54 protein-coding genes and 1 pseudogene (1 of these 55 only partly in view) are annotated in these 57,671 nt (G+C 37.0%); 31 read left to right on the top strand and 24 right to left on the bottom strand.

Going from position 1 to position 57,671, the window contains the following annotated elements; translation table 11 throughout:
* The 6 genes from C7437_RS11290 to C7437_RS11265 all read left to right on the top strand — a co-directional run.
* Positions 1 to 436: the 3' portion of a phenylacetate--CoA ligase family protein gene (locus C7437_RS11290; protein WP_111439814.1), read on the top strand. Its footprint begins 839 nt before the window's first position; only the last 436 of its 1,275 coding nucleotides appear in the window; its start codon lies off the left edge, out of view; it ends in the stop codon at positions 434 to 436.
* Between the two features lie 14 nt (positions 437 to 450).
* Entirely contained in the window at positions 451 to 870 is a 420-nt protein-coding gene (locus C7437_RS11285; protein ID WP_111439813.1) for an acyl-CoA thioesterase, read from the top strand.
* The gene (locus C7437_RS11280; RefSeq protein WP_111439811.1) at positions 860 to 2,071 is read left to right on the top strand and encodes an FAD-dependent monooxygenase; all 1,212 of its coding nucleotides are present in this window, start codon (positions 860 to 862) and stop codon (positions 2,069 to 2,071) included. The genes C7437_RS11285 and C7437_RS11280 overlap by 11 nt, the downstream gene beginning before the upstream one ends.
* 124 nt (positions 2,072 to 2,195) lie before the next feature.
* On the top strand, positions 2,196 to 3,623 hold the full coding sequence (locus C7437_RS11275; RefSeq protein WP_211310012.1) for an MFS transporter: 1,428 nt from the start codon (positions 2,196 to 2,198) through the stop codon (positions 3,621 to 3,623).
* 286 nt (positions 3,624 to 3,909) lie between these two features.
* Positions 3,910 to 4,719 carry a formate/nitrite transporter family protein gene (locus C7437_RS11270; RefSeq protein ID WP_111439807.1) on the top strand — a complete coding sequence of 270 codons (810 nt, stop codon included), beginning with the start codon at positions 3,910 to 3,912 and terminating at the stop codon, positions 4,717 to 4,719.
* A gap of 52 nt (positions 4,720 to 4,771) precedes the next feature.
* Complete coding sequence (locus tag C7437_RS11265; RefSeq protein ID WP_111439806.1) at positions 4,772 to 5,587, top strand: uroporphyrinogen-III synthase; 816 nt, start codon at positions 4,772 to 4,774, stop codon at positions 5,585 to 5,587.
* Between the two features lie 99 nt (positions 5,588 to 5,686).
* On the opposite strand, the gene pgeF is transcribed toward C7437_RS11265, so the two are convergent.
* Both pgeF and C7437_RS11255 read right to left on the bottom strand, forming a co-directional pair.
* On the bottom strand, positions 5,687 to 6,448 hold the full coding sequence (gene pgeF / locus C7437_RS11260) for a peptidoglycan editing factor PgeF (protein WP_111439805.1): 762 nt from the start codon (positions 6,446 to 6,448) through the stop codon (positions 5,687 to 5,689).
* A gap of 116 nt (positions 6,449 to 6,564) precedes the next feature.
* A complete protein-coding gene (locus C7437_RS11255) occupies positions 6,565 to 7,098 on the bottom strand; it encodes an ECF transporter S component (RefSeq protein ID WP_211310011.1) in 534 nt (177 codons plus the stop codon).
* Between the two features lie 327 nt (positions 7,099 to 7,425).
* On the opposite strand from C7437_RS11255, the gene C7437_RS11250 reads away from it, so the two are divergent.
* The 5 genes from C7437_RS11250 to C7437_RS11230 all read left to right on the top strand — a co-directional run bounded on the left by C7437_RS11250 (position 7,426) and on the right by C7437_RS11230 (position 12,851).
* Positions 7,426 to 7,923, top strand: a complete 498-nt coding sequence (locus tag C7437_RS11250) for an LURP-one-related/scramblase family protein (RefSeq protein WP_111439801.1) — start codon at positions 7,426 to 7,428, stop codon at positions 7,921 to 7,923.
* Between the two features lie 143 nt (positions 7,924 to 8,066).
* On the top strand, positions 8,067 to 9,299 hold the full coding sequence (locus C7437_RS11245) for a Fic family protein (RefSeq protein WP_111439800.1): 1,233 nt from the start codon (positions 8,067 to 8,069) through the stop codon (positions 9,297 to 9,299).
* A gap of 78 nt (positions 9,300 to 9,377) precedes the next feature.
* Complete coding sequence (gene rlmN, locus C7437_RS11240; protein WP_111439798.1) at positions 9,378 to 10,445, top strand: dual-specificity RNA methyltransferase RlmN; 1,068 nt, start codon at positions 9,378 to 9,380, stop codon at positions 10,443 to 10,445.
* A 103-nt stretch (positions 10,446 to 10,548) separates the two neighbouring features.
* Positions 10,549 to 11,163 (top strand): NUDIX hydrolase, encoded by a 615-nt coding sequence (locus C7437_RS11235; protein ID WP_111439797.1) that lies wholly within the window; start codon positions 10,549 to 10,551, stop codon positions 11,161 to 11,163.
* 185 nt (positions 11,164 to 11,348) lie between these two features.
* A complete protein-coding gene (locus C7437_RS11230) occupies positions 11,349 to 12,851 on the top strand; it encodes a malate:quinone oxidoreductase (RefSeq protein WP_111439795.1) in 1,503 nt (500 codons plus the stop codon).
* Between the two features lie 549 nt (positions 12,852 to 13,400).
* On the opposite strand, the gene C7437_RS11225 is transcribed toward C7437_RS11230, so the two are convergent.
* Together C7437_RS11225 and C7437_RS11220 are read right to left on the bottom strand one after the other, a co-directional pair.
* On the bottom strand, positions 13,401 to 14,363 hold the full coding sequence (locus C7437_RS11225) for an SMP-30/gluconolactonase/LRE family protein (RefSeq protein ID WP_111439793.1): 963 nt from the start codon (positions 14,361 to 14,363) through the stop codon (positions 13,401 to 13,403).
* A gap of 361 nt (positions 14,364 to 14,724) precedes the next feature.
* Entirely contained in the window at positions 14,725 to 15,327 is a 603-nt protein-coding gene (locus tag C7437_RS11220) for a hypothetical protein (RefSeq protein WP_111439792.1), read from the bottom strand.
* Between the two features lie 200 nt (positions 15,328 to 15,527).
* Here C7437_RS11220 and C7437_RS11215 point away from each other — a divergent pair, with 200 nt between their 5' ends.
* Entirely contained in the window at positions 15,528 to 15,734 is a 207-nt protein-coding gene (locus C7437_RS11215; protein WP_111439790.1) for a hypothetical protein, read from the top strand.
* A gap of 98 nt (positions 15,735 to 15,832) precedes the next feature.
* On the opposite strand, the gene C7437_RS11210 is transcribed toward C7437_RS11215, so the two are convergent.
* The 9 genes and pseudogenes from C7437_RS11210 to C7437_RS11170 all read right to left on the bottom strand — a co-directional run bounded on the left by C7437_RS11210 (position 15,833) and on the right by C7437_RS11170 (position 25,280).
* The gene (locus tag C7437_RS11210) at positions 15,833 to 16,660 is read right to left on the bottom strand and encodes a MetQ/NlpA family ABC transporter substrate-binding protein (protein WP_111439788.1); all 828 of its coding nucleotides are present in this window, start codon (positions 16,658 to 16,660) and stop codon (positions 15,833 to 15,835) included.
* 16 nt (positions 16,661 to 16,676) lie between these two features.
* Positions 16,677 to 17,339 carry a methionine ABC transporter permease gene (locus C7437_RS11205; RefSeq protein ID WP_111439786.1) on the bottom strand — a complete coding sequence of 221 codons (663 nt, stop codon included), beginning with the start codon at positions 17,337 to 17,339 and terminating at the stop codon, positions 16,677 to 16,679.
* Positions 17,332 to 18,081, bottom strand: a complete 750-nt coding sequence (locus C7437_RS11200) for a methionine ABC transporter ATP-binding protein (RefSeq protein WP_111439785.1) — start codon at positions 18,079 to 18,081, stop codon at positions 17,332 to 17,334. Before C7437_RS11200 ends, C7437_RS11205 begins: the two co-directional genes overlap by 8 nt.
* A gap of 265 nt (positions 18,082 to 18,346) precedes the next feature.
* Positions 18,347 to 19,117 carry an SDR family NAD(P)-dependent oxidoreductase gene (locus C7437_RS11195; RefSeq protein WP_111439783.1) on the bottom strand — a complete coding sequence of 257 codons (771 nt, stop codon included), beginning with the start codon at positions 19,115 to 19,117 and terminating at the stop codon, positions 18,347 to 18,349.
* 373 nt (positions 19,118 to 19,490) lie between these two features.
* Positions 19,491 to 20,297, bottom strand: a complete 807-nt coding sequence (locus C7437_RS11190; RefSeq protein WP_111439781.1) for an ABC transporter ATP-binding protein — start codon at positions 20,295 to 20,297, stop codon at positions 19,491 to 19,493.
* Positions 20,297 to 21,328, bottom strand: coding sequence for a FecCD family ABC transporter permease (locus C7437_RS11185; RefSeq protein WP_111439780.1), 1,032 nt, complete (start codon positions 21,326 to 21,328; stop codon positions 20,297 to 20,299). Before C7437_RS11185 ends, C7437_RS11190 begins: the two co-directional genes overlap by 1 nt.
* Complete coding sequence (locus C7437_RS11180) at positions 21,325 to 22,365, bottom strand: FecCD family ABC transporter permease (RefSeq protein WP_111439778.1); 1,041 nt, start codon at positions 22,363 to 22,365, stop codon at positions 21,325 to 21,327. The genes C7437_RS11185 and C7437_RS11180 overlap by 4 nt, the downstream gene beginning before the upstream one ends.
* Positions 22,358 to 23,410: an iron-siderophore ABC transporter substrate-binding protein gene (locus C7437_RS11175; RefSeq protein WP_111439777.1), complete on the bottom strand. Its 1,053-nt coding sequence runs from the start codon at positions 23,408 to 23,410 to the stop codon at positions 22,358 to 22,360. Before C7437_RS11175 ends, C7437_RS11180 begins: the two co-directional genes overlap by 8 nt.
* A gap of 382 nt (positions 23,411 to 23,792) precedes the next feature.
* Positions 23,793 to 25,280 (bottom strand): annotated as a pseudogene (locus tag C7437_RS11170) (aldehyde dehydrogenase family protein).
* 271 nt (positions 25,281 to 25,551) lie between these two features.
* Here C7437_RS11170 and exaC point away from each other — a divergent pair.
* Together exaC and C7437_RS11160 are read left to right on the top strand one after the other, a co-directional pair.
* Entirely contained in the window at positions 25,552 to 27,072 is a 1,521-nt protein-coding gene (exaC, locus tag C7437_RS11165; protein WP_111439775.1) for an acetaldehyde dehydrogenase ExaC, read from the top strand.
* On the top strand, positions 27,038 to 27,403 hold the full coding sequence (locus C7437_RS11160; RefSeq protein WP_245909278.1) for a DUF779 domain-containing protein: 366 nt from the start codon (positions 27,038 to 27,040) through the stop codon (positions 27,401 to 27,403). Before exaC ends, C7437_RS11160 begins: the two co-directional genes overlap by 35 nt.
* 283 nt (positions 27,404 to 27,686) lie before the next feature.
* Here C7437_RS11160 and C7437_RS11155 read toward each other — a convergent pair whose 3' ends face one another.
* Positions 27,687 to 28,124: a ribosomal maturation YjgA family protein gene (locus tag C7437_RS11155; RefSeq protein WP_111439772.1), complete on the bottom strand. Its 438-nt coding sequence runs from the start codon at positions 28,122 to 28,124 to the stop codon at positions 27,687 to 27,689.
* Positions 28,125 to 28,358: 234 nt separating this feature from the next.
* Here C7437_RS11155 and C7437_RS11150 point away from each other — a divergent pair, with 234 nt between their 5' ends.
* From C7437_RS11150 to splB, 7 genes are all read left to right on the top strand, one after another.
* Complete coding sequence (locus C7437_RS11150) at positions 28,359 to 29,357, top strand: hypothetical protein (RefSeq protein WP_111439770.1); 999 nt, start codon at positions 28,359 to 28,361, stop codon at positions 29,355 to 29,357.
* A gap of 128 nt (positions 29,358 to 29,485) precedes the next feature.
* The gene (locus C7437_RS11145) at positions 29,486 to 30,850 is read left to right on the top strand and encodes a M20/M25/M40 family metallo-hydrolase (protein WP_111439768.1); all 1,365 of its coding nucleotides are present in this window, start codon (positions 29,486 to 29,488) and stop codon (positions 30,848 to 30,850) included.
* 483 nt (positions 30,851 to 31,333) lie between these two features.
* Positions 31,334 to 31,756, top strand: coding sequence for a UvrD-helicase domain-containing protein (locus C7437_RS17200; RefSeq protein WP_245909277.1), 423 nt, complete (start codon positions 31,334 to 31,336; stop codon positions 31,754 to 31,756).
* A 26-nt stretch (positions 31,757 to 31,782) separates the two neighbouring features.
* The gene (lexA, locus tag C7437_RS11140) at positions 31,783 to 33,762 is read left to right on the top strand and encodes a transcriptional repressor LexA (RefSeq protein ID WP_245909276.1); all 1,980 of its coding nucleotides are present in this window, start codon (positions 31,783 to 31,785) and stop codon (positions 33,760 to 33,762) included.
* A gap of 67 nt (positions 33,763 to 33,829) precedes the next feature.
* Complete coding sequence (locus C7437_RS11135; RefSeq protein ID WP_111439767.1) at positions 33,830 to 34,819, top strand: virulence RhuM family protein; 990 nt, start codon at positions 33,830 to 33,832, stop codon at positions 34,817 to 34,819.
* A gap of 182 nt (positions 34,820 to 35,001) precedes the next feature.
* Entirely contained in the window at positions 35,002 to 35,124 is a 123-nt protein-coding gene (locus C7437_RS17340) for a hypothetical protein (protein WP_281269952.1), read from the top strand.
* 227 nt (positions 35,125 to 35,351) lie between these two features.
* Positions 35,352 to 36,380 (top strand): spore photoproduct lyase, encoded by a 1,029-nt coding sequence (splB, locus tag C7437_RS11130; RefSeq protein ID WP_111439765.1) that lies wholly within the window; start codon positions 35,352 to 35,354, stop codon positions 36,378 to 36,380.
* 65 nt (positions 36,381 to 36,445) lie between these two features.
* Here splB and C7437_RS11125 read toward each other — a convergent pair whose 3' ends face one another.
* Positions 36,446 to 36,841, bottom strand: a complete 396-nt coding sequence (locus C7437_RS11125) for a pyrimidine dimer DNA glycosylase/endonuclease V (protein WP_111439763.1) — start codon at positions 36,839 to 36,841, stop codon at positions 36,446 to 36,448.
* A gap of 142 nt (positions 36,842 to 36,983) precedes the next feature.
* On the opposite strand from C7437_RS11125, the gene C7437_RS11120 reads away from it, so the two are divergent.
* Positions 36,984 to 37,661, top strand: a complete 678-nt coding sequence (locus C7437_RS11120) for a DUF4386 domain-containing protein (RefSeq protein ID WP_111439761.1) — start codon at positions 36,984 to 36,986, stop codon at positions 37,659 to 37,661.
* Positions 37,662 to 37,668: 7 nt separating this feature from the next.
* Here C7437_RS11120 and C7437_RS11115 read toward each other — a convergent pair whose 3' ends face one another.
* Positions 37,669 to 38,253, bottom strand: coding sequence for a Crp/Fnr family transcriptional regulator (locus tag C7437_RS11115; protein WP_111439760.1), 585 nt, complete (start codon positions 38,251 to 38,253; stop codon positions 37,669 to 37,671).
* A 158-nt stretch (positions 38,254 to 38,411) separates the two neighbouring features.
* Here C7437_RS11115 and C7437_RS11110 point away from each other — a divergent pair, with 158 nt between their 5' ends.
* Positions 38,412 to 39,116, top strand: a complete 705-nt coding sequence (locus C7437_RS11110) for a DUF421 domain-containing protein (protein WP_111439758.1) — start codon at positions 38,412 to 38,414, stop codon at positions 39,114 to 39,116.
* 103 nt (positions 39,117 to 39,219) lie between these two features.
* On the opposite strand, the gene C7437_RS11105 is transcribed toward C7437_RS11110, so the two are convergent.
* Both C7437_RS11105 and C7437_RS11100 read right to left on the bottom strand, forming a co-directional pair.
* Positions 39,220 to 40,263 (bottom strand): Fic family protein, encoded by a 1,044-nt coding sequence (locus tag C7437_RS11105; RefSeq protein ID WP_111439756.1) that lies wholly within the window; start codon positions 40,261 to 40,263, stop codon positions 39,220 to 39,222.
* Positions 40,264 to 40,420: 157 nt separating this feature from the next.
* Complete coding sequence (locus C7437_RS11100) at positions 40,421 to 41,131, bottom strand: M50 family metallopeptidase (protein ID WP_170122367.1); 711 nt, start codon at positions 41,129 to 41,131, stop codon at positions 40,421 to 40,423.
* 362 nt (positions 41,132 to 41,493) lie between these two features.
* Between C7437_RS11100 and C7437_RS11095 the strand changes: the two genes are divergently transcribed.
* The 4 genes from C7437_RS11095 (at position 41,494) to C7437_RS11080 (ending at position 47,099) form a co-directional block, all read left to right on the top strand.
* Positions 41,494 to 42,807 (top strand): GntP family permease, encoded by a 1,314-nt coding sequence (locus tag C7437_RS11095; protein ID WP_111439753.1) that lies wholly within the window; start codon positions 41,494 to 41,496, stop codon positions 42,805 to 42,807.
* Between the two features lie 87 nt (positions 42,808 to 42,894).
* The gene (locus C7437_RS11090) at positions 42,895 to 43,650 is read left to right on the top strand and encodes a 3-hydroxybutyrate dehydrogenase (RefSeq protein ID WP_111439751.1); all 756 of its coding nucleotides are present in this window, start codon (positions 42,895 to 42,897) and stop codon (positions 43,648 to 43,650) included.
* Positions 43,651 to 43,894: 244 nt separating this feature from the next.
* Positions 43,895 to 44,806 (top strand): LysR family transcriptional regulator, encoded by a 912-nt coding sequence (locus tag C7437_RS11085; protein ID WP_111439750.1) that lies wholly within the window; start codon positions 43,895 to 43,897, stop codon positions 44,804 to 44,806.
* 919 nt (positions 44,807 to 45,725) lie between these two features.
* On the top strand, positions 45,726 to 47,099 hold the full coding sequence (locus C7437_RS11080; RefSeq protein WP_111439749.1) for a bifunctional diguanylate cyclase/phosphohydrolase: 1,374 nt from the start codon (positions 45,726 to 45,728) through the stop codon (positions 47,097 to 47,099).
* A 379-nt stretch (positions 47,100 to 47,478) separates the two neighbouring features.
* Here C7437_RS11080 and C7437_RS11075 read toward each other — a convergent pair whose 3' ends face one another.
* The 4 genes from C7437_RS11075 to C7437_RS11060 form a co-directional block, all read right to left on the bottom strand.
* A complete protein-coding gene (locus tag C7437_RS11075) occupies positions 47,479 to 48,255 on the bottom strand; it encodes an HpcH/HpaI aldolase family protein (protein ID WP_111439748.1) in 777 nt (258 codons plus the stop codon).
* Between the two features lie 65 nt (positions 48,256 to 48,320).
* Positions 48,321 to 48,704, bottom strand: a complete 384-nt coding sequence (locus C7437_RS11070; protein WP_211310010.1) for a cupin domain-containing protein — start codon at positions 48,702 to 48,704, stop codon at positions 48,321 to 48,323.
* A 52-nt stretch (positions 48,705 to 48,756) separates the two neighbouring features.
* Positions 48,757 to 49,644, bottom strand: a complete 888-nt coding sequence (locus tag C7437_RS11065; protein WP_111439746.1) for a DUF6282 family protein — start codon at positions 49,642 to 49,644, stop codon at positions 48,757 to 48,759.
* 93 nt (positions 49,645 to 49,737) lie between these two features.
* Positions 49,738 to 51,018, bottom strand: coding sequence for an SLC13 family permease (locus tag C7437_RS11060; RefSeq protein WP_111439745.1), 1,281 nt, complete (start codon positions 51,016 to 51,018; stop codon positions 49,738 to 49,740).
* Between the two features lie 376 nt (positions 51,019 to 51,394).
* On the opposite strand from C7437_RS11060, the gene C7437_RS11055 reads away from it, so the two are divergent.
* Positions 51,395 to 52,069: a Crp/Fnr family transcriptional regulator gene (locus C7437_RS11055; RefSeq protein ID WP_170122366.1), complete on the top strand. Its 675-nt coding sequence runs from the start codon at positions 51,395 to 51,397 to the stop codon at positions 52,067 to 52,069.
* A gap of 567 nt (positions 52,070 to 52,636) precedes the next feature.
* Here the strand turns inward: C7437_RS11055 and C7437_RS11050 are convergent.
* Positions 52,637 to 53,155, bottom strand: coding sequence for an acyl-CoA thioesterase (locus C7437_RS11050; protein WP_111439743.1), 519 nt, complete (start codon positions 53,153 to 53,155; stop codon positions 52,637 to 52,639).
* A 916-nt stretch (positions 53,156 to 54,071) separates the two neighbouring features.
* Entirely contained in the window at positions 54,072 to 55,256 is a 1,185-nt protein-coding gene (gene gltS / locus C7437_RS11045) for a sodium/glutamate symporter (RefSeq protein WP_111439742.1), read from the bottom strand.
* Positions 55,257 to 56,024: 768 nt separating this feature from the next.
* On the opposite strand from gltS, the gene C7437_RS11040 reads away from it, so the two are divergent.
* The 3 genes from C7437_RS11040 to C7437_RS17070 all read left to right on the top strand — a co-directional run bounded on the left by C7437_RS11040 (position 56,025) and on the right by C7437_RS17070 (position 57,501).
* Positions 56,025 to 56,834 carry a MerR family transcriptional regulator gene (locus C7437_RS11040; RefSeq protein WP_111439741.1) on the top strand — a complete coding sequence of 270 codons (810 nt, stop codon included), beginning with the start codon at positions 56,025 to 56,027 and terminating at the stop codon, positions 56,832 to 56,834.
* A gap of 286 nt (positions 56,835 to 57,120) precedes the next feature.
* Entirely contained in the window at positions 57,121 to 57,309 is a 189-nt protein-coding gene (locus tag C7437_RS11035; RefSeq protein WP_111439740.1) for an antitoxin VbhA family protein, read from the top strand.
* Positions 57,310 to 57,501 carry a hypothetical protein gene (locus C7437_RS17070; protein WP_211310009.1) on the top strand — a complete coding sequence of 64 codons (192 nt, stop codon included), beginning with the start codon at positions 57,310 to 57,312 and terminating at the stop codon, positions 57,499 to 57,501.
* Positions 57,502 to 57,671: the final 170 nt, after the last annotated feature.

Genomic DNA, 57,671 nt, shown 5'->3' with positions numbered 1-57,671 from the left:
GCTTGTATTGACAAATCTTGGGCGTCTTGGTTATCCAATGATTCGCTATTGTACAGGGGATGCCGTTGTTTATGACCCTACACCTTGTGCTTGTGGGAATAAGTTTTTATTTTTACCTGGAGGCATAGTTGGACGTGCGGACGACATGGTTATTATTCGAGGGGTGAATATATATCCATCTTCTATTGAAGCAATCGTTCGTGAATTCGATGCTATTAAAGAATTCCGCATCGTTTATTATACAGAACATGAAATGGATCAACTAAAATTGCAAATTGAAGGTCCAGAAGAAGTGGTTATTACGCTAGCTAAGCTGTTGCGGAATCGTATTGGACTTAGAATCGAAGTGGAACAAGTAGAAACAGATTCTTTGCCACGTTTTACAATGAAAGCTCGTCGTGTAATGGATAATCGTTCCATAAAAGTAACAGTTTAAGGAGGTTAATGTAGATGGAATATACGCTAAAAGTGAAGTGGGGAGATACCGACGCTGCGGGAATTGTGTTTTATCCTAATTTTTATAAATGGATGGATGAAGCCACGCATGAATTTTTTTCAGCAATCGGGTATCCGACCGATGATTTGTTCAGAGAGCATATTGCACTCCCTTTATTAGAAGCGCATTGTGAGTTTAAAAAAGCGCTTGAGTTCAATGCTAGAGTAAATATTCAAACAACTATTGTATTAATAAAAGAAAAAGTTTTTACATTATCTCATCAATTTTATTGTGAAGAACAACTGGTAGCAAAAGGTTATGAAGTACGTGCGTGGGTATCAACTGCAAATGGCAAACCTAAGGCAGTAGCGATCCCAGAACAAGTTACATTGAAATTACACCAACAGGAAGAAGGGGAAAAAAATGATAAATGAACGTGAAGTATTAGTAGTAGGAGCAGGTCCAGTAGGGATGACAGCAGCACTAGCGCTACATAAGCAAGGGATTAAAGCAACAATTATTGAAGCAGAGCCAGAAGGACGCGAGCGAGCAGGAAGCCGTGCAATTTATATTCATGGTGCCACGTTAAAGTTATTAGAAGGTATTTATCCAGGTTTAGGCTTTACGTTAGCGGATATCGGAATCGTATGGCCGGTTAAGAAAACATTGTATCGTGGAGACGAAGTGTATAAGCGCGTGTATGAGCCACCAGCAGTGAATAAGATGCCAGCATTCTCGAGTTTACATCAACATGAAATAGAAAAGGCGCTATTCGCTGCCTGCCAAGAAGTTGGCATAGAGTTTATTTGGGGTGAACCAGTAACAAATGTTGTGACATCAAATGATGGTGCCACAGTTGAAACAGAAAACGGTACATGGCAAGCAAAATACGTGATTGCTTCGGATGGTGCACGTTCAGTTGTTCGTCAATCACTCGGCATTAAATTTGAAGGGCCACGTACGAGCGATACGTTCATCGTAGTAGATGTCACAGAAGACAAAGAAAATCCATTGCCAGTTGAACGTATTTTCCATTACTTACATCCAGATATGGGTGGCCGTAACGTTATGTACGTTCCATTTGCAGGCGGTTGGCGTGTCGACCTTCAACTATTCGAAGATGATGACCGTGAGTATTACGGTTCAGAGGAAGGTGTTCGTGAATGGCTTCCAAAAGTAATGGATGCTAAATATGCGGATCGTATTACGTGGATTTCTAGCTATACATTTTATCAAGTGGTGGCAGATACATTTACGGATGAAAACCGCCGTGTTATTTTAGCGGGTGAAGCAGCACATTTATTTGCGCCATTTGGAGCGCGTGGTTTAAACTCTGGTGTGCCAGATGCAACAGTCGCTGTTTCTGGAATTGCAAAAGCATTACAAGCTGAAACAATCGAGGAAGCGCATGCAGCCATTGATGCAGTAGCAAACGAACGATTAAGTGCAGGATTATACAACCGTGAATGTTCGAACTTAGCATTAGAGCATATTCAAGGAACAAATGAAGAGATTAAGATGAAACGTGAAATGAGTGCATTTTTAGCACCGCACATTCCAGCTTTAGGTAAATGGTTAGACGAAGGTCCATTTGGTCCGCGTTCTGGTCCACCAGCACTGTCAACTAAGTACTAATTCATTTTGAAGGGGTAAAAATACTTAAGTAGATTTGTTTGAAAACAGTTCGGCCTAAAAAATTGCCGAACTGTTTTCAATTACCCAAAAAATGATTTGGAGATTTATTAAGGGGGAGATTATATTGTCACAATCAACAGAATCAACACAACCTTATAAGAGAGTATGGGGAATGCTCTTTATAGGATGGATATTTGCGTATTTTGATCGAACACTTACAGGGCCGATAGTAACATGGATGATTGAAAATGATGTTGCATTTTTAGAAAATGCTTCAGATCCATACGCTCTAGCTGGTTTGTTAGGTAGCTTATTTTTTGCGGGTTATATGTTAACGCAATTCCCTGGTGGATATTTTGGGGATAAGTATGGCTATCGTAATATGATTATTTTAAGTATTATGTGGGCAGGTATTACAACACTATTAACAGGTTTATTTAGCGGGTTGCTTGTATTCGTTGCACTACGTGTATTAACGGGATTAGGAGAAGGTGCGTTCTATTCAAATGACCGATCGCTAATCGCGCAGGTAACACCGCCGAAAAAGCTTGGACTTGGAATGGGTCTTGTTATGAGTGGTCTTTCTGTCGGTCTAACATTAGGTTTAGTAGGAACAATATACTTAATTGAATTTGCTGTTCCATTTTTAGGGAATGACGCATGGAAGTTTCCATTCATTGCATTGGGGATTGTAACAATTGTTGTTGCTCTAGTTATGTCATTTGTCATTCCGAAGAGCTTAAATACCGAGAATTCTAGTATGAAGAAAACGGTATCTAGTTTGGCAGGATATTCTATTGTATTTTTAATAATTATTATGGCGGTTTACATAATCACAGATAAGATGCAAATTAATGAAGGTGCTATTGCAGGTATTTTTACACTATTAGCTTTTGTTTTTATTGCATATATTTATAATACGAAGCCAGAAGTTCGTCCGGTATTAAAAAACCGTAATTTAATGCTATTATACATATCTGCTATTCCTATTATGTGGCATCTATGGTTTTACAGTTTCTGGTCTGTTTCAATTGTAAGTGATTTTGGTGGAAGTACATTAACGACCGCGGCATTAGTAGCTTCATTTAATGCTATTGCTGGTTTAATTGGTTTCCCATTAGGTGGTTGGATCTCTGATAAAGTTGCGTTAAAACAAAACGGTCGTCGAAATATTTTATTCATTCTTACAGTTATATTTGCAATTTCCGTTTTTGCATTCACATTCTATCTGATGAGTGGTCATGGTAGTTTAATTATTATGTCTTCGATTTTATTTGTATCAGGTACATTATTCTTTGCTGTACAATCCATTCAACATGCATTTATTTCCGATTTAGCACCAGTAGAGCATCGTGGTTCCGCGTTTGGTCTTTGGAACTTAATCGCTGAAATTGGCGCATTACTATCACCAGTTCTTTCAGGAGTTTTACGTGATAAAACTGGAGAGTGGACAGCGCCACTATTATTAGATGGCGGTTTAATAGCTTTAAGTTGTGTATGTATTATTTTAATTGGTGTTGGTTCAACGAAATTAAAACCAGTTTTACAATAAATTTATATTAATATAGCTAACATAAACAGCGCCCTTGCTACTACCGCAAATTTTGGTAGTAGCAAGGGCGCTGAACTGTGTAATTATAGTACATCACTGAGTGCACTGGTCAAATATGGTAGAATAGTTTAAATAAAAGATTGGTAAGGGTTCATTATGAAAATGGAACAACTATTAAATAGAATTTGTATAGCGAAGTTAGATAATATTCTGGTAATATTAGGAAGTAGAAGACAATGATGTAAATCGCTTAATTTAGAAAATATCACCAAGAAGGAGAACGAAGATGACGTATGTAAAGCCGGATCAAGTAATAGAAAGTATGGTTCAATCAGGTGCTGTCAAAGCCAAGCTACCTATTCAAGACTTATTAATAAGAGGGGGAATAGCTGGAGCGTTGCTTGGAGTTGCAACCACTTTAGCGTATACTGCAGAAACACAAACACAATTGGGGATTATAGGAGCGCTTCTTTTCCCTGCTGGTTTTGTCCTAGTCATTCTTCTTGGTTTAGAACTGGTTACTGGAGGTTTCGCTTTAGTGCCATTGGCTGTTTTGAAAAAGAAAGCAACAGTGAAGGAAATGTTGACTAACTTTTTCTGGGTTATTGTTGGTCATCTGATAGGTGCTTCTCTATATGCATTATTATATGTGATTTCAGCAACCCATTTAGGAAATATACCCGTAGCTGATCATGCTGTTGCCCAAAAGATCGTCAACGTGGCTGAGGCAAAAACATTAGCATATTCGGCATTAGGGTTTAGTGGAATGCTTGTTGTTTTTGTAAAAGCAATCCTTTGTAACTGGCTAGTATGTCTAGGAGCTGTTGTAGCGATGACATCACTATCAACTATTGGAAAAATAGCAGCAATGTGGCTACCAATTTTAATCTTTTTTGCACAAGGATTTGAACACGCAGTAGTTAATATGTTTGTTATACCTGCGGGAATGATGCTCGGTGCCAATGTTACGATGGGTGATTGGTGGTTATGGAATCTGATTCCAGTTCTGATTGGAAACTTTGTCGGTGGTTTACTATTTACTGGACTTGCATTATACGTTACGCACCGAGGAGCAGAGAAGAAGAATTTAATATAAGCTCATTTAACAGAACCCGCTGTAACTAAAAATATGAAATGAGGAATAGTGAATGCTAAAAGGGCTTGAGGGAAAGAAAGTAGTAATTGGTGGTTCCCGTAAAATTGAAGAAATAAGTACATTAATTGAAAAACGGGGGGGAATTCCGCTTAGTCGTCCACTTCAAGGAACTGTATTTTTAGCAGACAAGGAAGTAGAGCCCTCGTTGCAAAGGGTAGTAAATGATGGAGCAGATTGGTTTGTATTCACAACGGGAATTGGTATTCAAACACTTATAAGTTTAGCTGGAAAAATGGGTATAGAAGAGGCATTCCTAGCAAGAATCCAGCAAGCACAGGTGGCTTCTAGAGGCTATAAAACATCAGGTGTACTTAAGCGTTTGGGGATTAAACCAGTAGCTTTTGATGAAGACGGAACGACTCAGGGATTGATAAAAACTCTTGAAAACCAAGATTTTTCTGGAAAGCGTGTAATCGTTCAGCTTCATGGTGAATCAGCACCTCGATTAATTGATTTTCTTGAAAACAAAGGGGCTATTGTAGAGACAATTCTTCCTTACCAACATATAGCACCTGAAACAGAACCAATTGCAACCTTATATAAGGAACTATTAGATGGACAAGTAGATGCTGTATGTTTTACGACGAAGGTTCAAGTTCATTCACTCTTTGAGTTTGCGAGAAAAAATGGTTGCTTGACTGATATTTCGCAAGCTTTTAAAGAACGAACAGTGGCTGTTTCCGTAGGTAAAGTCACCACAGAGGCTTTAAAAGAAGAGGGAATTGAGCGGTATGTCATGCCTGAAAATGAGCGGATGGGAGCCATGATTGTAGAGCTTGCACATTACTACGAAGCAAATTTAAAATAATATGGTGACTAGTCAACTCAGGAATTGCGAAAGCATGCAGAGGAAGAAGCTACTAACCACTATTCCTGAATAAACCAATCTCTATATCTAGTTTAACTTTCAACCTTTTTTCATAATAAAACTCAGATGTCTTCCACTTTGTTTGTCTTGACGATAAGAGAAACCATCCGGATTTAAATACGTGCAGGTTTGATCGATTGTAATTTGTTCAGAAGGAATACCAGCTAGTTCACATTGCTTTTTCACGGTTTTCTGATTATCAATGTGATACTTGTTGGTTTTGTCATTGTAATACATAAATTCATCTGCATACCCAAGGTCTTTGAATTTTACATACACATCTTTATCCACTTCAAATTTATCCTGACTCAGAGCTGCGCCAATTTGGACATGAAAATCACTCGGATTACATTGTTCATCTTGTACTAAATGCTCAAAAAGTTTCGGGGTAATTTCTTTGATTGTGCCTTGCCACCCGGAATGAACGACTCCAATAAGCCCATTCACTACATTGTAAAAAATCACCGGAACACAATCGGCAGAAAAGCTACATAGTAACAGATTAGGCTCATACGTATACAGGGCGTCCGTATCTACAATGGCAGTTTCCAATTGTTTTGCACCTCGACCTTTATCTGCAAGTGTGACCCGATGGGAATTTGCGCTATGTGTTTGGTTTGCACAAACGAAATCATCGAGCTTGCAATGTAGTGAAGTAGCTAATTTTTGGCGATTTTCTATTATATCTTTAGGGTTCTCACATACATGAAGAGCCATGTTATTGTTTTCAAATTCGCTTTCATCTTTAAGGGTCATTCCTGTTATAAACTGATCGTTATTTACATATATTTTTGTTTTCATCTCATCACCTGTTGTTAATATATATTAGTTCGTTAAAGATGTATAGGGAAGTAACAGACAATGAACCTCTCGCTATTTTAATGGCGAGAGGTTCATGTTGTTTTATAAAATAATAACTATTTAAAAACAGAAACTTTTTTCAGCACAATACAAACCGGAATTGCTATAATGATTCCCACAACATTTTGAACTATATTTCCAGGAATCGAAGCAAGTGGAATAATCCAACTACCATATAGAACCCGCTCACAAATGTAATAAACAGCTAACATGAAGGGAATCGAAACGATGGTAGCTAGTATATTGAAACCCATACTATTTCCTTTGCGGCCGAAAGACCAAGCAATTTTTCCAACTATGTATCCCTGCAAGCCACGAGCCACAACTGTGAAGGGTGCCCACAATGTCCAACCAGATACTAAATCAAACAACCCCATACCAAGAGCTCCAGCGAGTGCTGCTTTTTTAGGACCGAAAAGAATAGATGCGATAAAGAGCATTGCTGTTCCAAGATGAACCAAGCCACCATTTGCTGCGATAGGTAATCTAATGTTTAAAGTGAGTGTTGCAACGAATACGAGTGCTATTAACATTGCTGTTAGAATCATATTAAAAGTGCGTGATTTCGAATAACTCGTTGTTTTGTTCATAGTAATAATCCTTCTTCCCTATTAAAATCAATTTTGAATTTACTGATAACCTTATCAAAAGGCTGGTATTTTTAAAAGTGTCAATTTATCGTAAAACTTAGGTGCCAGTTTGAAGGAAAATCGGAAGTTAAAAGTGTATAATCATGAAATAAAGACTTCTAGATCTGAAATAGGATAAACAATGCCAAAAAAAAATGATACGCAGAATCGTATCTTAAGTAAATGAGTTTTTATGTATTAAATAGATTAGCAATGTATGTCTATCACTATTAATATGTATGATGAAATCTGAGCTATATTAATATGCTATATCGAAGGAGGCGTAGTATGAAGCAACTTTATATAAAGCAGAAGGTATTGAGTCTAGGTGGCAAATTTACTGTAAAGGATCAGGGTGAGAAGGATGTCTATTACGTAGAGGGAAGTTTTATGCAAATCCCAAAGACTTTCTCCATTATGAATACAGAAAGAGATGAAGTCGCCCTAATTACGAAAAAGGTGTTCAGCTTTTTACCGAAGTTTTTTGTTGAGGTTAATGGCCAAGAGATGTTAACGATTAAGAAGGAGTTTTCCTTCTTTAAAGCACGCTATACGATTGATGCGGTAGACATTGAAGTAAATGGTAACTGGTGGGATATGGATTTTCAGGTCTTACAGCATGGCATAGTCGTGGGTAAAGTGAACAAGGAGTGGTTCACTTGGGGCGATAGCTATAAAGTTCAAATATTGAATGAGGAGATGGAGGCTGTCATTATTGCGTTGGTTGTTGCTATTGATTGCGTGAAGGCTGACCAGGCGGCTGCTTCCTCAGCATCGACGATTTAATTTAGGTTGGTAGGTACTAACACTATTCTTATAATAATTAAGAAGTTGTTATTTAAAAATTACTATATTTTTTGTTTAAAAGTAATTACATTAGGCATATAATTTAAAAAATAGCTTATTTTTAAAATAAGGAAGTGGTATTAGTGAACTATGAAAAATTATCAAAGCTTTTTTATAAAATAGATCAGGATATGTATAAAAGTGAACTTGAAAAAAGAAAGAATAGTTATGGAAGTTATTTGACCCCTTTAACCATTCAAGGTTTTCGTAAAGGTCATTTAGTGAAAGAATCCTATCCACTATTTTATGTGAATACAAAAAAACTAATGTCTTTGAATAATAAAGTGTTATTAAATAGTTCTAAAATATCTTCACTGATCAGTAAACTTCCTTTGTATATAGTGGAACCATATTTTCACAAACTAATTGTTAATGAAGCCCAAAGCACGAACGAAATTGAAGGTGTTAGGAGTACCAAAAAAGAACTAAAGGAATTATTAAGTGAACTAGAGCAGTCTGACGCAAAAAACAAGAGATTTAAAGGTTTATTGAAAACCTATATGTATATCGATCATATCAAGCCCTTTAAAGAGGTTGCAGATTTTAGGACGCTATATGATGATTTAGTATCAGATGAGATTGACAATAAAAACGCTCCAGATGGTGACTTGTTTAGACAGGGCTATGTAGAGGTGACTAATGGAATTTCTACTACACATATAGGTGTTAGTTCTGAGGAGAAAATTATTGAAGCACTACATGCATTAATAAATTATCTAGACGATAAATCACAGCCACAATTATATCAATATATGGTTGCACACTATTACTATGAATATATTCATCCTTTTTATGATGGTAATGGTCGAACAGGTAGATTATTAGTTTGTAGTTACTTGGCAAGATATTTGGATAGATATTCTGCGATTACTTTTTCATATGCAGTCAATAAAAATAAAGTAAAATATTATAAAGCGCTAGAAGAAATACCATCCCCTTTAAATAAAGGAGAAATCACATTTTACTTGGTAGATATGCTAGAATTACTTTCTTCGGGACAAGAAGGAATTATAGAAGATTTGGAATTAAATTTGGCTAAATTAGAACGTATCAATGAATACTTTACAAGTGATGAATGGACAGAACGTAAAGATGAACGAAATTTATTAAGACTTATAACTAGTTTAACTATATTTGTTGATGATGAAACAAATATACCTGTAACTAAGCTGATGAAAATATCAAAGAACTCAAGATATATGGTAAATAAAATCATGGATAATTTGGAACATGAAGGCTATGTGAAATTAGTTAGCCAGAAACCTAAAGTGTATAAAGTGCATGGTGAATTTTTGGAAAACATATTGGTATTGTGAAATGGTATGTACACACTAAATGAAACAAGTGAATAGCATCAAAGTAAATGAAGTAATTATCAAGAAAAGAGGCAAATGATGAGTAAGCAATCTATTTATGGATTAACGTTAAATCAATTGACAGAGTGGCTCTTAGAACGTGGGCATAAAAAATCGAGGGCTTTGCAAGTTTGGAATTGGCTTTACCGGAAACGTGTAACTGGTTTTTCTGACATGACAGATGTGAATCAAGAATGTGTTCAGTTATTGACAGATCACTTCACTGTTCATTCATTAAGTGAGCAAGTAAAGCAAGAAGCAGCGGATGGGACAATTAAGTTTTTGTTTAGGTTACAGGATGGAAACTTGATTGAAACGGTTATGATGAGACATAAATATGGTATTTCAGTATGTGTGACTACTCAAGTAGGCTGTAACATTGGTTGTAGTTTTTGTGCGAGTGGGTTACTTGCGAAAAGCCGTGATTTAACAAGTGGTGAAATTGTAGAACAAATTATGAATGTTCAACTTCATCTCGATAAAATAGGGCAAGGGGAAATCGTGAGTCATGTTGTCGTGATGGGGATTGGTGAGCCATTTGATAACTTTGTTAATCTGATGGACTTTTTAAATGTGGTTATTGATCATAAAGGACTTGCTATTGCAGCTAGAAGAATTACAGTATCGACAAGTGGAATCATCAACAAGATTTATGAATTTACGGATACTAAAATACCGGTAAATCTAGCGATATCCTTGCATGCACCAAATAATGAACTGCGTACTAGAATTATGAAAATAAATCGTGCGATGCCGATTGAAAAACTAATGGAGTCACTTAAATATTATTTAGCAAAAAACAACCGTCGCATTACGATTGAATATATTTTACTGAAGGATGTAAATGACCACAAAGAGGAAGCAGAGCAACTTGCCGATCTTCTTAGCGATATCAAGGATCAATTATATGTGAACTTAATTCCGTATAATCCTGTGGATGAGCATAGTCAGTACCAAAGAAGTGAGAAAGAATCGGTGTTATCTTTCTATGATACACTGAAAAAGAGAGGCGTAAACTGCAAAATCCGCCAAGAACATGGAACAGATATTGATGCAGCTTGTGGTCAGTTGAGAAGCAAGCAACTTAAAAAAGAGAAAGTACATTAAATTTCTTCTATAAAGTAACCAAGCTTGGTTACTTTACAACCTTTATCTAAAGAAATATTAATGATACGATGAAACTATATAAACAATGCAAGGGGGAGAGTCTATGTTTCTGGACAAGCTGAAGAATGATTTATACCACAATCAATCTCTATTCATCGGAGAGGAAACAGCTTTCCGTTCAGCTATTATGATCCCACTTGTTCAAGTGAATGAAGAATGGCATGTCCTTTTCGAAGTGCGGTCTCTAACAATGAGAAAACAGCCAGGTGATATTAGTTTTCCAGGTGGTCGAATTGATCCCACAGATAATTCACCGTTAGAAGCAGCCATACGAGAAACACATGAAGAATTGGGTATAGATCCAGCAAGCATAAATGTTTTGGGACAAATGAGCGCTTATATTGCGTCGTCTTCCTTTGTCGTCTATCCATTTGTAGCGATCATTGACCACCATGAAATCTACCCATTCAATAAGCAAGAGGTAGAAGAAACATTCACTATACCGGTCAAATGGCTGCTGAGACACGAGCCCTATATGCATACAATATCGGTTCAACCGATGCCTTTAACCAATTTCCCCTATGAAAAAATAGTTAACGGGGATAAGTACCAATGGACATCACGCGATATAGAAGAATGGTTTTATGACTATGAGAAATATACCATTTGGGGTTTAACTGCTAGGGTATTAAAACATTTTATAGAGATAATAAAGTGAACGGTAGGAATCTTATAGCAAAAGGAACTTAAACTAGCTAACATTATAGTGGTGTATATTTTAATTTTGTAAAAATTGTGCTAAACTATTATAAGTTTATAAATTTATTCATACAGAAAAGGTGTGTGACTCGGTCGCGCCTGAATCCTTTTTTGCAAATAATAGAGAATAAAGGATGGTAAAAAATGAGTAACAACTCAACTAAAACAGACGTTATCCTAATTGGTGCTGGAGTTATGAGTGCGACTTTGGGATCATTACTAAAAGAATTAGTACCGGAATGGAAAGTTACAGTGTTTGAGAAGCTTGCAAAAGCAGGAGAAGAAAGCTCTAACGAATGGAATAATGCAGGAACCGGACATTCTGCACTGTGCGAGCTTAACTATACCTCAGAAAAAGCAGACGGATCTATAGATATTAGCAAAGCAATACAAATAAATGAACAGTTTCAGCTTTCAAGACAGTTTTGGTCTTATCTTGTAGACAGCGGTCTGATCCGTAATCCGCAAGATTTTATCATGCCATTGCCTCATATGAGTTTAGTAATGGGGGAAGATAATGTAACGTTTTTGAAAAAACGTTTTGAAGCGCTATCAAACAATCCTCTATTTAAAGGGATGGAATTTTCAGAGGAACCAGGAAAAATGATGGAATGGCTTCCGCTTATTATGGAAGGTCGTACATCGGATGAACCGATAGCGGCAACTAAAATCGACTCTGGAACTGATGTCAATTTCGGTGCCTTAACTAACATGATGTTTGACAATTTAAAGACCAAAAATGTGGATATAAATTATAACCATACTGTTGAAGATATTAAGCGTACTAGCGACGGCTTGTGGGAATTAAAAGTGCGTGATCTAGATAACGGTAAAATTGAATATCATACTGCGAAATTTGTCTTTATCGGCGGTGGTGGCGGAAGTCTGCCTTTACTACAAAAAACGGGTATCCCTGAATCGAAACATATTGGAGGATTCCCGGTAAGTGGACTATTTATGGTATGTAATAATCCAGAGGTTGTAGCTCAGCATCATGCAAAAGTGTATGGTAAAGCTAAGGTTGGAGCTCCTCCAATGTCTGTTCCACATCTGGATACAAGATTTATCGACAACAAAAAATCATTGTTGTTTGGACCTTTTGCTGGTTTCTCGCCAAAGTTCTTAAAAACAGGTTCAATGTTTGACTTGTTAGGTTCTGTAAAACCAAACAATGTATTCACTATGTTGGCGGCAGGCGCAAAAGAGATGTCACTTACAAAATACCTGATCCAACAAGTTATGTTATCCAATGAAAAGCGTATGGATGATTTACGAGAGTTTATCCCGAACGCTAAAACAGAGGACTGGGAAATAGTCGTAGCAGGTCAACGTGTGCAAGTTATTAAAGATACGGAGGCTGGAGGTAAAGGAACACTTCAATTTGGTACGGAAGTTGTTACTGCTGAGGATGGCTCGATAGCTGCATTGCTAGGTGCTTCTCCAGGTGCTTCTACTGCTGTTCATGTTATGCTTGAGATCTTAACTAAATGTTTCCCGGAACATATAAAAGAGTGGGAACCGAAAATAAAAGAAATGATTCCTTCTTATGGCTTGTCATTAATGGACAACCCAGAGCTTCTTGATGAACTTCATGCCTCAACGGATCAAAAGCTTGGTCTAAGTGAAAAATATGCGCAACAAGTTTAATTTTTTGTTGTAAAACAAGGGTAGTATAAGAATATTTGAATAAGAGAATATTTTAAAGAAGGAACCTTAGAATTAAGGTTCCTTCTTTTTTTAAGAAAAACAAGAATGTATAAGAATTTCAACGACTTCGAACGCGGTATGTACGGTTTTTTCTAGATCGCTTTGGATAGTATTTTCCGCGTAAACTTACTCAGCTGCTGTTTTTCTCTCGTTATTGAGATCATTAATGAATGCTAAGTTTTGGATATATCTATGTTAATATATAAATAAACGGGCGTATGAAGTCATCAAATTTGAAAGAAGTGTTTTCTGTTGAGTTTATTTTTCACGTATCTTCTAGCGGGGCTTACAATTACAATGACGGTTGATTTCCTATAAAAAAACGCCTGGAATAAAAGCAAGTGAGATGAACAACTACAGCTAACGGATTGTAGGCAAGTATTATATTTATAAAAACACAACTCCTCTCTATTACTAACAAGAGAGGAGTTGTGTTTTTATATAAATAATCGAAGGATCAAATAACTAAAGTTGCTAACATTAAATGGCCTATTGTAAACCGTAAGGCTGCAAACCTTTTTGTTTAACATTAATACGCCAGACCTCGTTTTTCAAAGACTCGGTTACATACAGGTATCCATTATGAAAAGCTAGATTGGTGGTGAATGTTCCTGCATCCTTAGGCAATCGAATCGTACCGTATTTAAATCCACTAGCGTCAAGTACGGCAATTTCCCCAGCTTGGAAATGTGCCACATAAAGATTCCCCTTAGTATCGACGGCTAATCCATCTGGACCTATTCCGCCTTCAAACTGCCCGAAAACAAACGGTGTTTCTCGTTGGTCTTTAGCATTCGTTGATGGGACAGAGATAATTTGATTTTTGGCAAATTCAGAGATATAAACACGTTGACCGTCTGCCGATAGAGCAATGCCATTTGGATAAGCTATATTTTCCTGAAAGAGTTGCAATTCAGAACCGTCCGGGGGCAGATAGAAGACACGGCCTATCGGCTTGGTTGCGCTAGATCCCATGGGCTCGGTAAAATAAACCCCACCTGAATTATCAAATACTAGGTCATTAAGTCCATTTAAAGGTAAGCCATTGAACGAATTAACAATGGTCGTACGCTCTCCAGTAGTAGTGTTGTAAGCATAAAGTTCTCCAGTTAGATCAGTGATAAAAAGGCGTCCGTCCTTGTGAAACTTTGCTCCAACAGGGAGCTGGTATTTTTCGCCAACAACAGAAACCTTGTCGGCTTCGACAGTCATGATTTCTCCAGTGGCTGGATTGACCATCCATATTTTTCCGTTACGATCAAAATTAATACCTTCCATGAATCCACTACCAGTAGCTACCTTTTCCCATTGGCTTTTAGGAGAAATGATTTCTGAAATAGAATGCCTTTCCTTTGTTGGTACTGGTTGTGATACAAATAATGATTTTGCTCCAGCAACCGTTACAAGGGAGAGTAGGAATAATATTGTTACTACTAATACCTTTTTCTTCATCTCTTGAATTCCTCCTTTTAGTCTTGCGGATATTTAACGCAGTAATGAAATGTTGAATTTTTTAGCACTTGAGGAACGCGTAGTCTCAATTAATCAATCTCCAATTGTTAAACGAAAAAGACATAAGAGAGAGTGAACGTTATTTAAATTTATCACAATATTGGGAATATAAACTACGTAAAAAACAACTGGATTTTTATGAAAATTCAGTTTTTTTCGTCTATGTTAGAGGATTTTTCTCACGAAGATAGGAAATGACATTGGTAATAAGTATTTCAAAAAGTCATATAAAATGATGCTTAAGAGAAAATATTTGTATTGTTTTGTCTTTTCTAATACCTAGTTTTTAAAAAAGGAAATCTCATACATTTACTTTTAAGCTATTGTAAAAATCATCGAATTTTTTGGTAACCGTATCATAAGTATCACTTGTAATACTTGGTAATTCCTTACCCCATGCTTCTGTAGCTTGACTAAATCCTTCTTTAATAGCTTTTTGCATATTCTTCATAAGCTTCTCATCTCCACCAGTTAATGCTAATGCAAATTGGAAAATTCGTTCAGAGGTTTTTTTCACCCCGAACTCTCCATCTTCTGATATAGCTTCAGTTGCAGCAGCTTTTGTTTCCGCATCTACTGTATACTCACCACTTGCGATGAATTTCCATATATCATTAATGTTGGATAGACTATTTCCTTGTGTAGCGAATGATTCACGTACATAATCAATTAACTTTTGTTTATTTTGCTCTTGTTCTGTTTTTAACTGTTCTATTAATGTTCCACGTTCAGTGGCAGACATTTTTCCATTCGTTGAAACAGCTAATGCTTCGCTAGATATTTCTACACTATCCTTACTTGGTAATACACTTGAATCGATGGAATCTTGTTTTTTAGATATTTTAGATGGCTGATTTGAATATAGTTCTCTACTATTAACGTTAGTACTTCTATTTACTTCCAAGTTTACACGCTCCTCACATCTTAAGTATTGAAAATAGTTAATCTTCTTATTATCTATATCGGTATTTCGACCTAAAAATTTAGCGATATAGAAATCGTAATGCTACGACTAGTTATTAATTATTTGCGAAACCTAGCGTTATTTCGGTAAGATGAGAAGAAGGATAAATTCTTTGTGTTACAGCAAGAGGAGGTTCACCATTGAAAAAAATCGGAGTAGTGCTGATGTTTATTGGTGCGGTGATGTTGGCTACTTTTATGTTTGTCGACTTAAAAGTGGATTTTGGTCTATGGATTACAGGCTTCTTGATCAGCATGATTGTTGCCGCTTCAGGAGCAGTGACGTTAATTTTTTATTTAGCGAAAGGCATTAAAGCAGATAAAGCTTCAAACAATGATTTCAAATAAGTATGTTTAATAATTTTGGATATAGATAGTTTTTTACCAAGTGTCAGAAATAAAGGCTATACAAGTCGTGAAAACAACTTGTATAGCCTTTATTTGTATTAGAATGCCGGAATTGCTGTTTCGTTATAATTTTTTCCTAAAAACTCGCGAACTTCTGGGCTCGTCATAGCTTCAGCTAGCTTTTTAATCGACTCATTATCCGCATTATCTTTACGTGCTACTAGCGTAATCGCAAAGTCATTTTCGTCACCTTCTGTTAGGAGCGCATCACTTTTTGGCGTCAATCCCAGTGGTGCGGCATAAGCAGGTGTCATGATTACTGCATCAGCGTCATCATACATTCTTGCTAACATTAACAAATCGACTTCCTCAAACTTATAGTTTTTTGGATTTTCCACAATATCAGCTTTTGTATAGTATGGACCAGTTTTTTCTTGTAACTTGATCACATCATGTTGAGCTAACAATGCTAACGAACGATCGATATTTGAAACATCATTTGCAATCGCGATAACGGCTTCCTCTGGTAATTCGTCCATCGAATTGTATTCTTTAGAATAAGTACCATAATTCGCAAAATAGATAGGTACAACTGGAACTAATTCTGCATCATTGTTTCTATTGAATTCCTCCATATAGGGAACGTGTTGGAAGAAGTTAACGTCTACTTCTTTTGCTGCTAGTGCAGTATTAGGCTGAACATTGTCTCCTAATACAATAATTTCAAGATTAATTGATTCCTCTGCCAATTTTGGTTTAACAAGGTCAAGAATTTCTGTCATTGGGGGAATTAACGTCGCTATTTTCAATGTTACTACTTCTTGTTCATTTTCTTGCGTATTTCCTTCTTTATTCGCCTCTTGCTCTTGGCCACAACCAGCCAAAACTAATATACATATTGAAATTAGAAAAAGTAATTTTTTCATGTTGTCCTCCTATTATTTATCTTTTATCAATCATTCTGGATACAGTTGTTCCAAAAAATTGTATGAGCTGTACTAGTATGACCATAATAATAATCATATAAATCATTAACTCTGTTTTAAATTGTTGATACCCGTACCGAATGGCAAAGTCACCTATACCACCACCACCAACTACTCCCATGATCGTCGAATAGGAAATAAAACTAATAATCGATGTTGTTAATCCGAGTACAAATCCCGAACGAGCTTCCACATAAAGAAACTTAAATATAATGTCCTGAATAGAAGCACCCATAGATATAGCCGCTTCTATTACACCTTTTGGTACTTCCAATAAAGATTGTTCAACTAACCTCGAATAATGAGCAATGGCTATTATGGATAACGGAACAGTTGCCGCTGCTGTGCCAATAGCTGTCCCAAGGACTAATCTTGTAAATGGAATTAAAAAAACAACTAATAATAAAAACGGAAAAGAACGTATAATATTAACCAATAAATTTAAAATCGAAAAAACAAACTGGTTCTCAAGCACTTGGCCTTTCCTACATAAGAAAAGAAACGTTCCAACTGGGAGGCCTATTAGAATTGCGGCAAGAATTGATACACCAACCATTACAAAAGTTTCTCCAATGGACGTCCAAATTTCAGTTTCATATTGAACTAATAACTCAGGCATCGTCCATCCCACCACCCTTAGTTAATTGCTCTACATAGTATCTAGGGCTATTATCTATTATTTGAATGCTTGTTGGTTCTATTAATACTGTGTCGTATATTTCTCCAGCTTCCATGACAGTTACTCGATTACATATACTTTTAATCACTTCCATCTCATGACTGACAATGACAATGGTAACGCCTAGGCTTTTATTTATATTTTCTAATACGCCTAATATTTCAGCAGTTGTATTTGGATCGAGAGAGGAGGTTGGTTCATCACATAACAAAACTTGTGGCTTATTTGCTAATGCTCTGGCAATTCCAACACGCTGCTTTTGTCCGCCGCTTAATTGTGCAGGATATTTTTCCAGTGAACTCTCCAACCCAACAAATTGAAGGCACTCCAACACGCGGTTCTTACGTTCTTTTTTAGGAAAGTTTGTGATCTCTAAGGATACCGCTACATTCTCGTAAACCGTTTTGTTTGCCACTAGATTAAAATGTTGAAAAATCATCCCTATTGATTTCCGTGCTTGTCGAAGTTCTTTGCTGCTCAAACTTGTTAACTTTTGCCCATTTACTTCTACTTCACCTTCATCTGGGATTTCCAACAAATTCATATGCCTCAGCAAAGTGGATTTACCAGCTCCACTAGCCCCAATAATTCCATGAATCTCTCCTTGATCTATCGTTAAAAACACAGATTTAATGGCCTGAAATTGCGAAAAACTTTTACTGACATTATGTAATTTAATCATAAAAAAACCCCGTTTCTAGTAGTTGAAGGGTGACTACAATTATAGCTTATTATACTCGGACTGTCATTTGGGATAGCGAGAGGGGACGAACAACTGGAAGTAATGTGGTTGGAAGTTGATTTGGTTTTTTTGAAGTGGTTTGTAGCCTAGCAAAAAAAAAATGAAAACAAAAAGACTATAACCAAAGTCAATCTTATCTGACTGCGGTTATAGTCTGAAACATATGCATGCTCACATACATAATACTTGTCTAGTTAGTTTATACTTATACGTTATATAATGCCCCATCAATCGTAAATGATGACGAGCTGACGTATGACGCTTCGTCTGAAAGTAAGAATGTAATGACATTCGCTACTTCTTCAGGTTCTCCATAACGCTTCATTGGAACAGCATCGTTATACGCTGATTGTGCTGCTTCAGCAGCTCCTGGTGCAACTTTAGCTTCTATATTACGCATCATTTGAGTATTAATGACACCTGGGTTAACGGTATTAACACGTACATTAAATGGAGCTGCTTCAAGCGCTGCAACTTTATTAATCCCCATAACCGCATGCTTCGATGAATTATATAGCATCATACTTGGTGAACCGATTAAACCAGCAACCGACGAAGTATTAACGATTGATCCCGATTTTTGTTCCTTCATGACTGGTAATACATATTTTAAGCCAAAGAATACGCCTTTTACGTTGATGCCGTAAACAAAGTCAAACTCTTTTTCTGTGATTTCTTCAAGATTTTTAGCAGGTCCTTCAACACCAGCATTGTTGACAAAACCATCAATACGGCCGAATTTTGATATAGTTTGGTCTACATAGTTTTTCACGTTTTCTTCATTAGAAACGTCTGCTTTTACGATTAAGCTATTTTCATCCGTTAATTGAAGTTCTGTTTGCACGGCTTTAATAGCATCTTCGTTTAAATCGACTAATACAACTTTTGCTTGTGCATTTGCTAATTTACGTACAACTTCTTTCCCGATTCCACCTGCTGCACCAGTAACAATAACTACTTTATTTGAAAAACTCATATACTTTCTCCTCCTATTATCTAGTCTTCATAATGTTGTAAGGAAATAATTCGAGATATCCTGAATTTGCATATCTCGAATTAAATATATATCCATAATTATATTATTACTTTTAATAAATCCTGTCAATGATAATGCTTTGTTTGAAATTTGTCCCTCTGTAAGAAACATTTATGTTTGTTCCAAGCATAGGGAAACATAAAATCATACTTTCTGACCGTATAAATAAAAATACGACCGGATAGAAAAACTTGTGACCGGATAAAACAAAATACGACCGGATAAATAAAAAAGTGAGCTCCTAACAAATTGTTGGGAGCTCACTTTTTTCATTCTTCCGAAGTTGTTTGAAATACAGAGAACATAAAACTAATCACTCATCATTAACATGATATCGTCCTTTGGGTATGGTAAAAGGAGAGCCTGAAACCGGATCTTTTATCACCAGGCAATCGAGCCCGAAAATGTCTTTAACTAATGTGCTTGTAATAACCTTTGATGGTTCACCCTCAACTATTAGCTTTCCTTTACGGAGCGCAAAAATATAGTCTGCATAACGCGCGGACAAGTTAATATCATGAAGAACCATGACAATCGTAGTTCCGTGCTTTCGGTTAAGGTCTGTGAGTAGGTCAAGAATTTCGATTTGATATGTGATATCTAAAAAGGTTGTCGGTTCATCAAGAAATAAAATGTCCGTTTGTTGCGCCAGAGCCATTGCGATCCAGACACGTTGTCTTTGTCCGCCTGAAAGCTCATCAATATTATTGTTTGCAAGCTCAGTTATATCCATAATTCTCATAGCTTCGGCGACTGCCTCATAATCCTTTTTTGTCCAACCACTGAGCAATGATTGGTGCGGGAACCTTCCTCGTCCAACTAAATCTGCGACAGAAATTCCTTCTGGGACAATGGGAGATTGCGGTAGCAGTCCTAAAATTCGAGCTAATTGTTTTGATGGGATTTTGCTGATCAGTTTTCCATCAAGTGTTATTTTTCCAGATATAGGCTTTATAAGTCTTGATAGTGTTTTAATAAGCGTAGACTTTCCGCAGGCGTTTGCTCCAATAATAACGCTTATTTTATTACTGGGGATAGCAAGACTAACTCCTTGGATGACTGTTTTATTATCATAGCCCGCTACTATTTCTTCCGCTTGAAAAACATGTGTCGGTTTCATTATAATTCTCCTCTTCGATTCATTCGGATTAGCAAGAAGATCAGATATGGTGCTCCGATTATTCCAGTTATGATGCCCACAGGATATCTGGCTACAAAAGCAAATTGTCCGATTAGATCTGCGGCCAAAACTAAATTAACGCCAACAAGACCTGCGGGAATTACGTTTGAGAAGCCAACTCCGACTAGTCTTTTGGCAATCGGTCCAGAAAGGAAGGAGACAAATGCTATTGGTCCCGTGGTAGCGGTAGCAAGGGAAATCATGCAGACAGAACTAACAATAAGCATAATTCTTGTCTTGTTCGTGTTCACTCCGAGAGAAGTGGCCGACTGTTCTCCAAGTTCCAATATACTTAGGTGTTTTCCAAGCATTATAACGATAGGCGTACATATGAAAACAGATAGCATCAGAGGTGGAAGCTCGTGCATTTCTGAGCCATTTAGGCTTCCACTGAGCCATCTGAACGCTGCAGGGAGATCTTGTTCTGCGCCGACCAGTAGAAGATAGGATATTAAAGCACCAAGCATGGCCTGTATGCCTATCCCGATAAGGATTAATCTCCCGATTGAAAATGAATTTCCCCTAGATAATATGTAAATTAGTACTACTGTAGCAAGACCGGCAATCACGGAAGCAATGGAAACAATAGCTCCGCTAGTATGAAGTATGACAATGCAAAAAACAGCCGCCGCGCTCGAGCCAGTGGTAATACCGATTACATTTGGGTTGGCAAGTGGATTGCGTAACATAGTTTGAAAGGTGTTTCCGGCAATGCCGAAAGCAAATCCGGCAAAAAGCCCTGCCAGCATTCTTGGGAGACGTATGGTATTAACCGCAAAAGAAGCCCCTTGTATTTGTTCTCCTGAAAGCGCTCGGATTACATCCATTACGGGATAGATCGTGTTCCCCAGTAAAAGCATTGCACAGCAAAGAATGAATGAAAGTACTGCTAGGGAGCTGGTAACAAGTATCCAGCGGCGGTGTCTTTGACGTCTGCCCGTCATAATAAACTCAATAGATTCATTTTTCATAGTGAACTCACTTTCGATCGCATAGCAAGTATTATTAGTATAGGAGCCCCTATAAATGCTGTAACTACACCGACTTCAAGCTCTCCAGGGCTACCAATGAGCCTGCCGACTACATCTGATATAGTCAAAATGATTGCACCTGAAATAGCTGACATCGGTATAACAAAACGTAGGTCTGGGCCAAGAATAAGGCGCATGACGTGAGTCGATAAAAGTCCGACAAAACCAATAGGCCCAGCCAATGCAGTTGCCGCACCGCACAATAGAACAGCCGAAAAAGCTGCAAAAAGCCTCAGTATTCCTGTTCGAACGCCCAGTCCAGTCGCAACATCATCCCCCAAAGCCAATGCATTCAACGCAGGGGCAGAAATAATAGCTATCAGTATTCCGATTATTAGAAAGGGGATAAAAGTCGTAATGGAGCTCCAGTTTCCTGAACCGACACTTCCCACTTGCCAAAATCTAAATTCATCCATGACATGAGAACGTGGAATCATTATTGCAAGGACTAGAGACGAAAGGGCCGCACTTGTGGCCGCTCCAGCCAAAACAAGCTTAATGGGCGTGGCGCCACTACGCCCCATAGAGCCTATTCCAAATACGAAAACAGCAGTGATTGCCGACCCAGCTAAAGCTAGCCATATGTATTCATTTGCAGTGCTTATGTTTAAGAAGGCAATTCCGCAAACAATAAACAATGTTGCACCTGTATTAACTCCTAGTATGCTCGGATCTGCAATTGGGTTGCGAGTGACCGCTTGCATAAGCGCTCCGGAAACTCCAAGGGCTGCACCACAAAGTAGACTGAAAACTGTTCGTGAAATCCTCTTGCGAACCACATTTGCTTCGTAGGAGTCTATGTTTGAGTGAAATAAACCATCAATCACTTCATTTAATCCGACCAGTCGAGAACCTAAAACTAGGGATGCAAACACGCACACCCCTAGCAAGATAAAACAAATAATTAGGACCAACGTAAAATTTCTTGGAGTATTTAAGCTTGGTTTTTTTATTTTAGAAATCGATGAACTATTCATCTAACTTGTTAATAGCTTCTCCAATTAATTCCAGGTAATCGTCGATTGTATAAATAATCGAAAGTGGATTTGGGGTTCCAGCAGCTACTAAAGGTGAATCACTATCAATAAACGCAACAGAACCTCTTTGGATCGCAGGAATTTTACCTAGAACTGGATCTGCTTTGATGGCTTGATACAACTCGTCATTACCATATCCAATTAATATATCAGCATCGTAAAGAGCCTCAGCATTCTCAGTGCTTAATTTTAAGGAGTAACTAGTCGGGTCCGTAATTTGTTCTATAACACTTTCAGGATAAACCATCCCTAGCTCTTGTAGGAAAGCACCACGAGAGTCTGCAGGTGTATAAATATGCAATTTAGACATGTCTTCAGCTGAAAAATTGACCCAAACAACTCTTTTATCTTTAATCTGAGGATATTTGCTTAGCTTTTCGTTAACTATGTCTTCTGTTTCCTTAATGAGTTGTTCGCCTTCCTCTTTCATGCCCATACCTGCTGCATTTAAATTAACTTGCTCACGCCATGTCGTTGCCCATGGAGCGGTTGGATATGCGACAACTGGAGCGATTTCACTAAGAAGATCGTAGTCTTCCTGTGTTATACCGGAGTAAGATGCAAGAATTACGTCTGGGTTTGAATCTGAAATCGCTTCAAAATCAAGGCCATCCGTATCCTGGAAAACATTTGGATCCTTCACGCCGAGTTCCTCGAGCTTTTTAGCTGTCCAAGGCAAAAGACCGCTGTCATCCTGAACACCAAAATTCGCTGCTGAGAAGCCTACAGGTACAACTCCCAGAGAAAGGGCAACATCATGATTAGCCCATTGGACTGTAGCCACTCGTTCAGGCTTGCTTTCAATTATAGTTTCTCCAAGCGCATGCTTGATTACGATCGGATATTCAGAATTTGCATCTTCTGAAGTGGGTGTTTTTGCTTTAGATGTTGAACTTGATTTCTGATCTGAACAGCCAACTAGTAGTAACATAGCCATAGCCAAAATTAGTAATGTTGTTAATGAGTATTTTCTCTTTGCATTCATTTGTCTAATCTTCCTTTTCATAAACTGTATTTTTTCTTTCTGTTACTTGGTGAAACATGGAAACATTCGAGAGTTTTCCCCACAGGTGCTGGTCGCGACCGGAGGATGAAATTTATTAGTTTTGCCCTCCTATGTACGATTGATAATAATTATCATTATCAACGTTGTTCTCTTAATCTATATTCTTTTTGCTGGGTTGTCAATGAATATTTATCCAACATTGGGGAATAAACCTAAACATGCCAGTCGCTTTTACAACCGGATAAAAAACTTTGTGACCGTATAAACAAAAATATGACCAGATAAATAAAAAGTGAGCTCCTAACAATTTGTTAGGAGCTCACTTTCTTACATTTATTTCAACTCAGTTAACATCTCGAAATTAAAACGGATACTTCCGCTTTTCTTCTTGGATAGATATCCATTTCAATTGTGTGAATTCGTCAATGACAAATGGGACTCCAAAGCGTCCAGTACCTGAGTTTCGCATACCGCCAAACGGGGCATTCGGTAAGTCGTTTACTGTTTGGTCATTGATGTGAGTCATACCGAATTCAAGCCCTAGTGCATATTCGCGTCCTTTTTCAATGTTGCTAGTAAATATAGCAGAGCTTAACCCGAACTCCGTATCGTTTGCGAATGCAATGGCTTCTTCGTCGCTCGTTGCTTTAACGATTAATGCGATTGGACCGAATAATTCCGTTTGGGCAATTTCACTTAAGTTATCAACATTTCCAAATACATAAGGTGTCATAACATTGCCTTCGACTTTACCTTCTAGTAAAACATCTGCACCGGCATTTTTTGCTTTTTCCACGTTTTTAATTGCTTTTTCTAACTGTATCTGATTGATAAGCGGTCCTATAACCGTATTTGGATTTAATGGGTCACCATATGGTAGGTTTTTTGCGCGTTCTACAAATTTTGTTGTAAATTCATCGTAATGCTTTTCATGTACGATAATTCGGTTAATGATCATACAGATTTGTCCTTGATGTAGGTATTTACCAAAAATAGCAGCATTGACTGCTTGATTGACCTCTGCATCTTCTAGCACTACGAATGGTGCGTTTCCGCCTAGTTCTAATGCCACGCGTTTAAAGTTTTTACCAGCAATTGTCGATATGTGGCGCCCAACTGGTGTTGAACCTGTAAACGCAATTAGTTTCACACGCGGATCTTCTAACATTAAGTCGCCAATTTCTTGTGGCGTTGTTAATAGAGAAGTGAATACACCTGCTGGAATGCCTGCTTCTTCAAAAGCCTTGGCAATTAATGAACCCGAAACGATTCCAACTTGAATATCCGCTTTATGAACTACTGCATTTCCTAGAGCTAGGGCTGGCAGGATCCCTCGTAATGATAAGTAAAGAGGGAAGTTAAACGGCGCGATAGATGAAGTAACGCCTAAAGGTAAGCGATGAATTTCATTTACTTTACCTGGCATAAACTCGGTATCTGGATTCCATTTTTCATAGGCTTTATCAATAATACTGCCATAAGCTTTAAAAATCCCTAGTGTAATATTATATTCTAACTATGCTTTAAACGGTGCGCTACCTGTTTCAATAGCTAATAGATGCAGAATCTCTTCTTTGTTATTTTCAAAAAATTTCGCGGCCTTTTGGAACACGTCTTTGCGTAATGCTGCATTTTCTCCCCACTCTAAATGCGCATCTTGAGCATATATATACGCTTCTTCCACTTGTTGTTTAGACGCAATTTGTACTTCTGTTAATGTTTTATTGTTATAAGGATTCAAAATGGTAACAGTTTCATTTCCGTCCCCATCGACCCATTGACCATTAATATAGCTTTTGTTTAACTGTAAAAACTTTTCTACCTTGCCTTTTTGTAAAGTATTCTCCATCTTATAGCACCCCTTTAGTAGAATTGTAGTTGAATTCAGAATATAAACATAATTATATCACTCTTGAGTGACCCTGTGTTACAAGCGATTCAGAATTTTAGTCGAGTTTTTCCTGACACAGGGAACATAAAATTTCTAGAAAATTGAAAAAGAAAGCGTTTACTAAATATAGTAGTATACTAAAATAGTAGTGGGATTTTTATACTTTCTACTACTTGTTTATTACATGACAAATACACATACACATACAAATCTTAGGAGGAACTATACGATGATATATGCAAATCCAAATACAGAAGGTTCTTTAGTAAACTTTAAAGAACAATATCAAAATTTCATTGGCGGGGAATGGGTTGCACCAGTAAAAGGGCAATACCTAGATGTAATATCTCCAGTAACAGGTAAAGTATTTACTTCTGTACCACGCTCTTCAGCAGAGGATGTTGAGCTAGCACTAGATGCTGCACACGCTGCAAAAGATGCTTGGGGTAAAACTACAGTTTCTTACCGTTCACAAATTTTAAATAAAATTGCGGATCGTATTGAAGCAAATCTTGAAACAATTGCTGTTGCTGAAACATGGGACAATGGTAAAGCAGTACGTGAAACATTAAATGCGGATCTTCCTTTAATGGTCGATCACTTCCGTTACTTCGCGGGTGTTATTCGTGCACAAGAAGGCGGCATTAGTGAAATCGATGGTGATACAGTAGCTTATCACTACAGTGAACCACTAGGCGTTGTTGGTCAAATTATTCCTTGGAACTTCCCACTACTTATGGCATCATGGAAAATTGCTCCAGCATTAGCGGCAGGAAACTGCATCGTTATGAAACCGGCTGAGCAAACACCAGCTTCTATGTGTGTATTAATTGAGTTAATCCAAGATATTTTACCAAAAGGTGTATTAAACATCGTTCAAGGTACAGGATTAGAAGTTGGGAAACCACTTGCATCTAACCCACGTATCGCTAAAATTGCATTTACTGGTTCAACAGCTGTAGGACGCTCAATTATGCAATATGCAACAGAAAACATTATTCCTGTCACTTTAGAACTTGGTGGTAAATCACCAAATATCTTCTTCGCTGACGTAATGGATGCAGATGATGAGTATTTAGACAAAGCTATTGAAGGATTCGTATTATTTGCCCTTAACTCAGGTGAAATTTGTACAGCTCCTACACGTGCATTAATACATGAATCAATTTACGATAAATTCATGGAAAAAGTATTAGAGCGTGTGAAAGCGATTAAAATTGGTAACCCACTAGACACTGAAACAATGATGGGTTCACAAGCTTCTAAACAACAAATGGATAAAATCCTTTCTTATATTGAAATCGGTAAAGAAGAAGGCGCTGAATTATTAATCGGCGGTCACCAAAACAAATTAGACGGCGATCAATCTGAAGGTTACTATGTGGCACCGACTGTGTTCAAAGGTAATAACAAAATGCGCATCTTCCAAGAAGAAATATTTGGACCAGTACTAGCTGTTACAACATTTAAAGACTTTGACGATGCAATTGAAATTGCAAACGATACAATATACGGCTTAGGTGCTGGTATATGGTCACGTAGTGGCGAAATTGCTTACCGTGCAGGTCGTGCAGTACAAGCAGGTCGTGTATGGACTAACACATATCACCAATATCCAGCACATGCTGCATTCGGTGGATACAAGCAATCAGGTATCGGTCGTGAAAACCACTTAATGATGCTTGGCCATTATCAACAAACAAAATGTATTTTAGTTGGCTACAATAAAGGATCAATGGGCTTCTTCTAAAGTGGAGAAAGTCATTGCAACAAGAGCAGCCCAAGACTTGATCAAGCAATTGCAGGAACAACACGGTAATCTTATATTTGTTCATTCAGAAGGTTGCTGTGATGGGACTTCACCAATCTGTATGACAGAGGGTGACTTTTATCTTGGTAGCCAGGATGAACAAATAGGAACAGTAATGAACGTACCGTATTATATGCATACCTCAAACTACTCTTACTGGCAGCATTTGCAAATTGTCGTTGATGTGCAAAATGGTATGGGAAATTCCTTTTCACTAGAAAGTACGAAAGATATGTCTTTTATTATTCGCTCTATAATCCTGGAGAAATAAATAAAAATACCCTTTGCGTCGACTTTGACGCAAAGGGTATTTTTCTATGGAATCATAAATGTCCCTGTATTACAAAAAAATTAGGAACATAAAATTTGTGGCCGAATAGAAAAAAATACGACCGGATAGAAAAAGTTGTGACCGGATAAAATAAAATACGACCGGATAGAAAAAAATGTGACCGGATAGAAAAACTTGTGACCAGATAAACAAAAATACGACCGGATAGAAAAAAATGTGACCAGATAAATAAAAAGTGAGCACCTAACAAATTGTTAGGTGCTCACTTTTTAAAATTGTTCCGAATCTTTTTCCAATACATGGAACAAACAAACACCCTATCCAAGACAACAGCAATCATAATTCCTACTGTATATCGTATTAGATCCACAAATAGAAAACCTTTGCCCAGTATCAATGCCCCGAGAGATGTTCCTCGAATTTGATTGATCCATTTTTCTTGATATAGCTGACTGCATTCAATTCCGAAACTAAATGCTAAACTAAAAAATACCGCAGTATATAAGGACTTGCTCACCAATAAAAAACGGAATCCGAAATAGACCATCATGGCCCACAGTATATCACCAGAGTTTTGTGCTACGAATAACAGAAGTAGGTGGCTATATTTTCTGGATGCTAGGCCTAACAAAATTATCATGACTACAGCTAGTAAATAAATTATCCTCTTATTACGGTAACGATTTATCTTAGAAGTCATTAGAATCACTCTCTAGCATCATATTTGTATTCACATATTAAGTATACATACAGTTTACAAAGCAGTACAAGGAACTGATTGCCATAAAAAAGCTCTTATGCTAGATGCTGAAAATAAGTGAATGACCGTGCTTTGCAAATAATTCGAAATAGTGTTCGAGTTGTTTTGACACAGGGGCCATAAAAACACTATATAATATGTATAATTCCATTTTATAGTAGAGGGGCTGGTTGTATGAACAGGCAGACAAGAACGCGTCAGATAAAAAAAGGTTTAGAACAACTTGAACAGCTAGAACTCCAATTAACGGAGGAAATGAAAAAAGAAAATAATGAAATTAGAATAGGTAGTGTAGAAAAGAAAATAAATAGATTAAAATACATTTCCGATATATTTAATGAACAAGAAAAAACTTCCTACATCAAAGAAATGATGAGCCATGCATTTCATATAAAATCCGATGTTTATCAAGATAGAAATGTTGCAGTGACTCAATATAAAAGTATTCTAGAACTTGATAGAGAAAATCCAGAAGCTTCCTATAGATACGCGTTTTTACAATATGATAAAAACAATTGGTTACTAGCAATTACTCATTTTCAAGATGCAATTCAAGCACAGACGTATCCACGGGGAAATATAAATTTTCCATTGTCCGAAGATCAAATTATTAAAGCCAAACTTTACATTGGCTACTGTGCTGCACAAATTGCAAAAGAAGCATTAAACGAAGCAAATAAACTAAATAAAGACTCGTTAGCATTACCCGTAGAAGGAATTAGTATCGAAAAATTATTGGGTAATTTAAAAGCGGAGTTAAATAAAACTGAATTTATGATGATTACTAATAATGGAGAACGAGGCATTTCAAAAGTCGAATATGAAAGGTTACTAGATAACTTAGAAGGGGAGCAATTAATTCTTAGTTTTGTAGAAGATAGGCCTTTTGTTCAAAGGGGAGAAGATGCAGGGAATCCATTAACTGGTACTTTAAGTGATTTATTAAAGCAGCTCTTAATAATGAGCAAAAAGGATTTGCCTTTATCTCTAAATGATCTCGATGAACTTGGATTGAAGTGGAATACATATTCTCAAAGAGTTGTTCGGTTAAATGCAGCTTTGCATGAAAGTGGATATTCACGAACACTTATTAAAGCAATTCCAGGTAGAGAAAGGTACAAAATAGAACCATTAGATTTCTACATCGTTGCACGTGAAGATTATTCATTATAAATAAAACTGCTTTGCTTCTGATTTATTATCGGAGGCAAAGCAGTTTTTATTATGCTATTTTCCTATGACAAGGATGTCATAGTGACTTCTCTATACTTAGGTTATAAACCAAAGAGGAGAGATGCTACATGCAAAACAAACAATGGCAATCACTATTCACACGTTACGGATTTCAAATGACTTCGACAGAAAAGGGATTTCTTGTTTTTAGAATGAATGAGGCAAATCATCAATTTTTAAGAAAGGTATTGGAGCAGCTAGATGTAGATTTCTATATGAATGAAAAAGAACTAATCATTAATTCAGCGCCTGTGACAGAAGAAAAATTCGTAGAGGAATTGAAAAAGTTAACGAATGGTAGAACGGAAATGCTTTACTTCTTGAAAGACTTGCCTCTTTCAAAAGTGGACGTTTATATCAAGGGTATCGTGACACAACTGAATCGATTAGAGTGCTTGACGGTCATGTCTTGTGATGGTCATGGGAAACGTGCTGCAAGAATCAGCTTTCAAAATGCAAAATTTAAAAATCAAGCACAAGTCCTATTCGACTTCATCCAATTACCATATGGATTCAATGAACAAGGAATCTTCATTCGGAACAGCCGTGAGTTATTACCGCAATTTGGAGAAACTTTATCATTCATCACATTAGAGGAGGCAAAACAAATGTATAAAGAATATACAAGTGTACTAAGCAAGGAAGTATTCAATGAACAACTAGAAACACTGTTAAATATTCCTGGTGCTAGTGGAGATGAAGGACAAATTCGCAAACATGTTATGAACGAAATTACACCTTACGTGGACAAATTAACAACGGATAATGCAGGAAATGTCCTAGCAATCAAACGATTCGGTGATGGCCCAACTATTTTATTGAATGCTCATTTAGATACGGTAGAAGAAATTTCACCAGAAAGAGAAATTTTAAAAGAAAATAACATTTGGAAATCTAGCGAAGGCATTTTAGGAGCAGATGACCGCGCGGGTATCAATGTCATTCTAGCGATTGCTAAATCGCTAACAGAAAAAGACTTTAACGGGACGATCAAATACATTTTCACTGTAGAAGAAGAGATTGGTTTAGTAGGAGCCTACGAAGTAAATGAAGCATTCCTATGGGACATTAATATGGCATTTGTCATCGACCGCCGCGGTAATGGTGACATCGTAACTTCTAATTATTTAGGCCAACAATTTTGTAATCAACGATTTGGAAATGTCACAGAAAGAATCGCAAAAGAAGCAGGAATGCCGCATTGGAAAGTAACAACAGGAGGCTCTAGTGACACTGTAGTTTGGGCACATAACGAAATTCAAAGTATAAACCTTTCAGCAGGATACAAATCTGAACACACAGAAAATGAACAACTAGATGTGGAAGCAAATTACGGCACTTATGAATTGGTGCTAGAGTTGCTAGCAAGTTCAAGAAGATTAGCACATGCAGCGAAGTGGGTACGTGCTGAAAGAAGTATGGTGGGAAGTTAATACAAACATCCGCCTAGAACCCCCAAAAATACCAAGACCTACATGGTTATAAACAATCAATAACAAATAGACACCTACAATTTCCACACGCATAATATTTTACCTAAATTTATTACCAATGATTTTCAAAATCAAGCAATTTGAGCATACGACTTATCCGTAAATAAGTGCAAAAAGGGGCTTTTCTCCTGTATTTGCGCTTATTTCAAATTATGTTGTATGTCCATTTTGCTCATTTTTGGTTTTCGCAGTTTTTCAGAGAACGCTTCACGCTTGTATGCATGTATGAACATAGACATTCAGTAATCAACATAACCAGCTAAATACGGTATAATTAGAAATATGTAAGTAAAAAGATAATACTTGGTTAATACTAGTCAAAGTATTTGCTGGATCTTGGGAATATGTTGCTATATACCTAATCAATTACCAATATAGAGACAAGATGATTCTACGAGTTATTAAAAGAACGGAGGTGGCAGGATGAAACTGAATATGGAGCAAAGAAGGATAGTGGAGCTAGAGCCTAATGGACATATGATGGTTAAGGGAGTTGCTGGGTCAGGAAAGACGACTGTGGCGGTTAGACGCATTTCTTTTTTACAAAATCACTATAGTCCCGAAGAAGAGGATACGATTCTACTCGTCACTTACAATAAAACATTACTGCATTATATCAAATATCAATATCATAAGCTTGCCGAGGAAGAACAAAACTATGAAAAGCTATTTTCGAACGATAGTGAGGTAAAAATTGTAACGATCGATAGTATTATGTATAAATACTTCACGCAGTATATGCGTCGTATGAAACTTTCATTAAAAACCTCCAATAACTTGTTAGAGCATAAGATAATGGTAAGGCAATACATAGTGCGCAACAAAAATATCCTAAAAATAAAATAATAACGCCAAAAAATAGTGTTTTTTTATTGGATGAAGTAACTTGGATCAGTGCATGTCAAATTGAAGATTTGGAAACTTATCAACAAATCGATCGAATTGGACGAGCAACGGGAGCGAACGGAACACCTCAGAAACTATCTAAAAATTCGGATATTCGTGAGTCTATCTTTGAGTTAATGGAAACGTTTAATGACATGCTTGCCAAAGAGGGATACGTCACATTTAAACAAATGAATTTAATGGCTCTCCAGGAAGCACAGCAAATCAATCATGGAAAATATACGCATATTATAATAGATGAAAGCCAAGATTTGACGAAAGTACAACTTGAGTTTATAAAATGTATTTATCGGGAGAAAGCGTATTCATCGATCCTTTTTGTTGCAGATAATACACAGAGTATTTATTCACAATCATGGCTTGGAAAAGGTAGACCCTACACATCGATTGGGTACGATATGAGTGGGAAATCGAGAATGCTTAGTAAAAATTATCGCACGACTACTGAAATTTCAAAGGCGGCCTTTCAGCTTATAGAAAATGATTCTACCATTAATACAAATATAGACTTTGTAAAACCATCATTAATAGATCGCCATGGCCATCCGCCAATTTATCGTTTTTTTACAACAAACCAAGATCAAATCAGCTTTTTGTTAAAAGAAATTCAGATACTTACGAATGATTATCTACCTTCAGAAATATGTATTGTAGCAAAAGAAAAAAGACTCATTGAGAGTATGAGTCAAGGGTTAGCAAGTGCAGGAATCGCATGTGAAATTCTTCAATCTTCGGAAGCCAATTTTGAATCGGATAAAGTGAAATTGGTGACCATGCATTCTATAAAAGGCCTGGAGTTTAAAGTCATCTTTTTAATAGATTTGAATGATGGGGTTATCCCGAATTCGAAATTGTATGAGCTGGATGATGAAGAGACGATGGAGTCAGAAGAGCGGAAACTATTGTATGTGGGAATGACACGGGCAAGCGAATTATTGTATATGTCTTCCGTTAAAAAGCCTTCCAAATTCATTAAACAAATGAACTTTGAGTACCTTCGCATGCACCGCGACTGCCAGTTACGCCCATTTCAATCTATAGGAATTCAAGATTATCAATTAAAGGACCAAATACATGACTTGAATTCCAAAGAAGAAGTAGTGCGCCAATGGTTAATTCGGGAGCTTCATAAAACGTATGGATATCCACTCGAGCTACTCGAGCTAGAGTTTCCAGTTCAGCAATTTTCTAGAAAAGGCTATGTAGATATTGTTGTGCATATTTATGTGAATGGCGAATTACTGCCGTATATGTTCATCGAGGTCAAACAGTTCGGAAGTGGAATAAAAGATGCAGCCGAGCAATTAAAATCATATATAGATACAGATTCACGGGTGCGATATGGAGTCGTCACAGATGGGCTCAATGTGATTTGTATGGATCGATCTGGTGAGATTCTAAATGACCTGCCGAAATGCCAACCGCAATTTTTGCCTGAAACGAAGAATAGAAGAATGTATGTAAATTTGAAAAATCATAAAAAATATAGCGTTGCCACTGATCTGGATAATGAAGAAGTAGTGGAAATTACAGACTTAGATTCAGGTATGTTTGTGAACTATGAAACGAAGTGCAGTGTTCCGCTGATTGGTAACGTAGCTGCAGGTGTCCCCATCACCGTTAATATCGAATATGATTCTTCCATTATACTTCCTAAAGAATGGGTAGTATCAGAATTAGACTCATTCGCACTCATTGTGACAGGAGATAGTATGAAAGGTGCCGGAATTGACAAAGGTGATGTCGTCATCGTTAATCGTCAGCAATCTGCGTCCAATGGGGATATTGTCATTGCCATCGTTGACGAAGAAGCGACAATGAAGAAATTTATGCCTATGGGTGACTCCATACTTCTCATCTCCGAAAATGAAAAATATGAGCCGATTCAGATGAAGAAAGATGATGTGTTGATCAATGGAAAGGTTATTGGGGTTATGAAATGCTAATAATTCTTTGTTTTTGAAACAGGGAACAAAAAACAATTGAAAGAAATTAGTAAGCAGGGGTGATTAGATGGAAAATGAAACAAGCTTTTTGATGTTTCAAACAGAAAGTGGCAATACTAGGATTCAAGTTCGGTTAGAAGGTGAAACGGTCTGGATGACACAAAAAGGAATTTCAGAACTATTTCAAAAAGGTATATCTACTATAAATGAACATATTAAAAACATTTATAGCGAAGGTGAACTTAGTGAAGAAGCAACTATTCGGAAAAACCGGATAGTTCAAAATGAAGGATCACGAGAGGTAGAACGTGAAGTAACTTTCTACAATTTAGAGATGATTTTGGCTATAGGTTATCGCGTTCGTTCACATCGTGGTTCACAATTTCGTCAATGGGCTACAGAACGCTTAAATGAATTTATTGTTAAAGGTTTCACGATGGATGATGAACGATTAAAAGAAGTTCGTAATTTAGGACAAGATTATTTTGATGAGTTGCTCGAACGTATTCGTGACATTCGTGCATCTGAGAAACGATTTTATAACAAAATTACAGACATATATGCAACCTCAATCGACTACAATCCAAATGAACAAATAACGCGAGAGTTTTTTGCAACTGTGCAAAATAAACTTCACTTCGCAATTCACGGTTACACAGCTGCAGAGTTAATAAAGTTACGAGCTGATGCATCAAAAGAAAATATGGGCTTAACAACTTGGAAGGGCGATAAGATAAGACTTGAGGATGTCAAAGTTGCAAAAAATTACTTGACGGAAAATGAAATAAAAGGCTTAAATAGAATTGTTACGATGTATTTAGACTATGCTGAATCACAAGCGGAAAAACAAAAACCAATGTACATGAAAGATTGGATTCAAAAACTGGATGCCTTTTTAGAGTTCAATGAACATGAAATTCTCGCGAATGCTGGAAAGGTTAGCAAACAAGTAGCAGAACAATTAGCGGGTGAACAATATGGAATTTTTCATAAGAAACGATTGTCCGAGCCTAAAAAAGATGATTTTGATAAGTTTTTAGAGCAGAAGAAACTCTGAAGTATAGTCATGAAAAAACGATTAATTATAATGGATAGTAGCAATATGTCAGGAGGTATTATATAAATGAACAACACAAATTTCAGTTGTTCCTGGAAGGTAAATTTATGAAGAACTGGCTCTTGAATTTCAGAATCTGACAGGCGATCAACAAACTTTCTTTGAAGGAGATCTGGTGCTAGATGAATTGGAAACATTTTATCCGCTGGCAGAATTATTTATGGGCAAAAGGTGGCATGAGCTCCCAAAAGGGAAAAACGCTGCTTCTCGAAAGAAAAAACGGAAATGAAGTCTTGACCCAATAAGTGAAGTGACCCCGTGAAAAATGGCCCTGTTTAAGAAATATTCGTGTTAGTTCGAACAAACGAGAATATTTAACCTTTCTTTTTGGTTTGCTACACAGGAGCAGTCAATTCGTGAACACTCACCCGAAATTAAGTCCATTTTCATAATTTCTCACTTTTAAGACAAGCTATAAAAAAGAGAAAGGTGATTAAATGGACAATAATTATGGATTAGGTAGTTCGCAGTTATGAATAAACCCTTCATACCACAGCTTGTTTATTTTGAACCCAATGCACTGGATTATCCGCTTGGAAAAGAACTGAAGGAAAAGTTCGAGAAAATGGGGATTGAAACGCGCTTTACAACTTCGCACAATCAAATTCGGGATTTGCCGGGTGAAACGGACGCTCAAAAATATCGTATTGCCAAATCTACCTTAGTCGTAGGCATTCGAAAAACGTTGAAATTCGATACGTCTAAGCCATCAGCCGAATATGCAATCCCTCTTGCGACAGGATGTATGGGGCATTGTCATTATTGTTATTTGCAAACGACGATGGGTAGCAAACCATATATTCGAACTTACGTTAACGTCGAGGAAATTTTCGAAGCGGCGGATCGCTACATTGAAGAACGTGCACCTGAGATTACCCGGTTCGAAGCTGCGTGTACATCCGATATTGTGGGGATTGATCACTTGACCCACTCATTAAAAAGAGCAATTGAACATATTGGTCAAACAGAACTAGGCAGGCTACGTTTTGTGACGAAATTCCATTTTGTCGATCATTTATTGGACGCCAAACATAACGGTAATACGCGATTCCGATTTAGCATAAATGCTGACTATGTCATTAAAAATTTCGAGCCTGGCACTTCTCCTCTGGATAAAAGAATTGAGGCTGCAGCGAAAGTGGCAAGAGCTGGCTACCCATTAGGATTTATCGTTGCTCCCATTTACCTTCATGATGGCTGGGAAGAAGGCTACCGTCACATGTTTGAACGACTGGACGAGGAATTACCGCAAGATGCAAGGGATGATATTACATTTGAATTCATTCAACATCGATTTACGAAACCTGCGAAAAAAGTGATTGAAAAGAATTATCCGAAGACAAAATTGGAGTTAGATGAAGAAAAAAGACGTTACAAATGGGGCAAGTATGGAATCGGTAAGTATATTTACCAAAAGGACGAAGAGGATGAAATAAAGTCTCATCTATACGGCTATATGGAAAAGTACTTTCCGAATGCGAAGTTAGAGTATTTTACTTGAGCCATTAGAAAAAGCGTAAAGCTCCAGGGAACTGGGGCTTTACGCTTTTTCTCCCGTTTAATGTCTCACTCCATCGTTTCATATATCTTCTTCAAAGCCTCAAAGCGCTCCGTATCAAAATCCTTCTGTCCGCGCATAAATTTTTCTTTTAGATTAAAATAACATATCTCAAAATATTCCTTGTTGTGATGGTGCACGAATGGATGGGTTACCTTCTCAAAAGGTCCATCTGCGAAGTAACGTTCCATTTTATCAACCGTGCGAATATTTATTTCGCGTGAGCGCATTTCATGCAGAACCATTTGGGTATAGGTAAACAAATCATCTTTTGAATAGTCATAAATATAATTAATCAAAATATGACGGTTTTCCTTTGCAAAAATACTATTTAATTCACGCCACTGTGCTAACAGCTGGGATTTTGGTAAAACGCTTAGTAAACTCTGATGCCATAAACGCAAAAAATCATCTCCTGTTCAATCGATAAAAACTTCACTTTTACTAGTCTTGATTTAAGTCAATGAAACATATTAACCCTTCTATTACAATAAAATTAAAACAATAATAGGAGGGTATTTTATTATTAGTTCACCAAAGAATGAAATGAATTTGAGAACAGCTGCTATTACTTCGGGCATCGCGCTTATCATTATGGCCCTTGTTGCAGGATTTTCTTATGGATATGTCCATAATAGCCTGGTCGTATATGGTGATGTAAGCACAACATATCAGAGTGTCACTTCATCCATTATGCTGTTCAAAGCTGAAATAGTAGGGTGGATTGTTGTCTTGATCCTGGACGTAATTGTTGCCTGGTCATTTTATATTTTCCTAAAGCCAGTTAATCAGGCGTTAGCATTACTGTCTTCATGGTTGCGCCTTACGTATGCAACAATATTAGGTATTGCCATTTTAAATTTGCTCTTTGTATTACTGCTCGTAAATACTGGATCAGTAACAGGTGAATTTCAAGCAAATGTTACATTTTACTTGGAAGCATTTGAGGTGATTTGGTCTGTTGGATTAATTGTTTTTGGTGTGCATCTACTAGTGGTGGGGTGGATTGCTTTCCAATCCTATAGTATCCCTAAAATTTTTTCTATTTTGTTAGTAATTGCTGCGATAGGCTATATCGTTATTCATCTAGGCAAAGCATTACTTATCGAACAAAATATCATCTCAACAATGGAACTTATTTTTAATGTACCGATGATCGTAGGGGAGTTAGGATTTGGATTATGGCTGTTATTCAAAGGTGGAAAAGTCACGAAAAAGTCGTGACTTCCTCTTATTTGCTATCTACTTCTAAGCGTTTTTTTATTCTACTTAATGATTCTGGAGTAATTCCAAGATAGCTTGCCAATTGATGTTGCGGTACGCGATCAATTAGTTCAGGTCTTTTTAGTAATAACGTCTTCAAACGTTCTTCAGGAGTAGAGGCGATAAATGTAGCAAACTCCTCTTGTACTTTCCCAAAGTTTTCTTCGATCATCTTTCGGGTCATTATTTCCAATTGTGTATGTTTGGTATACATGACCTGTTCCATGTCTAAATCTCCTACAACCAATATTGAATCCTCTAGACACGCAAAAGTGTATTCGGATGATTTGTCTAGTTTATGATTATTGAAAACAGCAATTGCCTGTTCTTCCGTGTAAAAATTGGACGTTACTTCTTTTCCATTTTCATTTACAGAATATTGCCTTATGCATCCCTTTAACACAAAATAGCATTTAGTAGGAACATCTCCTTGTCTAAGAAGGGTTGTTCCTTTTTTAAATTCGTCGATTTTAATTTCATTGGCGATGGTCAGTTGTTGTTCTTCGGTAAGAGAAGTGAATTTAGACATATACTTATACAATATGCTTTTCATTTTGCTCTCCTTTTATCCAAAAGTTTTTATTCTATAATACTATAACTCCTTTTGGAAAATTATGTTCCGATCTTTGTTTATTTATCTCCTTATTATGACTAGTAAAAGAACATCCGTGCAAACTAAGTAGTAGGTTTTGTGAGAAAAGGATGTGTCCTATGGATTTTTTTCAAAGTCAGGAAACACTAACTTCGATTGAGTGGATTCTTCGCGCTGTTGTAGCATTTGTCTTTTTAGTAATTGTTGCTAAAGCTATGGGTCAACGTGCCATCTCCCAACTAAGACTTCTAGATTTTGTTATAGCCTTAGTCATTGGGAATATTATTGCGCACCCATTATCTGATGAGAATCTTGGGCTAAAAGGTTCTGTTATTTCAACCACTGTATTGGTTTCCTTATACCTTGGCGGTGTTTTTCTAATTCTAAAATGGCCATGGTTTAGAAAACTCGTTACGGCTCCGCCAATCAACCTTGTGAAGGATGGAGAAATTATTTATAAGGGATTAAAAAAAGCAAGAATATCCATTGATGTGTTATTGGAAGAGCTACGGGAGGAAAAAGTAGAAGATGTGAAGAAGGTGGCACTGGCTATCTGGGAGGCAGACGGAAAAATTTCTGTATTCTTAGATCCCAAATATAATCCGCTTACCCCTGCAAACTATCAGTTAGCAACAGAGCCCTTTGATCTGCCAAAGCTAATCATAAAGGATGGAAAATTGGAATTAAAGGAGTTACAACATATTAATAAGGACGAGCAATGGGTAGTTTCAAACTTAAAAATGCAATATCAAACGGAAATAAAAAATGTTTTGCTGGCTACTATCGATAACAAAGAAAATTTGAAGATTTTTTTATATAAGTGAATTAAATTGTACCCAATGTTAGACTCAAATGCTCAGCGGGTTTGTGGCTAACACCGGGTAGCTTCACTAAACTAAGCCCCAAAAATAATGCAGAACACCAAATTTAAAGTTTCTTCCACTTAGCATTTCTCCCAAGTCCATCTGGCATAATGAGTTGCGCTTCTTTTAGTTCATTTAAAACACGATTAATGGTAGCTTCACTGACATCGGGGCAAGCTTGTCGAATGTCTGCTTTTGTGAAGAAACCAATTTTGTACTCCACAAATTGGCAGACACGTGCAGATTTATTTCCTTTTTTTGTTTCGATAACGCCAACTCGTTCCTCTAATTCCTTGTAGGCTGCAATAAATGTCATGAGTAAGTAGTTGATCCAAGGGGAAATATTGTTCTGATTACTGTGCCAGTCCTGCGAAGATTGGCGCAGCGTTTCATAATATCGTTCTTTCGTATCTTCAATAATTTTTTCTAAACTAATATAACGGCCAACTTCAAAACCACAGTGATAAAGCAATAAAAGGGTAAGGGGACGTGCCATCCGTCCATTGCCATCGTTAAATGGATGTATGGATAAAAAGTCTAATATGAAGACACTAATCAAGATCAGTGGTTCTACATCCTCTTTATTTAGTCGTTCACGTAATTCCTGACAAAGAAATTCCATTGCTCTAGGTGTTTCAAACGCCGAAACAGGTTCAAATCGAATTCGTTTTGTTCCATCAGGATAAGTTTCGCTAATGACGTTATCAGCATTTTTCCAACGACCGCCTTCCATTGGAATATAGTGATACAATTCTTTGTGTAACTGCATTATAACGTTTGCATTTACAGGAATGGCTTCGTAGGAGGCGTGTACCAATTGTAAAACATCACGGTACCCAGCAATTTCACCTTCTGAACGATCAAGTGGATCTGTTTTACTTTCCATAATGCTCTTTAAACGACTATCTGTAATAATGATACCTTCAATCGCATTGGATGCTTTTGTGGATTGGATAATAGCCATATTTTTTAAAGTATCCAAAATTTGTGCCGCTTGCTGCTTATATAGTTCTTGCTTTCCTTTATATTCATTAATTTTGGCAATTAAATGAACGGTTTCCATAGGTTGCATTAACATTTTTAACAATTCATAATTATATATACGCATCTAATTTAAATGTCCCCTTTTAAAAAAGTAATGTGTTCATCTTTGCTTAAACATACTCATTTAATCAATAAATGAGTATGTTTAATGGTTTTTGATATAGATAGTCCAAACGTGCCAGTCACCTCAGTTCAAGTTGTTTCTGACCCAGGGACATAATTTAAAAGAATATGTACTGTCTTGTAATAAAATAAGCGGCGATTATGGATTGAACAAAAAACAATAAGCCCCAAAATAAAGCTGGAATATATGTGAACTTTGCAAGGTTTGTCGTATCTCCAGCATCTTTTCTATTGGTGATACTTAACTTCAAAATGACAAATGCGCTTATTATGGATTGCACGAGGACCATACAAGATAAGAAAATACTTATGTGCATTAATAAGATGCCAAAATCTTTAAATAGGAAGAAAACCATTATTCCGATGAAGGAGGTTAACCATAAAAAGCCGTACATATTTCTAACCCAAAACAACCAATTAATTGCTGAAAGTATAACAAAGAAGTAAATGATCCATGCATATTCACCAAGAAAGAGAAGGTAGAATAGTCCAACGGCAACTAGTGAAGATCCCGTATATCCTGCATAGGAAACCAAAATCCTAGCTATTCTTGAATTAGAAGTTGTTTCTGCTAGTCCGGATGTATCTGCAGATAACGTGATACCTCTAATTCTACCACCTGTTAAGAACGCCATAAGTCCATGACTGCTTTCGTGTACCATCGTATTCGCTAAAGCTACGCTCATTCCAATGGCATGAATAACCCTCGATACGCGAGCATTTCCTTTGATCAATGAATGCAAAAAAGGGATGTTCGATAAGACAAAAGCAATGATCAAGTAGACATATATTAAATTAGTTTTTTCCATCATGATACCCCTCGTATATTAGTAATATCCATACTTTTCCCTAATATTGAAAACTGGTCTAGTGCATAACCATCTAAGTTCGGATATGAAAGTTATTATTCACCGTTTTTTTCCTCATATATTCACTTAAAAACCATAGGACTAAAGAATTGATTCGGTAAACTGACTGATAAATATAATAAATCAGAAGCCATGTCTCCCAACGCTTTGATATCAATATAACATTTTGGTTATGAAAGCGATAACATTATTATTACTTCGAATACGAGGTATATTGTGCAATAATGTGTTTAGACATCAAATGTCCACAAATATGATGAAGTTTTGTCACAAACAAATCTTTACAAAGGAGAAAAAAGAGAATGGGTACAATAGGTATTTTAATTGCGATTGCTCTGATCGTCATTCTAGCAATGAAGGGTTATAGCATCGTTTTCATAGCACCACTTGCAGCAATTGTTGTAATTGTGACAAATGGTATGAACTTCTTTCCTTCTTTAATAGGAAATGAAAGCTCATTTATGACAGGTTTAGCAGGGTTTATAATAAACTATTTTGCAGTATTTTTATTAGGCGCAATTTTAGCTCAATATATTGAAAAAAGTGGGGCAGCGCAAGCAATAGCGCAAAAAGTATTATCCATTACAGGAACGGAAAAACCTTTTTCTGTATTAGTCGCCATTTTAGTTATTAGTGCAATTTTAACATTCGGCGGAATTAGTTTGTTTGTCGTATTGTTTGTTGTTATTCCATTAGCGAAGCCGTTGTTTAAAGAGTTGAACATTGCATGGAATTTAGTCGTTATTCCAATATTTATAGGAATTGGAACATTCACAATGACGATGATGCCGGGAACACCATCCATTCAAAACGTAGTTCCAACCAAATACTTAGGTACAACTCTAACTGCAGCACCATTAATGGGGATTGTTGCATCACTAGTTGCAATCATCGTGGGGATTGTATATATGCGATATGCTTTGAAAAAGAGCATTGCGGATGGCAACACTTTTGCTCCTTATGCGGAGGAAAAAGAAGAGTCACTTGCTTTGAAAGAAAAGATTCCTTCTTTCTTTTTAAGTATCTTACCAATTTTACTATTAATCGTTATCATTTTTATAGGAAGTGCGATGAAAGTTGATAATATCGTATTGATCGGATTGGGTGTAGCTATTTTAGCAGCAGTGGTACTTTTTCATCGATACATTCCTTCTCACAAAACAGCGCTTAGTTTAGGTGCGAATGGGTCTATTACACCTATCTTCTTTACGTCAGCAGCAGTTGCTTTCGGTGTTGTTATTACAATGGCACCAGGGTTTAAGGTAATTTCAGATTTCATCTTAGGTATTCCTGGGAATCCATTAATAAGCTTAACGATTGCTTCAGCCGCACTTGGAGCAATTACGGGTTCATCATCAGGTGGTCTAGGAATAGCGATGGAAGCATTTGCACAGACCTATTTAGATATGGGTGTGAACCCTGATGCGATGCATAGAATTTCGGCAATTGCATCGTCTGTATTGACTGGATTACCACATTCTGGTGCAATATTATCATTGTTTGCTTTAGCAGGATTGAATCATAAAAATTCATTTAAGTATGCATTTTTAAGTATGACATTGCCAATCACTTTCGCACTAATCGTGGCATTAATATTGGGTATAACATTTTATTAACAAATTCATTGGGGAGAAAGTTTAGAGTCTCTCCCCAGTGAAAAATATTAATACAGAAATATAACATAAAAATGGAGGCTATTACTCATGAAAACAAATCGTACAGTATTAATCACAGGTGCAGCGCAAGGTATCGGTTATGCAATTGCGGAAGAATTTATTGCAACTGGTGACTTTGTTGCCATCTTCGACATTAATGAAGAAGCAGCTATGGCAGCAGCAGAAAAATTAGGCAATGCAAAAGGCTACAAAGTAAACGTAGCTGACGAAACTAGTGTAAAAACTGCTATTGACGCAGTAATCGCTGAGCGTGGATCAGTAGACGTTGTTGTAAATAACGCTGGTTTACAATTCATCTCTAAAGTAGAAGACTTCCCAGTAGAAAAATGGGATCTATTAAACGATGTTATCTTAAAAGGTACATTTTTAATGACAAAACACTCATTAAAATCAATGCAAGCTCAAAACTACGGTCGTATCATCAACATCGTATCTGCTCACGGTCGTATTCCGGATGCTTACAAATCAGCTTACTGTGCTGCTAAAGCAGGACAAACTGGTTTCACTAAAGTTGTTGCATTAGAAAACGCAATGAACGGTATCACTTGTAACACAATCGAGCCAGGTCCAGTACGTACTGAATTAATTGAAAAACAAATTCCAATTTTAGCTGAAAAAGACGGCACTACTGAAGAAGAAGCAGTAGCTCACCATATCTTAGGTAAACAATGGATGAAACGTTTACTTGAACCATCAGAAATCGGTAAAACTGCTGTGTTCTTAGCTTCAGAAGGTGCTGCTGCTATTACAGGTGAATCAATCCCTGTAACTGGTGGTATGTAATTTTTGTGAAGTTTATCATTTCATAATTATTTAATATTCATTAAGTCACTTCTCACTAAAAAAATGGGAAGTGGCTTTTTTTGCTGTTATTTTTAAATGAAAGCCAGATCGGTTACCGATTTTGCGGATGCACTACAACGGGTTGAATTTCTTGTCTGGCTGCTTGATCCATTAGATCCTCACTGTGTGCTTTTTCGCTGTAATCTATTATAATGAAACTGTTATAGGTAAATGGGGGCATTATATGAAAGACTTATCAGCTCTATATTTAGATACAATTTTTCAATATGGCAATATCTCTCAAGCAGCGAAAGCTCTTTTTATCTCACAGCCTTACTTAAGTAAATATATTAAAAATCTTGAGTTGGAACTTGGGGTTGAACTTGTGAAACGTCAAGTGACACCGTTGACACTTACTTATGCTGGTGAACGTTACCTATCTTATATGAAGGAAATTGAAGAAAAGTATGTGAAAATGAAACATGAGTTTGAAGCTATTTCTGATTTTAAAAAGGGAAGACTTATACTGGGGATTAACCCCATTTTGGCTTCTTATACACTTTATCAGTTTCTTCCTGAATTCATCAAAGCCTACCCAGGGTTGGAAATTGAGCTTGTAGAAGAATCAGCTTCGGAAATGGAATCCTTACTTTTACAGAACAAAATTGATATTTGTTTAAATATGTTGCCTATTACAAATCCTGAACTGGATTATGAAAAATTATATGAAGAAAATCTTTATCTATTAGTTCCAAAGGGTCATCGGTTACATGATTCTAAGTATAAAGAACCTAAACACATCCCTTTTAATCCGAAGTTTTTGAATCATGAACGTTTTGTCTTATTGAAACCTGGTCTTGGTTTACGAAGATTGACAGATAAAATTTTGGATTATTATGGAGTAGTGCCAGAAATTGTTCTTGAAACACAAAATATTGAAAATGCATTTCGACTATCTAATAATGGATTGGGCTTAACGATTATTCCGGAATGTGTTATAGAACGAGATAAAATTCAAACAGAAGCAAATCTCTTTACTCTAGGGAATCCTGTATTTAAAAATCAGGTGGTTATTAGCTATTTGAAAAACACACTATTGTCACCAGCAGCAACTGCTTTTTTACAGATGACAAAGGAAAAATATATGCGATTTTAAACGGTAAATGAGATATACACTTTCAGTCCGATGAAATTAAATGATATATCAGGGCTTGTGCCAGTAAAAGTGACTTCTTTAATTTCTTCCTCTTATGAGATGGTTACACTGTCAGTTTAAAGTAGGAGAGTGATGGAGATGAAAATCTTCGTCACTAGTGTTCGAGTTGTTTCTGATACAGGGAAGAAAAATAAATAAAAGACTTAAGTCCTTATGAGATAGGGCTTAAGTCTTTTTAATTTACTTGAAAAAGTATTAGATTTAGTGAAAACACCCTGTATCAGAAACAACTTGAAAAATTCAGAATAGTGTTTGAATTAGGGAACATAAATTCTGGTTTTCGCGGTTTTAATTTCAGTGATTTTCTTTTAGGAATGTTGATTCTAGGTGAATCATACATATACTTCATAATTTTTAAAGATAGGATATGGGATTATCAGTGAGAAATGTGTCCTATTTTACGCATTAATCGACATAATACGACTAAAAAACCGTTAAATGAATGGTAAAATACAGATAATGATATATAATTTCGAAGGCTTTAATTATTTTAGATTATATTAAGTATCCAATTCTCAAGAAACTCTAAAAGTTCATATAAAGAATAGATCACAATAGGAATATAAATCACTTCAAATTAAAAAAATCTGATGCTTGGATATGCCCGAAATGTTTAAAAGAAGCTGGCGACGATCCTATGTCTACTGCAAAAGGGATGTACCAATACTGTATTGATAACAAATTTTGGTATGGATTTAATGAAAAATGGGGAATAAAGTATTTTGGTGTTCTAAATACTTTCCATTGGGTAAGATATAGCTTGGAAAACATTTAGAATAGTGTCCGAGTTGTCTCTGATACAGGGAATAAACGCTTAGAAGCATGGAAAACCGACTAAAAAATTGGAGTGTAGTACTATATGGGGAATGATTTTTACTTTCAAAACAAAGAAAAAGCAGATCGTGCAGCCGAGTTAGTGATTGCGAATAAAGAGCTAGTCTTTCAAAACAAAGAAAAAGCAGACCGTGCAGCCGAATTAGTGATTGCGAATAAAGAGCTGGCCTTTCAAAACAAAGAAAAAGCAGATCGTGCAGCCGAATTAGTGATTGCAAATAAAGAGCTGGTCTTTCAAAATAAAGAAAAAGCAGATCGTGCAGCCGAGTTAGTGATTGCAAATAAAGAGCTGATCTTTCAGAATGAAGAGAAAGATAAACGTGCGGCAGAGTTAATTATTGCGAATGAAAGGCTTGCTGTTCAAAATAAAGAGGTTTTATATCTTATCTATCATGACCAATTAACAGGTTTATATAATAGAAGATTTTACGAAATAGAGTTAGAGAGACTTGATACAACAAGAGACTTACCTTTGACTATGGTAATGGGAGATGTAAATGGTTTAAAGCTAATCAATGATTCCTTTGGACATGCGATGGGTGATGAGTTGTTGAAAAAAGTTGCAGAAGTAATTAAAAAAGGCTGCCGGGCTGATGATATTATTTTCAGGATGGGTGGGGATGAGTTTGTTATTCTACTACCTAAAACGGATGCTTTTGAAGCAGAGATAATTATCAAACGTATCACTGAACTGTCATTACTAGAAAAAGTAGGCTCAATTAATATTTCTATTTCATTTGGTTATGAAACTAAGAATAATGAGGACGATAATATTCAAGATGTATTCAAAAAATCAGAAGAACATATGTATAATAATAAACTTATTGAAAGTCAAAGTATGAGGAAAAATGCAGTTGATATGATTATTAAGACGCTTCATGAAAAAAATAAAAGGTTGGAAGAACACTCCCAAAGAGTTTCAAAACTATGCGAAAGAATGGGAGAAGTTCTTGAATTGTTTGAATATCAAATTGAGGAACTCAAAACAGCAGGATTACTTCACGATATAGGCAAAATAGCTATAAATGAAAACATACTCAATAAGCCAGATAAACTTACTTGCAGTGAGTGGAAAGAAATTAAGCGCCATTCAGAAATAGGTTATAGAATTCTTAGTACAGCCAATGATATGTCGAAAATAGCAGAGTATGTATTATCCCATCATGAAAGATGGGATGGGAAAGGTTATCCCAGAGGCTTAAGTGGGAAAGGAATACCCTTTGAATCAAGAATCATTGCTATTGCGGATGCCTATGATGCGATGATCAGTGAAAGATTGTATAGCAGTGCTCTGTTACCGAAAGCTGCAGCAGAAGAATTGCGAAAAAATGCAGGCAGTCAATTTGATCCAGAATTGGTAAGCTTATTTATAGCGGCTTTGGAAATAGTTGAAAAATAGAGTGAAGATTCCCTGTGTTAAAAACAACTTCAAAGCAATTCAGAATAGTGTTCGAGTTGTTTGTGACATAGGGAAAAAATTCAAAAGGAGGAATCCCTGAAGTTGTTCAGGGGTTCCTCCTTTCATTTTTGTTGTGCTGCCAACAGGGAACAAAATCTAACATTTGGACGAATAACTTGGAAAGTTGGATGAATCCGTATTACATTTGGAAGAAAAGCCTTGAAAGTTGGAAGAATACATATCAAAAAGATGACACAGGGAACAAAATTCAAAAGCGGATCAGCTTATAAACTGATCCGCTTATGTATCATGTTAACATTCAAAGTTTTCACCTAAGACAGCTGAAGCAATTATAGAAACCGTTACATCACTTTTACCGTTATTCCGACAGACTATTTCTAACCGCATCGATTTGGTTTTTAGTCTGGCTTCTGAAGAATCCGAGGTCATTCATGATGGAAACAAATTGGAAACCTTGTTGAATTCGTTTTGCTGCTTCTTCCGCCGTTCCGGTGACGATACCGGGTACGATATTGTGCTTCTTACAGGCATCCAGTACCTTATTAATCGCAGCTTGTAACTCCTTGTTGTTATTGTCGCCAAAAGAGCCCATATCCTGCGATAAATCAGCGGTTCCAATAAAGATACAGTCAAGACCTGGTGTCTGGCAAATCTCTTCAATATTTTCGACACCCTTCCTAGTTTCACACTGCATGATGACATAGGTGTTATCGTTCACTTCGCCTTTGTTGTAATTCTCATACCATCCCCATCTTGGTCCGCGCCCAGCACCCATCCCTCTTTTACCTAGAGGGGCAAGCTTCATATGTTCAATAATATATTGTGCTTGTTCTTTAGTTTCCACCATGGGGATCATCAAACCATGAATTCCAACATCCAGCATTCGGGACATCATAGGACCATCATTTGGATGATAAACGCGGGCGATCGGTGCCATATCATATAGTTCCGCAGCTCGTATCATATTCACCATGGTTTCCATATCGGTTTGGGCATGTTCCATATCAATAAGGACAAAATCAAAATTATTAAGTCCTAAAATCTCTACATTAGTCGGTGAGCCAGAAGCGACGAACGCACCCAAAACATGCCCGTTTTTCGCAAGCTTCTCTTTGACCAAATTACGCATCTTCATTATATACTCTCTCCTTTGAACCACCGTAGATAACAATATCTAATTAGCTAAGCATAGATTGGTATTTACTTACGGTAGTTTTCAATGAATTTACCGTAAGATTCATTGTACTCTTCTCTTAGAGGATAGAAGATATCCATGTTAAGGACTGGTACAGGGCTATCGTAGACCTCAATATAATGCTCCACACCAGCTGGAACAGTAATCCAAGAACCTTTAGTCATGCGGTAAGGAACACCATCTACATAGTAGTCACATTCACCTTCCAAAATAAATGCAATCTGCTCATTCTCTTCATGCGTATGCGGGTTCTTCTCGTTGCCATTTTCAACTCTATTGATTGTGGTGTTGATGTGTTCTGCTCCCATCCCGAATACTTTTCGCGTGATGCCTTCTCTCACAAATTGCCAAGGTAGGTTATCCAGATTACCGTAATCAATTTTTGTCATTTTTATTTCCTCCTGTTATATATCGTTATTTTTTAGGGCTACTTGCTTGTCATTATTGAAAATTGAAGAGCTTTCTCGGATTTTCCTTGGTCATGATGTTAATTTCTTCTTCAGTGATTCCAAAATGTTTTTCCAGGGCATTGACGAAATTATACATACCTTCTATCGGTGAGCCATTAACAGCCTGACCATAGTCGGTATCGATAATGATGCGGTCTACACCACAAGCATCGATCATCTCTTTCGCCACGGACAGATCCACTACTGCTTCCACTTTCGAACCGCTATCTTTAAACACACAGGCGTTAATCTCAATATAGGCACCCATTTCTGCCCATCTCTTCATATCTTCAATAGTTGCACCCACTTGATAATGCGGGTGCGTTACTAGGACACGTTTCATCCCCAGTTCAAAGGCTTTCTTGACTGTAGCGTCCACTTCAATTTCATTGCCATGTCCGGTTGCCAATACCATATCATGCTTGGCCAAGTACTCAATTACTTCCACAGCTTTAGGATTAAGATTTCCATTTTCATCGGCGATAACGATTGGCTCTTCCTCTACATCCGAGCTGCCTGCTCCACCAACAAATCCTGAATCTTTGTGACCGTCGATATGAGTTTTTGAGGAAACGGTCGGAAGGTAAACCATTGCCGTGCCCATTTGTCTGGCTTTATCCACAGCATTGACATTAAGGCCACCAACTGAATTATTCAGAACCAGGCATCCGTAAACCTTACAGGTGCCGTTTCCTAAATGCTTGTCCACCATTTTCGTTCCCAAGAGTGCTGGTATATAGTGATCCTTTACAACGAATCCTGCATAACCGACTTCTTCCGCCAACTTCAGCATCTCGGCAGCATCCACTGCTCTGTTTGCTGTCGATGGTCCACAGTGCACATGCACATCATACATACCTTTTAATATACTTCTATTCATTTTTATTCCTCCTCGTATTATCTAGTTAAGAACAAAACCTTCATACTATTGTGTCATTAAGATTGATAGCTGATTGAAATAGAGTAAGGAGGATTATAACCCTGCAGTTATTCTATATATACCGGTATTTGTCAGGATTCCAGCGATAATGGAAATCACGATTGCCACTAGGAACAACTTATTAAAGACTTTCGTTCTTTCTTCAACGCTAGGTTTGAATAATGTTCCATAAGCAGCCAAAACCATTGCGCCACCTAGTGACAAGGGACTAATGGCAGCCGTGAACCCACCATTGATAACTGTGCTGATCAATTCAATCTCCATGAACGGATTACCGTTCGATACATTCAACACTGGAATGGAGGGGATCAAAGTGGGAATAGGTCCCGCAATCGCTAGTGAGAAGAAGGACATAATCGATGAAGTAATACCAAGTAAAGGTGCTAATGTCCACTGTGAAGAAATGGAAGATAACACACTACTTAAAAGGGTTAATCCGCCCATCGTATCAATAACACTAAGGAGGTTCCCAATTCCTATACATAGGAATATTGTTTCCCAGGGAACACCGAGAAAGGCATCTTTTTCCTCGGCAGCCTTAGCCAACAGCAGGATTATACTGAAAACAAGCGCCGTGAGTCCCGCATGTGTGTTTAAGAACATGATGGCAAGAATCATCAAGATCAGCATCAGCAAGGTCAATTTTTGCTGGCCATTGAAAGCTGGGAGATCGAGTGGCCCTGCATTACCTTCCAAAGACAACGTGCCGTCAACCTGTTGGTTTCTCTTCCATCCGCGGAAACCAATATAAACTAAAATCCCTGCGATAGAGAACATGATTACACCATTTAGTAGGATTTGTGTCGCATAATTAGGAAAACCAGCATCATTGACAATCAAGTTGGCAGTATTCCCAAACACTCCTACCGGTGTCATAAGCGTAGCGTTCGCACCAAAGATAGTCAGAACGCCTATCATAATGGGATTGAAGCCCATCTGGTAACCAACACTCATAGTAATGGCAGGTAACACCACATAACCAGTCAAGCCACCAGGATCGACAACCGTTATGAGAGCGCTTACTATAAAGACTATAAGAGGATACACGACAGCATAACGGTCAAATGATACAAACAGTTTCTTGGATAGAAGCTCCAAGGATCCATTATTTTGTGCAATCGCGAAAAAGAAAAACATTCCAAACAAATTCAGAAATAGACTCGTAGGAAAACCGCTTATAACATCCTTGCTTGACATTCCGCCTATAATTCCTAGAACTATTGCAACCGCAAGTGATATAATTCCTATATTTTTTTTCGTGTAAACACCCACTGCGATTACAATAATTAAGGACAATAAAGAAATTACTGCCATTCCATCCCTTCTTCCTATCCTTTTTTTAGCAGGTTAGCAAATATAAGTGAAGTAACCCCCATTTGCTATCTTCAACTGCTTTAGTAATCATAGATTAACAAAAATATGAAAGCGTTTTCTATATCAATTGATACACCCATTTTTTAACAATTCACAAAATTAGGAGTGGAATGGGATATTGGAGAGAAAGATAAGTATAATGAACGGAATGAGGACATTTTTATTTTAGATACCTGTGCAATATACTGTGACTGTATAATCCTAAAGAATAAATCCACTTATATAAATTCATTTTTTGATTTGTTTGGAGTTTTTATTCAATGTCATGAATTGGCATAATTGCACAGATAACTTTATAGAGGGAGGAGTGAACAGTATGGGGAAAAACAATCTTTTTTTCGAAGATCAGTTTACAGAATTTAAGGCTCTCTTCTTGGAAATTGGGGAGAGGTACCTGCTGGAGAAAGGCAGTGTCATAACCAATAATCACGATACCTTATACTTGTACTATGTAGAGAGTGGTATTTTTAAATTATCGGTCAACCACATTGAAGGAGATAGCAAGACGATTTGTTTCCACGGGGAGGGTTCTATTTGCCCCTATTCCTTAAGCAGACCAATCGATGGAAAATTCCATATTGATGTCGATTTCTTCATGATAACTGCCATCACCGATATCAAGACGATCCGCATCCGACCGAAAGATTTCTATCAGGCACTGAAGGAGAATCCCGATTTAAGCATCACAATGCTGGATTATGTCATTATGCACTCCAATCTATTCATGCACGAATCGGTTACCCTCAGCTATGATTCCGCCTTCGTTAAGACCTGCAACATCGTTTACATGTACATCCACTACTTGAACAAGGTGGGAATTAATCTTACCCAGGCGGAAATCGGGGAGATGATTGGGGAGACAAGGCTAGAGGTTGCGCGTTCCCTTAAAAAGTTGCGCGACCAGGGGATCATTAAAACATCCAAGAATTGCATTGAAGTCCTGGATCCAGAAGTACTCAAACTCAACTGCAATCCCGATTTTGTTTACTAATAAAGACTCCCTGTGTCAGAAATAGTGAAGTTTCCCTGTGTTAGAAACATTCGCGTTAATTCAAACAATCGTGAATGTTTGAATTTTCATGTTTATTTCTGACACAGGGAACAAAAATTAACGAGTATATATATCGAATTTATTAAATCGACCATCTATGCTGGAAATTTAAGTTGGACTTATGTAGTTCTGTGCCAATAGCTTCAGAATACATATAGAGCTCTTCTCCTTTTATATTAGAATTTTCCTATCTTTAGTGAAGATTCCCTGTGTCAGAAACAACTTCAAAGCAATTCAGAATAGTGTTCGAGTTGTTTGTGACTACAGGGAACAAAATTCAAATCGCAGAATAGTTCATCAACAATTGGATGTAATTATATACAAAAACCAGCAATCTTTTCATGGAAGGTTGCTGGTTTTTAAAGTTAGTTGCGCAAAATTGCGCTTAAAAATAGGTGCAAAATAACTCCTAAACAGCACTAGCTCTATTCAGATGTTTACCATATTCGTGCAAAACTAGTGAACTTATTATAGATTTTAACATTCATTACATTTTACTTAGACAGTTTAATTCCACGGATAATCACTTGTTAAAAATGTAGCCCATTCCCTACTTTGTTGTTTTCTCATTTTGCGAATTTTGGCACGTTCTGGTGCTGTTTCATGAAGTCTTTTCTCTTCCTTTGTTTCTGGAATCACGTCCGGAACACGTACGGGTTTATTGTTCTTATCAAGTGCTACAAACGTTATTAGCGAGGTTGCAGCAATTTTGCATTCTCCCGTTGACAATTCTTCTGCTATTATTTTTACAAATACTTCCATAGAAGAAGTGCCTGTCCAAGTAACATATGACTCAAAACAGACGGAATCAGTTGGACGAATCGGGTACAAAAAATCTACTGAATCCATAGAAGCGGTAACGCAATCACCTCGACTATGGCGAGCTGCAGAAATGGATGCGATTTGATCAATATCACTCATTAAGCGCCCACCGAATAGTGTGTTGTGGTTATTTACATCGTTCGGGAAAACTCGACTGGTCCTAACAACTCTTGAATCCCGGCAGTATTTTGCTTCCGTATTCATTAAAAAATCATTTCCTTTACAATTAATTCTAATTACAACTATTCATACTAGCGTTGTATTAATAAAAATACAATATTGAAAATATATATATAATTTTCAAAAATTAAATGAAGGCATAATAAAAAGGACTCATGCTATGGAAGCTGCCATTGCAGATGGAAATTTACAGAACGCCTTTGGATTCTCTTCAATCAGTGTTTCTCAATTGTCGCGGAAAAACAACAAAGTGAATCCAACCATCCTGTCGAGTCTCTTTCTAAACATGGTCGGGCAATTGAACGTACGCTATCAACTACCAAAACAAAAATGTCCTTAAAAATTAGTGGTTCCATTGAACTGGAATCACTTTAAGTGGGCAGAGTTTTAAAAAATTCCCCTGTGTTAGAAACATTCACGTTAATTCAAACAATCGCGAATGTTTGAATTTTCATGTTTGTTTCTGACACGGGGACAAAAAATCATTCCGAATAGTGTTCGAGTTGTTTCAGAGACAAAACCTAACGTTTGGAAGAATAACTTAAAAAGTTGGAAGAATCCGTATTACATTTGGAAGAAAAGCCTCGAAAGTTGGAAGAACACATATCAAAAAGATGATGCAGGAACGAATGACATCATCTCTTTCAGCAGATATAGTATTTTAAGTGAAGATTGTCTATGTCAGAAACAATTTAAAAAAAATTCTGAATAGTATTAGAATTGTTTGTGACACGGGGAACAAAAATTTCGTTTCAACTCAAATGGAGGCGTGTTCAGAAAAGGACGAGTTTTGGAACAGAGAAAGCGTGGGTACTATTCAAAATTAAATAAATCTCCTCATCCTTATCTATACAAAAAAGCTTCCAGCCGATAGACAAGGGCTTGGAAGCTTTTTTTATTAAACTAGAGATAGTTATCTAGAAACAGTCATTCCAATAACTCACTTCAACAAGTTAATGGTCGTGATAATGATCGGCGCACTAAATACAACATCGATCAGGAACGCACCGACAATTGGCACGATCAGGAACGCCGTCCGTGAAGGACCATACTTGCTCACGGTCGCGGCCATGTTCGCCATTGCGTTCGGTGTTGCACCCAGCCCGTGGCCTAAGAATCCGGAGATCATAACAGCCGCATCGTAATCCTTGCCAAGCATTGGGAACATTACAAAGATGGCATACAAGACGAGGACGATAACCTGGATGAGTATAATGCCGATGAGTGGTAGTGCGAGATCCGCGACTTCCCACAGCTTGATGCTCATCAGTGCCATCGAGAGAAAGATCGCAAGCGAAATGTCACCGATTAAGTTGATCTCCCTCATGTTCACAGTGCCCTTTATAAAACGATCGGCAAGATTTCGGACAATGACCGCCACGAACATCGCCCCGATATAGGACGGTAGGACGAAGCCGGTCAGATTCGTAAACAAATCACCTAGATACGTTCCCGCTGCCATGGAGAACGTGAGGAGGCCAACCTGGACCATGAGAGACCTCTCTTTAATCGGTCTCTCATCTTTCTCTACATACTCTTCTATTTTACCCGACGCCGGCTTTAAGTCATTTTTTTTAATCAAGTACCGCGCAACCGGTCCGCCGGATATGCTACCACAAATCAGGCCAAGTGTGGCAGCGGCCATGCCAACCGCCAAGGCTGAGGAAATGCCCAAGTCCTCAATCGTCTGACCGTATGCCGCAGCGCCGCCATGTCCTCCGTTCATCGAAACTGCTCCGGCCATGACACCCAAAAGTGGGTCAATTCCAAATAACCCGGCAAACGAAACACCGATGACGTTCTGCAAGAACACCGTGACGCCACACAAGAGCAAGTAGATAACTAAGAGCTTTCCACCCATTTTGATGAGCTTGAAGCTTGCCCCAAGACCGATCGTCGTAAAGAAGGCGATCATGAACAGCGTCTGTAGCGATGTATCCAATGTAATCTCTACAATCCCCGTAGTTTTCAACACGAGCGCTAATGTAGCGAATATCAAACCGCCGACGACAGGCGCAGGGATTAGGAACCGATTAAGGAATCCGATTCGGTTGACAATTGCCATTCCAAGCAAATAGAGAGCCACTGCAAGGAACAAAGTTGTAATTTGATTGAGTTCAATCATAAATCTTCACCTTTCTAAAAAGCCTTTACCACTTCATTGATGAAGTTTCCCTCAGCCGAACCGTTCAGCCGGTATCATCAAGATTTTGGTTAGCCTCGGATATGTTAAAGCTTGCCGTTTTGTCATTTGCACATATGTCGCCGAGCTCATCTGCACGGTAAAAAAGCTCTGAAATTATCTCACTGCAGATTTCCTTATACAAAAGATTTACCCTAAACTAATGGCGATACACAAGAACGACATCCTAATATTCTAACAATAAATCCTAGTATTAGCACGGAAATTTACGATTCCCTGTGTCAGAAATAAATTAAAAACAATTCGGAATAGTGTTCGAATTGTTTCTGACGTAGGGAACAAAATCAAACGTTTGGACGAATAACTTGGAAAGTTGGACGAATCCTTCTTACATTTGGACGAATAACTTAAAAAGTTGGACGAATCCGCATTACATTTGGAAGAATAACCTCGAAAGTTGGAAGGATTGACGATTCCCCGTGACAGAAAAAACTCAGAAACAATTCAAAATAGTGTTCGAATGTGTTTGGACAGGGGATACCTCATTGCGACAGTTTTCATATATAGATTATATTAGTGAACTTTATGAGCTTATATAAATTCTACCTAATGGCATAAAATTTATAAACAGTTGGGTGATGATCGTAATAAATTTATGTATATAATATTGCTATACAATATTAAAATATCTATTGACACTCCCTCTAGAGGATACTGTACTCTTAATTCACAAGGAAAGGAGATGTGTATATGTTTCGAATAGGCGAATTTTCCAAACTTACGAAAACTACAGTTAAAGCACTAAGGTATTATGATGAAATTGATTTATTAAAACCTGAATTTGTAGATGTGGAAACAAACTATCGTTTTTATACAACGATACAGTTGATAAAACTTCACAAAATTCAGTCTTTTCGCCAAATTGGTTTATCAAATAATGAAATCAAGCTGATTATGTCCGGGCACTGTATTGATTTAATTTTAGAAAAACGAAAAAGTGAAATTGAAGATACTATCTCTGAAAGTAATGCACAGCTCTCTCGAATTGAATTTATATTACAAGGAAAAGAGGAGGAGTTAATCATGAATTATCAAGCGATTTTAAAAGAATTACCAGAGTGTATAGTATATTCAAAGAGGATGACAGTACCAAGTTATGATTCATATTTTGAGCTCATACCGGCAATCGGAGAAGAGGTTTCTGCAGCAAATCCTGAATTAAAATTTACTGTGCCTGAATACTGCTTCATCAAGTATCTTGACAATGAATACAAAGATAAAGATATTAACATTGAATTCTGCGAAGCGGTACAAGAAATAGGTAAAGAAACTGGTGATATTAAATTTAAAAAAGTTGAAAGTGTATCTGCAGTTTCTGTTATGCACAAAGGATCATATGCTTTACTTGCAAATGCGTATGTATTTGCTTTTAAGTGGATTGAAGATAATGGATATATAATTGGTGACAGCCCACGAGAAAGCTATATCGATGGTATTTGGAACAAAGAAAGTGAAGATGAATGGCTTACCGAGCTACAAATACCTGTGGTAAGGAAATAAGCTTACGGGACTATGAGCATAATCTGCATTAAAAAAATTCCCAAAAAAATCCCCTGTGTTAGAAATATTCACGTTAATTCAAACAATCGTGAATGTTTGAATTTTTATGTTTATTTCTGGCACAGGGAACAAAAATTACGGAGCTTCGCATAAAATGTGTGGAACTACTCATTATATTTAAAGTAGCTGTTTATTACAGTAAATGTTGCATCATATACGTTTATGAAAGGTTCGAACTATCTTCAGCTACATTAAAGCTGATATCATGAAGCGAGGGGTGTTATTTATGAATGAAAACATAAGTATAGAACGCCAAAAACAAGTAGAGTTTGCAGTTGGAATGGCTGCAATTGACGGTGGAAAACCGAGCGCATTTACACGAAATCTTTTAAATCAATATGAACAAGGTCAGGTTTCATCTAGCCAATTGAAACAAGCAATTGTCGAAAAATATATAAGGGCATCACTGGGATAAATGGATCAATATGTATATTCAAATACAAATGTTTTAGTCAACAAATTAAATATTAAAGATGAAAAAGAATTAATTGACGTTGAAGCACAACTAATCATTGCAGGTATTCTGGATATTACTTCTATTTCCTCGGAGATTAATTTTCAAGAATATCGAAGCTTACAAAATATTCATCACTTTCTATTTTCATGAAACTATTTGCTGAAGCAAATAATTTAGCTTTTAACGCTCAATTGTTTTCACAACATGCAGGGTATTTACGAAGTGCTCTGGTTCTTGCAGCGGTAGAAGAAGCTTCAGAACCTCAATATTTACTTAAAATGATTACAGATGCATTAAAATTAGATACTCTTAACATGGTC

Source organism: Psychrobacillus insolitus (assembly GCF_003254155.1).
GTDB lineage: Bacteria > Bacillota > Bacilli > Bacillales_A > Planococcaceae > Psychrobacillus > Psychrobacillus insolitus.
This window is presented reverse-complemented; position numbering and strand designations above follow the sequence as displayed.

Coding starts and splice junctions, on each gene's coding strand:
- C7437_RS11285 (WP_111439813.1), top strand. CDS start 451: ATGGAATATACGCTAAAAGTGAAGTGGGGAGATACCGACGCTGCGGGA.
- C7437_RS11280 (WP_111439811.1), top strand. CDS start 860: ATGATAAATGAACGTGAAGTATTAGTAGTAGGAGCAGGTCCAGTAGGG.
- C7437_RS11270 (WP_111439807.1), top strand. CDS start 3,910: ATGACGTATGTAAAGCCGGATCAAGTAATAGAAAGTATGGTTCAATCA.
- C7437_RS11265 (WP_111439806.1), top strand. CDS start 4,772: ATGCTAAAAGGGCTTGAGGGAAAGAAAGTAGTAATTGGTGGTTCCCGT.
- pgeF (WP_111439805.1), bottom strand. CDS start 6,448: ATGAAAACAAAAATATATGTAAATAACGATCAGTTTATAACAGGAATG.
- C7437_RS11255 (WP_211310011.1), bottom strand. CDS start 7,098: ATGAACAAAACAACGAGTTATTCGAAATCACGCACTTTTAATATGATT.
- C7437_RS11250 (WP_111439801.1), top strand. CDS start 7,426: ATGAAGCAACTTTATATAAAGCAGAAGGTATTGAGTCTAGGTGGCAAA.
- rlmN (WP_111439798.1), top strand. CDS start 9,378: ATGAGTAAGCAATCTATTTATGGATTAACGTTAAATCAATTGACAGAG.
- C7437_RS11235 (WP_111439797.1), top strand. CDS start 10,549: ATGTTTCTGGACAAGCTGAAGAATGATTTATACCACAATCAATCTCTA.
- C7437_RS11230 (WP_111439795.1), top strand. CDS start 11,349: ATGAGTAACAACTCAACTAAAACAGACGTTATCCTAATTGGTGCTGGA.
- C7437_RS11225 (WP_111439793.1), bottom strand. CDS start 14,363: ATGAAGAAAAAGGTATTAGTAGTAACAATATTATTCCTACTCTCCCTT.
- C7437_RS11210 (WP_111439788.1), bottom strand. CDS start 16,660: ATGAAAAAATTACTTTTTCTAATTTCAATATGTATATTAGTTTTGGCT.
- C7437_RS11205 (WP_111439786.1), bottom strand. CDS start 17,339: ATGCCTGAGTTATTAGTTCAATATGAAACTGAAATTTGGACGTCCATT.
- C7437_RS11200 (WP_111439785.1), bottom strand. CDS start 18,081: ATGATTAAATTACATAATGTCAGTAAAAGTTTTTCGCAATTTCAGGCC.
- C7437_RS11195 (WP_111439783.1), bottom strand. CDS start 19,117: ATGAGTTTTTCAAATAAAGTAGTTATTGTTACTGGTGCAGCAGGTGGA.
- C7437_RS11190 (WP_111439781.1), bottom strand. CDS start 20,297: ATGAAACCGACACATGTTTTTCAAGCGGAAGAAATAGTAGCGGGCTAT.
- C7437_RS11185 (WP_111439780.1), bottom strand. CDS start 21,328: ATGAAAAATGAATCTATTGAGTTTATTATGACGGGCAGACGTCAAAGA.
- C7437_RS11180 (WP_111439778.1), bottom strand. CDS start 22,365: ATGAATAGTTCATCGATTTCTAAAATAAAAAAACCAAGCTTAAATACT.
- C7437_RS11175 (WP_111439777.1), bottom strand. CDS start 23,410: ATGAATGCAAAGAGAAAATACTCATTAACAACATTACTAATTTTGGCT.
- exaC (WP_111439775.1), top strand. CDS start 25,552: ATGATATATGCAAATCCAAATACAGAAGGTTCTTTAGTAAACTTTAAA.
- C7437_RS11155 (WP_111439772.1), bottom strand. CDS start 28,124: ATGACTTCTAAGATAAATCGTTACCGTAATAAGAGGATAATTTATTTA.
- C7437_RS11150 (WP_111439770.1), top strand. CDS start 28,359: ATGAACAGGCAGACAAGAACGCGTCAGATAAAAAAAGGTTTAGAACAA.
- C7437_RS11145 (WP_111439768.1), top strand. CDS start 29,486: ATGCAAAACAAACAATGGCAATCACTATTCACACGTTACGGATTTCAA.
- C7437_RS17200 (WP_245909277.1), top strand. CDS start 31,334: ATGAAACTGAATATGGAGCAAAGAAGGATAGTGGAGCTAGAGCCTAAT.
- C7437_RS11135 (WP_111439767.1), top strand. CDS start 33,830: ATGGAAAATGAAACAAGCTTTTTGATGTTTCAAACAGAAAGTGGCAAT.
- C7437_RS17340 (WP_281269952.1), top strand. CDS start 35,002: ATGAATTGGAAACATTTTATCCGCTGGCAGAATTATTTATGGGCAAAA.
- splB (WP_111439765.1), top strand. CDS start 35,352: ATGAATAAACCCTTCATACCACAGCTTGTTTATTTTGAACCCAATGCA.
- C7437_RS11120 (WP_111439761.1), top strand. CDS start 36,984: ATGAATTTGAGAACAGCTGCTATTACTTCGGGCATCGCGCTTATCATT.
- C7437_RS11115 (WP_111439760.1), bottom strand. CDS start 38,253: ATGAAAAGCATATTGTATAAGTATATGTCTAAATTCACTTCTCTTACC.
- C7437_RS11110 (WP_111439758.1), top strand. CDS start 38,412: ATGGATTTTTTTCAAAGTCAGGAAACACTAACTTCGATTGAGTGGATT.
- C7437_RS11105 (WP_111439756.1), bottom strand. CDS start 40,263: ATGCGTATATATAATTATGAATTGTTAAAAATGTTAATGCAACCTATG.
- C7437_RS11100 (WP_170122367.1), bottom strand. CDS start 41,131: ATGGAAAAAACTAATTTAATATATGTCTACTTGATCATTGCTTTTGTC.
- C7437_RS11095 (WP_111439753.1), top strand. CDS start 41,494: ATGGGTACAATAGGTATTTTAATTGCGATTGCTCTGATCGTCATTCTA.
- C7437_RS11090 (WP_111439751.1), top strand. CDS start 42,895: ATGAAAACAAATCGTACAGTATTAATCACAGGTGCAGCGCAAGGTATC.
- C7437_RS11085 (WP_111439750.1), top strand. CDS start 43,895: ATGAAAGACTTATCAGCTCTATATTTAGATACAATTTTTCAATATGGC.
- C7437_RS11080 (WP_111439749.1), top strand. CDS start 45,726: ATGGGGAATGATTTTTACTTTCAAAACAAAGAAAAAGCAGATCGTGCA.
- C7437_RS11075 (WP_111439748.1), bottom strand. CDS start 48,255: ATGAAGATGCGTAATTTGGTCAAAGAGAAGCTTGCGAAAAACGGGCAT.
- C7437_RS11070 (WP_211310010.1), bottom strand. CDS start 48,704: ATGACAAAAATTGATTACGGTAATCTGGATAACCTACCTTGGCAATTT.
- C7437_RS11065 (WP_111439746.1), bottom strand. CDS start 49,644: ATGAATAGAAGTATATTAAAAGGTATGTATGATGTGCATGTGCACTGT.
- C7437_RS11060 (WP_111439745.1), bottom strand. CDS start 51,018: ATGGCAGTAATTTCTTTATTGTCCTTAATTATTGTAATCGCAGTGGGT.
- C7437_RS11055 (WP_170122366.1), top strand. CDS start 51,395: ATGGGGAAAAACAATCTTTTTTTCGAAGATCAGTTTACAGAATTTAAG.
- C7437_RS11050 (WP_111439743.1), bottom strand. CDS start 53,155: ATGAATACGGAAGCAAAATACTGCCGGGATTCAAGAGTTGTTAGGACC.
- gltS (WP_111439742.1), bottom strand. CDS start 55,256: ATGATTGAACTCAATCAAATTACAACTTTGTTCCTTGCAGTGGCTCTC.
- C7437_RS11040 (WP_111439741.1), top strand. CDS start 56,025: ATGTTTCGAATAGGCGAATTTTCCAAACTTACGAAAACTACAGTTAAA.
- C7437_RS11035 (WP_111439740.1), top strand. CDS start 57,121: ATGAATGAAAACATAAGTATAGAACGCCAAAAACAAGTAGAGTTTGCA.
- C7437_RS17070 (WP_211310009.1), top strand. CDS start 57,310: ATGGATCAATATGTATATTCAAATACAAATGTTTTAGTCAACAAATTA.